The following is a 56,187-nucleotide window of genomic DNA, read 5'->3' as shown; positions in this document are numbered from 1 at the left end:
TCACCCGAAACACTCTCCGGGCTTTCCTCCGGGCTTCTTCCCTTCGGTCTTGCGTTTCCGACTCTATCAGACCCTTTTCAGTGCCCGATCCCCGGCCGAAGCGGGATTGCTTTCCAGTTCCACGCTTTCGCGCTTCCCTTTCCGGCGATTCCAACCCTACCAGATTCTTTTTCCGTCCCGTTTCCGGTTCGGAATTCAATTCCGGTCGACCGTTGGAGTGGTCTTTGCCTCTCGGCGGACTCGACTTTATCAGAAACATTCAGTCGCTCTGAACGACTGAAGTGCTGAATGAAGAGAATCAAGGATTCCTGCGGAAACTTCCATTTCCCCAGGAGGCGGAGTAGATATTAGCCGCCTGGCCCAGACCTGTCCAGTCCGTGGCAACCGTTAAAATCTACCTCCCCTGCACGACTGTGTCAACAGTCTTTCGGGGAGATGAGCAGACTAGCAGGTCAGCAGGGGCGTACGCACATCAGGCGGCGACCGGCAGCTCGGCGCTGCGCTCCGATGCCTCGATGTCTCCGCCGGCTCCCGCTCGTACCGCTCTGCCGCCGAGAACATAGACGTACACGAGGAAGGCGGCCTCGGCGGCGACGCCGATGGCGATCCGGCCCCATGTCGGGAGACCGGACGGGGTGACGAAGCCTTCGATGACGCCCGAGACGAACAGGACCAGAGCGAGCCCGATGGCCATGCCGATCGCGGCTCGGCCTTCTCGGGCGAGGGCCGTTCGGCGGCTGTGCGGGCCGGGGTCGATGACGGTCCAGCCCAGGCGGAGACCGGTACCCGCCGCGACGAAGACCGCGGTGAGTTCGAGCAGGCCGTGCGGGAGGATCAGCCCCAGGAAGGTGTCGAGCCGGCCGGCCGAGGACATGAGGCCGATACCGACGCCGAGGTTGAGCACGTTGAGGAAGAGGATCCAGATCACCGGTATGCCGAAGAACGCGCCCAGGACCAGGCACATGGCCGCGGCCTTGGCATTGTTCGTCCATACCTGCGCCGCGAACGATGCCGCGGGGTGACTGGAGTAGTAGGTCTCGTACTCACCGCCGGGGCTGGTCAGGCGGCGGAGGTCGTCCGGAGCCGCGATGGCCGACTGCACCTCCGGATGCGTGCCGATCCACCAGCCGATGACCGCGGCCAGCAGCGCGGAGAGAACGGCTGTGGGTATCCACCAGCGCCGGGACCGGTAGACCGCGGCGGGGAATCCGGCGGTCAGGAAGCGGATGGCGTCGCGCCAGGAGGAGCGGCGGGTACCCGTCACCACGGACCGGGCACGAGCCACGAGCTGGGTGAGTCGCGCGATGAGCATGGCGTCCGGCGCGCTGGACTGGACGAGGGAGAGATGGGTGGCCGTGCGTTGGTAGAGCTCGACGAGTTCGTCGGCCTCCTCACCGGTGAGCCGACGTCCGCGGCGCAGGAGGTGGTCCAGACGGTCCCACTCCGTGCGGTGGGCGGTCACGAAGACATCGAGGTCCATGGTCGGCTGCTGCTCCAGGCGGGAGTGTGTACGGGGTCGTCCTACGGCGGCGCACTGCGGGTCAGCTTGGCAGACTGAGGGCCCGAGGGGCAGGGAAGGCCGACAAGGGGATGGGGCGCGATGAATGAACTGGTGACCGGCGACGCCGTCGTACTGGGTCTGCGGCCGGCGAAGCTGCCGAGCCGGATGCTGGCGCTGGCCATCGATCTCGTCGTACTGGGCGCCGCGTTCGTCCTGGTGTCGATCGGGCTGGTCGTCGCGGTGTCGACCCTGGACGAGGCGGCGGTGGCGGCAATATCCCTCGCGGCGTTCCTGCTGGTGCTGGTCGGTGGGCCGATCGCGGTGGAAACGCTCAGTCACGGGCGTTCGCTGGGGAAGCTGGCCTGCGGGCTGCGGGTGGTCCGGGACGACGGCGGGCCGATCCGCTTCCGGCACGCGTTGATGCGCGGCGCCATGGGTGTTGTCGAAATCCTGCTGACGTTCGGTGTGGTCGCCTGCATCGCTTCCCTGGTGTCGGAACGAGGGCGTCGCCTGGGAGATGTGTTCGCCGGAACGCTCGTCGTGCGGGAACGGGTGTCGGCGGGTCGGACGACGGCTGTGCCACCCCCGCCCCCGTGGCTGGTCGGGCGGTTCGCCGCGCTGGATCTGTCGGGGGTGCCCGACGGGCTGTGGCTGGCGATACGGCAGTACCTGACGCGCATGCATCAGCTCGATGCGCAGGTCGGCGGCGCGATGGCGGAGCGGCTGGCCGGCGAACTGACGAACCGGACCGGGGTTCCGGTTCCCCCGGGGGTGCCCGCCGGGGCATATCTGGCGGCGGTGGTGAACGAACGGCAGGTCCGGGATGCGCGACGGGTGCTCGTCGCCGAACGGGATGGGGCCGCGCCCGGCACGGCCGATGTCGGTCGGGCGGGCCACGTGGGACAGGCGGGGCGGATGGGGAACGCCGGGCCGGTGAGTGGGACCGGCCCGTCCATGTCCGCCGCACACACCGTGGCCGAGCCGTCCCCGGGGCATGCGGCGGCGGATACCCCCGCGGCGCCGACAACGGAAGAGGGCGGTCCGGCGCCCGCTTCGACGGGGTTCGCACCGCCCGCCTAGTAAGGGCTGTCCGCAATCCGTGGTGAATCAGCGCGCGGCGTCGGATGCGGTGCATCGCAAGGCCGGGGGGGCGTCCCTGCCGGATGTACTCGGACGCCTCGACAGCGCGGCGAGGAATGGGGCCGCCCCTGCGCGAGCGCAGCCGAGAGCTTGGGGAAGTGGCTGTCGTCGCGCGCCCGTCAGGGGTTACGGGACCAGCGGTGAGGGCGGCGAGTCCAGGTCCTCGAGCTCGACCCCGGGGGCTGAGAGGACCACGTCGCCGGCGATGTGCACGACGTGCCGCTCACCGGTGTCCAGGTCGTCGACCTGGTACTCGTCCACGATCAGGGGGCCGTTGTCAGTGGCGTGCGCTTCACTGTTCACCAGGGCCCAGGACCGGTCGACGGTACGGGGGGCGAGGACGGGGTCGGTGAAGGCGAGCAGCCGGACGCGGGCCACGGGGGAATCGGGGGTGAGACGCAGTAGTCGCGCTGTCGCGACGAGGAATGCCGGAGATGTGCCGGTGAAGGAGTGGGCGCCCACATTGCCTTCGGTGGCATGACTTCCGGCCGGGTCGGTGCGGACCCAGGTGACGCCGTCCAGGGCCGCACCGCGGACCTGCCAGCTCGCGGTGTGCAGTTCGAGGCGGATGGGGCGGCCAAGCTCGTCGAGCGTGAGGTCGACGGAGCCGAGGTCGTCGCCGGAAGGGGTGATGGTCCGGGAGACGTAGCGCCAGCCGGAGGGGCCTGGCGCGCATTGGAAGTGTTCTTCGCCGAGGAGGGTGTGATCGTGAAGATCATGGAGCGAATAACGACCGCGGGGCATGGAGTCCTTCGAGGTTCCTCGGGCTGAGCGGAGCCTGCGCCGCGCGGGCGCGTTACGGGGCAGGCCCCCGCCACGGGGGTGCGGGGGCCTGCTCTCGTGACTGCTGCTGAAGCGACTGCCGCTGAAGCTGTCTGCGTCCGTCGACGGCCGGTCGTCACCGGCCGGGTCACCGGCCGGTGACGGGGCGGTCGCCGACGACGGGATCAGTAGCGGTAGTGGTCCGGCTTGTACGGGCCCTCGACCTTGACGCCGATGTAGGCGGCCTGCTCGGGGCGGAGGGTCGTCAGCTTGACGCCGAGGGCGTCGAGGTGGAGGCGGGCGACCTTCTCGTCCAGGTGCTTGGGCAGCACGTAGACGTCGGTGGGGTACTCCTCGGGCTTGGTGAACAGCTCGATCTGGGCCAGGGTCTGGTCCGCGAACGAGTTGGACATCACGAACGACGGGTGTCCGGTGGCGTTGCCCAGGTTCAGCAGGCGGCCCTCGGACAGCACGATGAGGACCTTGCCGTCGGAGAACGTCCAGGTGTGGACCTGCGGCTTGACCTCGTCCTTGACGATGCCGGGGATCTTCGCCAGGCCGGCCATGTCGATCTCGTTGTCGAAGTGGCCGATGTTCCCGACGATGGCCTGGTGCTTCATCCTGGCCATGTCGCCGGCCATGATGATGTCCTTGTTGCCCGTGGTGGTGACGAAGATGTCGGCCTTGTCGACGACCTCGTCGAGCGTGGTGACCTGGTAGCCGTCCATCGCGGCCTGCAGGGCGCAGATCGGGTCGACCTCGGTGATGATCACGCGGGCGCCCTGGCCGCGCAGCGACTCCGCGCAGCCCTTGCCCACGTCGCCGTAGCCGCAGACGACCGCGGTCTTGCCGCCGATGAGGGTGTCGGTGGCACGGTTGATGCCGTCGATCAGGGAGTGGCGGCAGCCGTACTTGTTGTCGAACTTGGACTTGGTGACGGCGTCGTTGACGTTGATCGCCGGGAAGAGGAGGGTGCCGTCGCGGTGCATCTCGTACAGCCGGTGCACGCCTGTCGTGGTCTCCTCGGTGACACCACGGATCTCGGACGCCAGCTGGGTCCACTTCTGCGGGGACTCGCCGAGGGTGCGGGTCAGCAGGGTGAGGATGTGCCCGTACTCCTCGCTGTCCGCGGTCGACGGGTCCGGAACGGCGCCGGTCTTCTCGAACTCGACGCCCTTGTGAACGAGGAGGGTCGCGTCGCCGCCGTCGTCGAGGATCATGTTGGGGCCGCCGGTGGGGGTGTTCGGCCAGGTCAGGGCCTGCTCCGTGCACCACCAGTACTCTTCGAGCGTTTCGCCCTTCCAGGCGAAGACCGGGACGCCCTGCGGGTTCTCCGGGGTGCCGTTCGGGCCCACGGCGATGGCCGCGGCGGCGTGGTCCTGCGTGGAGAAGATGTTGCAGGAGGCCCAGCGGACCTCGGCGCCGAGGGCGACCAGGGTCTCGATCAGCACGGCCGTCTGCACGGTCATGTGCAGCGAACCGGTGATGCGGGCGCCGGCGAGCGGCTGCGCGGCGGCGTACTCCTTGCGGATCGACATCAGGCCGGGCATCTCGTGCTCGGCGAGGGTGATCTCCTTACGGCCGAACGCCGCGAGGGAGAGGTCGGCGACCTTGAAGTCCTGTCGGTTGGTGACCGTCGTCATAACGGGCTGCTCCTCGTGATGGGTGTCGAGGTGGGCGGCTGGCTCTGCGGCAGCGGGCACACGAATGCCCGGAGCTCACAGCGCAGTCCGTCGGAGGCCCTCTCTCCCTCGGCCGGTCCGTGTGCGCGGACCGATCGACCGCCATCAGCAGCGACGTCTGACACTGCCGTCGAATCTACACCGATCGCCCCGGCCGCTCCCAGCCCACCCGGGATCACGGGTGGCCGGGAACAGGCCGTGGGACGGGCAGGAGACGGGCCGTGGGACTGACCGTGGGACGGGCCCATGGGACGGGCCGGTGAACGGGTGGGCGAACGGGCCGGGAGGGCCGGGAGGGCGGGGAAACGGGCGTGCCGCAGTGGCACGACAGCAGTGGCCCGGCAGTCGGGGGCCAGCCGGGCGGATCCGGGGCCGGGGCTGCCGGTGGGTGCGGCAGCCCGCGGGTCAGTGTCCGGAATCCGCCGGGGTGCCCGGGGCGCCGCCCGGGGCCTTGCCGGGGTTGATGCCCGCCGCCGCGGCGGCCTCGCTGTAGATGTCCGGTTCCAGGTAGATGACGCGGGCGATCGGGACCGCCTCGCGGATGCGGGACTCGGCGGCGTTGATGGCATTGGCAACCTCGACGGCGGTGTCGTCGTGCTGCACCGCGATCTTGGCGGCGACGAGCAGCTCCTCCGGACCGAGGTGGAGCGTGCGCATGTGGATGACGCCGGTGACCGTGTCGCCGTCGACGACGGCCGCCTTGATCTTCTCGACCTGGTCGGTGCCGGCGGCCTCGCCGAGCAGCAGGGACTTCGTCTCGGCGGCGAGGACGATCGCGATGATGATCAGCAGGACACCGATGCAGAGGGTGCCGATGCCGTCCCACACGCCGTCGCCGGTCGCGAGGGAGAGGCCCACACCGGCGAGGGCGAGCACGAGACCGATCAGCGCCCCGAAGTCCTCCAGGAGCACGACGGGGAGCTCGGGGGCCTTCGCCCGACGAATGAATTCTCGCCAGGACAGCGAGCCGCGGGTCTCGTTGGACTCCTTTATGGCCGTGCGGAAGGAGAAGCCCTCGGCAATGATCGCGAAGACGAGCACACCCACCGGCCAGTACCAGGACTCGATCTCGTGCGGGTTCTTGATCTTCTCGTAGCCCTCGTACACCGCGAACATGCCACCGACCGAGAACAGCACGATGGAGACGAGGAAGGCGTAGATGTAGCGCTCACGGCCGTAGCCGAAGGGGTGCTGGGGGGTGGCCTCGCGCTGGGCCTTCTTGCCACCGAGCAGCAGCAGACCCTGGTTTCCCGAGTCGGCGACCGAGTGGACGCTCTCGGCGAGCATCGACGACGAGCCGCTGAACAGGAACGCGACGAATTTGGCCACGGCGATCGCGAGGTTGGCGCCGAGTGCCGCCACAATCGCCTTGGTTCCGCCTGACGCACTCATGGGTGCCTGGTGTCCCTTCTCCGGAGCTGCGGCCCTGGCGCCGCGGTACGGCCGGACATTGTTGCAGTCGCTGGTGCGGGAGGTTCGTCAGGCCACCACTGTGGCACGGAACAGGGTCCCTGTACCGGACACTTCGGTCTTCTCGCCGGCGGGCACGAAGACCGAGGCGCCGGGAGTGAGGCCGAGCGTGCCCGCCTTCGGGGCGCCCGCGGTGCAGAGCAGGATCTGCGGGGTGCCCCGGGTCAGGTCGACGGGGTCGGCGCCGGGCGACAGGTCGAAGCGCGAGAGGCGGAACTCGTCCGCGGGCGTCTCGTACAGCTCCTCGCCGGACGGGGACGCCTCGGGACGCAGGACGCCCGGGTCGGTCGGCTCGAAGCGGACGATGCGCAGGAGTTCGGGCACGTCGATGTGCTTGGGCGTGAGTCCGCAGCGCAGCACGTTGTCGGAGTTGGCCATGATCTCGACGCCGAGGCCGTCGAGGTAGGCGTGCGGGACGCCGGCGCCGAGGAAGAGCGCTTCGCCCGGCTGGAGCTCGACGTAGTTCAGCAGCATCGCCGCGAGGACGCCGGGGTCACCCGGGAAGTGGTGGGCGATCCGGGCGTACGGGGCGTGGTCGCCGCCGAGGCGTTCGGCGGCGGCCGCCGCCTCGTTCACCGTCCCGGCCGTCTCCGCCGGATCGGCGGTGAGGATCGCGGTGAGGACCTCGCGCAGGGCCGCCTCCTCGGGGTGGGCACCGAGGAGGTCGACGTACGGCGCGAGGGAGTCGACGCCGAGTGCGGCCATGGTCCCGGCCGCTTCGGCGGGGCGGCGGAAGCCGCACAGGCCGGCGAAGGGGGTGAGCGCGCAGATCAGTTCGGGCTTGTGGTTGGTGTCCTTGTAGGTGCGGTGGGGGGCGTCGATCGGGACGGACCGGCGCTCCTCGTCCGCGAATCCCCGTTCGGCCTGGGTGAGATCGGGGTGGACCTGGAGGGAGAGCGGGGCGCCCGCGGCGAGGAGTTTGAGGAGGAAGGGCAGGCGGGGTCCGAACTTCTCGACGGTGGCCCGGCCCAGTTCGCGCTCGGGATCGGCGGCGATGACCTCGGTGAGGGGGCGTTCCCGGCGGGGCTCCCCGGTGCCGGTGGGGCGGGTGAGACGGGAGGGGGCTCCCGGGTGGGCTCCCATCCACATCTCGGCCTGGGGTTCGCCGGTGGGGGCGACGCCGAGCAGCTCCGGTATGGCGGTGGTGGAGCCCCAGGCGTAAGGGCGCACGGTGTTGGAGAGCCGGTCCATGGTTCGTCCTTGTGAGGTGCGTGATCGGGTGGCGTGGTCCGAGGGGCGGTCGGGTGCTCGATCGGCGCTTGGCCGGGGGGCTCGGCCGACGGGAGGGGCGGGGGTGTTGGTCGGAGGTCGGGGGCGGGGAGGGGCCGCCGCGCGTGCCCGGACGGCGGGTGCTGTCAGGCGCGGGCGGACGACGCCAGTGCCAGGTAGACGGCGGCGAAGTCGGTGACCGCCAGGAGTTCGGCGAGGGCTTCGAGGCCGGTGCCCTCGTCGGGTTCGAGTTCGCTGATGGCCGTGTCGTGGCTCAGGGCCAGTTCGCGGGCGGCCGGGGCGGCGCTGAGGCCGCCGGTGGGGCGGTCGCGCAGCAGTACGACGCGGGCGTGCAGGGCCTCCGGCTCCTCGACCCGGTCGCGGAAGAAGTCGTCCGGATCGGCTCCGGCGGCGAACGCGCCCGTCAGCAGCGCCCCGTGGGCGACCAGTGCCTCGGGGAGATCCGCCGCGTGGGCCGGGCGTCCGGACAGTTCGGCGAGGACTGCGGCGAACCTCCGGCCGACCGGGCCCGCTGACTCCCCCTCCGACCAGATGAGGGGAAGGCTGTCGGCGAGTTCGGCGGCCAGGGTCTTCGCCGGGTTGCTGTAGGTGGCGATGGCCGGACCGCAGCGTTCCGCCGTGCGGTCGAGGCGATCCGCGACGCTCTGCAGCGCCTCGGCCGGAGCGGTGACCAGGCCGAGACGGTCGAGCAGTGCGAGCAGCGGGGTGAAAAGGGCCCAGAGCGTGCCCGGTCCGGCAGCTGCCGTCTCCGCGTCGTACTCGCCGTACGGGGCGGTCGCCATCGGTACGACGAGCCCGCGCGCGCCGTCGATCGTCTCGCCCAGCGGCGAGTGCCCCGGGGCGACGGCGACGACGCTGCACCCGCGCCGGTACGCCTGCTCGGCAAGGAGGGAGAGGCCGGGTTCCGAACCGTCGGCGGTGACGATCAGCAGCAGGTCCACGGACCCGGCCCAGCCGGGGAGCGCCCAGCGCATGGCGCCCGCGGCGGCGGCCACCCCGGTGGGGTGGATGCGGGTGACGGGCGCGGAGGCCCCCGCCAGAGCGCCGATCAAATCGGCGACACCCGCCGCTGCGGTGCCCGGGCCCGCGACGAGGACGGCGCGGGGGCGGCCCTCCGGATTCAGTCCGGCGATCCCGGCCTCCGTCGCGTGCCGGGCGGCGGTACGGACCCGGGCACCGGCCTCGGCCGCGCCGCGGAGCAGATCGCGGCGGTCGGCCCGGGCCAGGGCCTCCGGGGCGTCGAGCAACGACTCGTCGAGCATGGGGACGGTCCTCCGATCACATGCTGATCACCGTGCGCTTTCGGGCACGGATGCCGTTACGCGGGGCGGCGTGCCTCGTCGACGAGAAGGACGGGGATGCCGTCCCGTACCGGGTAGGCCAGGCCGCAGTCCTCGCCGGTGCAGACCAGCTCGGGGCTGTCGGCCGTCGTCCGGTCGTCGAGCGGGGAGTGGCAGGCCGGGCAGGCGAGGATCTCCAGGAGGCCGGCTTCGAGCGGCATGGGGTGGGTCCCTTCGGGCATTCGGACGGACAGTGATCCGGCGGGGCAGGCGTACCGAGCGGGCGGACACGTGCGCGATCAGGCGGGGACAAACGGTTCGCCCGCACGTGGACCGGGCGACGTCAGCCTACCGTCGGGGTCCGGCGGCCGCGGTCCGGGCCGGGGCAGGACGGGACGGGGAGGGCAGGGCAGGGCACGGGGAAGGGCAGAGGGTCTCGGTACGTCTCGGGGCGGGGACGGAAGCGGCACGGGAGCACGGGCGGGACGAGCAGAACAGGGACGAGGCCCGGGACGGGGCAGAGCTCCGGAATGAGGCCGGGGACGGGGCCGGACTCCGGGACGGGACGAGAAGGGCAGGGCACGGGCGGGACGAGGGGAAGGGGGTCCGGGCTGACGGCCCCGCAGCCCCCGTGGAGCCGTCCGGTCCGCCCTCGCCCTCCGTAGGGCCGTCCGTCGGCCCCGCCCCCGTGGCCGTCCGTCGGTCCCGCCCTGGCGGGTCTCGCCCTACCGGGTCTCTGCCCGGACGATCGCCAGCACCTCGTCCCGTACCGCGGTCATCGTCCCTTCGTCGCGGGCCTCGACGTTCAGCCGCAGCAGCGGTTCCGTGTTGGATGCCCGCAGGTTGAACCACCAGTCCGGACCGGTGATGGTCATCCCGTCCAGGTCGTCCGTCGTGAGGCCGTCGCGCGGCGCGAAGGACGCGCGCACCGCGGCCGTGCGGCCCGGCTGGTCGGCGACGGTCGAGTTGATCTCGCCGGAGCCGGCATAGCGGTCGTACTGGGCGACCAGTTCCGACAGCGGCCCCGATTGTCCGCCGAGTGCGGCCAGCACGTGCAGCGCGGCGAGCATGCCCGTGTCGGCGTTCCAGAAGTCGCGGAAGTAGTAGTGCGCGGAGTGCTCGCCGCCGAAGATCGCGCCGTGCTCGGCCATCTCGGCCTTGATGAAGGAGTGGCCCACGCGGGTGCGGACCGGGGTGCCGCCGTGTTCGCGGACCACTTCGGGGACCGAGAGTGAGGTGATCAGGTTGTGGATGACGGTGCCCGTGCCACCGTTGCGGGCGAGTTCCCGGGCCGCGACAAGGGCGGTGATCGCGGACGGGGAGACGCCGATGCCGCGTTCGTCCACGACGAAACACCGGTCCGCGTCGCCATCGAAGGCGAGCCCCAGATCGGCACCCTCGGCGACGACGCGGGCCTGGAGGTCGACGAGGTTCTTCGGGTCGAGGGGGTTGGCCTCGTGATGGGGGAACGTGCCGTCGAGCTCGAAGTACATCGGCACGAGGTCGACGGGGAGATCCGCGAAGACGGTGGGAACGGTGTGGCCGCCCATGCCGTTGCCCGCGTCGACGACGACCTTCAGCGGGCGGATCGACCCGAGGTCGACGAGGGACAGCAGATGCGCCGCGTAGTCGGGGAGCGTCTCGCGTTCGCCGACGGTGCCCGGGGCGACGACCGGTTCCGGTGCTCCGTCCTCGGACCACCGCTCGACCAGGGCGCGGATCTCGGCGAGACCGGTGTCCTGGCCCACGGGCGCGGCGCCCGCCCGGCAGAGCTTGATGCCGTTGTACTGCGCCGGGTTGTGCGAAGCGGTGAACATCGCGCCGGGGAGGCCGAGGCTGCCGGAGGCGAAGTAGAGCTGGTCGGTCGAGCAGAGGCCGATCAGGGTGACGTCGGCGCCGCGCTCCGTCGCACCGCGTGCGAAGGCAGCCGAGAGACCGGGCGACGAGGGGCGCATGTCGTGGCCGATCACGATCGCGTCCGCGCCCGTCACCTCGACGAACGCCGCACCGAAGTACTCGGCCAGCGACTCGTCCCATTGGTCGGGCACCACGCCGCGCACGTCGTACGCCTTCACGATCTGTGACAGATCAGCAGCCACGGGCCGGTCCTCCTGAAATTTCTACGGACCGCCCAAACTACCCGGCGACGGCTCGGGCCGATCGCGGGGTCTCGGGCCCACGGCCGTCGACGGGACCGGTTCGGGGTGGCCGGCTCGGCAGGACCCGTTCAGCAAGTCCGGTTCGGCGAGACCGGGTCGGGAGGACCGGGTCAGGAGTCAGGAGAACGCAGCACGCGCAGGTGGCCCCGGCGGGCGACTTCCATCGGATCCGCGGTCTGCGGGCCGCCGTTCCTGCCGTCGCCACCCCGCTCGTGCGGACGCGCCGCTTCCCGTACGGCATTGGCGAGCGCTTCGAGATCGTCACCGCTGGGGCGCGTGGGGGCGGAGGGATCGGAGAGCCGAACAACCTCCCAGCCGCGCGGGGCGGTCAGCCGCTCACTGTGCTCGGCGCAGAGGTCGTAGCAGTGGGGCTCGGCGTAGGTGGCGAGCGGGCCGAGGACCGCAGTCGAATCGGCATAGACGTACGTCAGTGTCGCGACGGCAGGGCGGCCGCACGCGGTGCGCGAACAGCGACGTACAGGGCTCACGATGTTGGACGGTACCGCACTCTTGAGCGGGCTGCGACGACTCTCCCCCAGGTCACCCCGTCGTGTCGCCCTGTGACCTCCCGCACAATCATCTTTCGGACAACCTTCTGACCTGCAAAGAAACAGAGAAACGCAGGTCACGGCGGCAACGATTCCGGTCACTTCTCAGCACAAAAGCTGTCATTCAGCGGGAGATCACCGATCGGCAGCCGGGCTTGAAACGGCCTGCTGCTTGGCCGGATTGTTCAGGATTGGACAGGCCGACGCTCCGTCAGGCAACGGCGATCCTTCCTCCGCGCCGGGAGTTACCCTGCGTCGGTGATGGACAGTCCCGTACCGCCCCACTCGTCCGAGCCGCGCCCACGTCGTCGCGACCGTCATGGCCGCGGCATGCGCGGGCCCGTCGCCCCGCCGCAGGTGCCGCTCTCGGTCAGCAGGGCGGAGAGTTTCCGTGATCTGGTGCAGGACTCCGTGGAACGACTGGAACGGCGCTGGCCGCAACTTGCCGATGTCGACTTCATGGTGCTGGACGTGCCGGGGATCACCACGCCGGAGGCGCAGGAGGAGACGGTTCCGCTGGGGCACGCGGTCTCCGCCGAGAAGAAGCGGCCGGCGCAGATCGTCATCTACCGGCGGCCCGTCGAGATCCGGGCCAAGAACCGCGACGAGCGGGCCCTGCTGGTGCACGAGGTCGTGGTGGAGCAGGTCGCGGAGTTGCTCGGGCTCTCGCCGGAGTCGGTGGACCCGCGGTACGGGCAGGAGTAGGTGGACGGGAGCGGGTGGAGCGGGGCGGACGGGAGCGGCTGACGCGACGGCACACGGAGTGCGGGCCGGTGTCGGCGGCCGAGGCGCCGTCGAGGCGCGCGGTTCCCCGCAGGCCCGGACGGGGCCACCGGTGGCCCCGTCCGGATACCGGTCACACGCCCCGTTCAGTCGCCGTCACTCGCCCCGTTCGGACATCGGCCATACTCCCCGTCGGGCGTCGTCGCGCGCCGCGTTCAGTCGCCCAGCACCGACAGGTCCTGCACGGCCGAGGGGACCGCCACCGTTCCACGGTCGTCGACCAGGGTCTGCACGGTGAACATCTGGACGCCGTCCTGAGGGAGGCTCAGCATGCGTGCGGCGTGGACCGGACCTCCCGATTCCGTACGGACCGTCAGCGCGTAGGTGCCCTTGAGCCCGGACGGCACGGGGGGCTCGAACGCGAGGGTGGTCCCGCCCTTGACCGTGTACGTCTTGACGGTCTGTTCGCCGCCCTCGCTGCCCGCGGAGGCGATGACCTCGACGGTGGCGGTGGCGCCCGGAGCGGTGAGCGAGAGGGTCGATCCCTTGGCCCGGTTGTCCGCCACGGTCGCCTGCGCGCCCACCGGATCGCTGGCCGGAATGTAGCCGGACTCCTGGCCGTCGCCCTTGCCCCGGACCACGCGCAGCGCGGCGACCACCGGAGTGCCCTTGCCGCCCTTCGTCGGGGTCAGCATCAGCGAGCCGGGTTCGCCCCGGGTGATGTCCTTCAGGTCGACGGAGGCGGTCATCCGTGACTTGACGTGCAGCTCCTCGTGCCCGAGCGGCGCGAACGGACCGGTCTTGCCGACCAGTCGGATCTTCAGGTCGGCGTCGTCGCTGCCGGGCGCAAAAGCGACCAGCCGGACCGATGTGGCGTCCGCCGGGATGCCGGGGAGCACCAGGGTGCCGTTCGGTGCGGTGGAGGCGGGCAGCCAGTCAATGCCGGTCTTCTCGTCGGCGGCCCTGACCGCGGCGCCCACCCGGCCGGAACGGGTGGTGACATGGACGGTCACGTCCTCGATCGCCTCGCTGGTCAGTGTGGAGATCAGGACGGGTACGCCCGATCGGGCCGGGACCGTGATGCCCTCGCCCGCCTCCGTTTTGAGGAGGCCCTTCGGGCCGTACAGCTCGATGTCGGCGACGGCCGCGCCGTCGTCCGGGTTGGTGAGGTGGACATAGTCCTCGCGGGACTTCGCGGTACTCGCGGCCGGGAACCAGAAGTCCGTGCCCGGTGCGGTACAGCTGATGCCGAGCAGACCGCGGGAGCCCGCCTCGACCGTGGTGGTCTGCTGGACGGTCCAGCCGGGGGCCAGACGGCCGGTGGCGGTGCCGACCAGGGCGGGGGCGTCGGCGGTGGACACGTCGGCGGTGGCGGGCTTGCCGGGCTCCTTGAGGGAGACGACGGGCTTCGTGGGGTCCGTCTTCTCCTCCTTCTTCTTGCCCTTGTCGCCCTTGTCGTCCTTGCTGCCCTTGCCGCCCTTGTCCGCGGTGCCACCGGCCGTCGACGACGTCAGTTCGGCCGTACCCGCCTCACCGCCACCGGCACCGGTCGCCGGGGTGAAGGACGTGTACGTCGTCTTCGCGAGGTCCGCGCGGCCGGACGACGGGCAGAGCAGGCTGGACCGCTCCACCGGGAGCCGCGGGGCGGCCTTCGGCTCCGCCGTATCCGTGTCGCCGGGCGCGGTGAGCGCGGCGAATCCGGTGACGGCGGCGAGGGCGACGGTGCCCGCGATGAGGGACAGGTTGCTGGACTTCACTCGGACTCGCCTCGCGATGCGTTACCGGTCGGCCACGGGTTCTGGCCCGGGGCGGGGTTCTCGTCGGGGTTCTGCGGGGCGTACGGGCCCTGCCCGCCGTAGCCGGCCCCGGGGGCGTACGGGGCCGACTGCGGGTCGTAGCCCGGAGCCTGCGGGTCGTACGGCTGCTGTTGTTGCTGTTGTTGCTGGTGTGCGTAGCCGTAGGGGTCGTAGGCGTTCTGCTGGTACGGGTCGGCGGTGTGCTGCCGGCCCTGGGACGCGTCGTACGAGGGGTCCTGGGCGGCGCCGTAGGAGGGGTCCTGCGGCGTGCCGTACGAGGGGTCCTGGTACAGGGCGTTCGGGTACTGCTGGTAATCGGCGCCCTGGTACTGCTGCGCGTCCCATTCGCCGTACTGCTGCTGCGGCACCGCCGCGTACCGACCGGTGTCGGCGCCCGCCGCGAAGACGTCCTGGCCGTCCGGGTGGGCGGCGTAGGTCTCCTGGCCGTCCGGGTGGGCGGCGTAGGTCTCCTGGCCGTCCGCGTGGGCGGCGTAGGTCTCCTGGTTGCCGGGCGTTCCGGACTCCGAGGGGTGCGGGGGGCCGGACTGCGGCTGCGGCTCTCCGGGCTGCTGAGCGGGGATGTACTCCCCCGGCGCGTCCGGTTCGTCCCCGGGGTCCGTGCTCCCGGCCGGTACCGGCTCGGCCTCCGCCTCGGTCTGCGCGGCCGCGCGGAGCCTGCGTGCCCGGCGGCCCTCGCCCGAGACCGGCTCTGCGGTGACCGCCTCCGACTCGTCGGGCAGGTCGTCGTCGATCTCCCGGCGACGCCCCGGCAGGGCGAGGACCACCAGCACCAGGGCCAGCAGCGACTGGGCCCAGACCCAGGCGGTGTGGGTGAACGGGGTGTCGTACGTGAGGTCCAGCGTGCCGCCCTCGGCGGGCAGTTCGAAGCCCTGGGCCCAACCGTCCACGGTCTTCCGGGTCAGCGGGCGTCCGTCGAGTGTCGCCTGCCAGTTCGGGTCGGCGGCGTCGGCGATCCGCAGCACCCGTCCGGCACCGCCCGCCGGAATCTTCGTGTGCGCTTCGACGGGGAGGGAACCCACGGGCAGCTGCTCGCCGCCTGCCTCCGCCGGGACGATCATGATGCGTGCGACCTGGCGGTCGACCCGCCACAGCGCGCTGCCGTCCAGCTGGCTCAGCCGGCTGAGGCCCGGGGTCGCGTCGAGGACCCGGCTCATCTCCTTCGGGGCGCCGTCGCGCACCAGGACGTAACGGATCGCGAACCCGCCGAGCTGGCTGCCCTGGTCGGCGCCGGAGCCCGCGACCAGGTTGGCGACGACCTTGTCGAGGTGGCTGTTGCCGCCGCCCGCCTCGGCCAGTTCGGCGTCGCCGAGCCGCGCGCCCGAGCCGCGCACCAGGGTGTACGGGACGGTGGCGGTCGAGGTGCCGCCGAGGACCAGGGTGCGCGGCTGGTCGCGGGTGCTGCTCTCCTCCGCGACGAACGCGGGCACCTGCACCGGATCGCGGCGCTCCAGCGGGCCCGCGGCACCGCCGATCATCCAGCCGGCGGCGGCCAGCGCCGGGGCGATGCCCGCGGCGAGGGCGATCAGCGCGGCAACGGGCTGACGCCAGCCGAAGCTGAGCTCGGCGACGCGCACCCGGGCCCCGTCCGCGCCGACCAGCGCGGCGGCGATCAGCGCGATGCCGTAGACCAGGGTGGCGGGGCCCGCCCAGCCGGAGCCGTTCGCGAGGGCGGCGAAGAACAGGGCCACGAGCGCCGCGACCCATGCGGTGCGCACCGCGAACTGCCGCTCCCCGCGCAGCAGCGCGGCCAGCGCGGCGAGCACGATGCCGAGCAGCAGCACACCGCCGGCCGTCTTGGGCCCTCCGGGGCTGATGCCGAGGAGGTCGAGCGCGGAGGCCGTGCCCGCACCGGTGTCCAGGCCCACTTCCCCCAGGAGGCGGGACGGTTCGGTGAGGAGCGAGAGCGACCACGGGGCGAGGACCAGCAGCGGCGTGCCGATCGTGGCGAGGAAGCGCAGGCCGTACGCGGTGATGTCGCGGCGGCGCAGGACGAGCACTCCGATGCCGAGGACGACGGCCATCGGCCACACGATGGGGGTGAACGCCATCGTGACGGTGAGGAGCAGGGTGTACGCCCAGGTGGCGCGCCAACTGCCGCGGGCGTCACCGGTGGCGCGCATGCCGTGCGCGGCGACGGCCGCGCGGGCGATCAGCGGGAGCAGGACCGCGAGGACGGCGGTGCCGAGCCTGCCGGTCGCGAGGGCACCGGTCGCGGCGGGCAGGAACGCGTACGCGACGCTCGCCCAGGCCCGCAGCAGCCGGGAGGGGATCAGCGACCGGGAGGCGAAGTACGCGGTGAGCCCGGCGAGCGGTACCGAGCAGACGAGCAGCAGGGTGAGCGCGAAGCCGGTCGAGCCGAGGAACAGCGCGGACAGGGCCGAGATCACGGCGAGGTAGGGCGGTGCGGTCTGGGTTCCGCCGGTGCCGAGGGGGTGCCAGCCGTCCGCGAACCTGCCCCACAGATCGGAGACGTCGGCGGGAGCGGGCAGCAGGGCGCCGCCCACGAGCGCGCCACCGCCGAGCAGTCCGCGGCAGGCGACGAGCGAGACGAGGAGCAGGACGGCGAAGAGCACCGGGCCGGGCTTGCGCGCGATCCGCTTCAGCCGCGCGAACTGCTCGATCTCCAGGAAGTCGGCGTCGTCGCCGCCGGGGCCGGACTCCACGGCTCCGTGCCGGGACCCGCCCGAGTCGGCGTCGGACCTGTTGCCGAAGTTGCCGGCGACCTGTTCGACGGTGGCCCGGACGGTGGCGCCGGGCGGCGGGAAGAGGGCTCTCAGCTCGGCCTGGTCGACGGCCCCCTTTCCGCGGTCCCGCCGGGCCGCGAGGATGCGTCCGGGGCGCAGCAGGGTGCCGACAAGCCCGGCGACCTCGTCGAGCGCCTGGCCGGGCACCTTGCCGACGAGGTAGGCGAGGGTGCGCAGGAACGTACCGACGACGAGCCGGAGCAGCACCCAGGGCAGCACCTTGCTGCGGGCGTTGGCGAGCATCGTGTAGACGGCACCGGCCTTGTCGACGCGGTGCGGGGAGGCGACCGAGCGTCCCACGCAGTCGATGGGGCGGCGCTCGCGGGCGGATGCCTCGGCGTGCCGGAGCACGGCCTCGGGCGCGACCAGCACCCGGTGTCCGGCGACGTGCGCGCGCCAGCACAGGTCGACGTCGTCGCGCATCAGCGGGAGTCTGCGGTCGAACCCGCCGAGTTCCTCCCAGATGTCACGGCGGATCAGCATCCCGGCGGTGGAGACGGAGAGCACGGTGCGGACCTGGTCGTGCTGGCCCTGGTCCTGTTCGCGCCGGTCGAGCCCGGTCCAGCGGCGGCCGCTGTTGGCGATGGAGACGCCGACTTCGAGGAGTTGCTTGCGGTCGTACCAGCCGCGGAGTTTGGGGCCGACGATCGCGGCGTGCGGGTCGTTGTCGACGACGCGCAGGAGCTCGGCGAGCGCGTCGGGCGCGGGGGCGCAGTCGTCGTGCAGCAGCCAGAGCCACTGGACCGGTTCGCCATGCGGGAGTTCGGGGAGGTCGTAGGCGTCGTCGTGCCAGGTCCTGGTGGCCGGGTCCCAGCCGCTGGGGCGCTTCAGGTACGGCAGGTCCTCCGAGGTGAGGACGCCTGCCGTTCCGACGGCCTCGTCGACGGCGGTGCCGAAGCTCGTGCGTCGCGCGAGGTGCAGGACGCGTTCGGCGCCGAGCGCCTCGGTGACCAGCCGCGCGGAGTCGTCGGCGCTTCCGGTGTCGGCGGCGACGACGTTCTGTACGGGGCGTTCCTGCCCGAGCAGTCCGGCGAGCGCGTCGGGCAGCCAGCGTGCGCCGTCGTGGGAGACGAGCACGGCGGTGACGACATGCCGGGGGAACTCGGGGGCGGCGGCAGCCGCGTACGGCGCCGTCGGTTGGCTGTGCACGGACATCGAGGTACGGGCCCTCCGGCCGGTTCCGGGGGCGTTCCCCCGGCGGCTGCATCGGTGTACGCGCCCGCTCCGTGGGGGGCGTTGGCGCGTCTCGGACGGGGCCCCACACTAACGCTACGGATACGACGGCGGCGCCGAGCGCTCGAACGAGCGGCCCCGGCGGGAGGGCTCGGGGCATCGTCCGGGGCCTGGACATGGCGACGGCCCGCCGCCTGCGGACGGGAGCGCGGGCGACGGGCCGTGGTCCTGGTCGGTGCCCCTTGTCAGTGGCCGCGGCCGACAGACGCGGTCAGTGCTCGGTGGTCGGTGGTCGGTGGTGACACGGTTCGGGATGCCCGGCCGTCCCGGGCGCGCGGGCGGGGACGGTCGGGCGGGGGGCCGGTCCGGTCCCTCCGAACAGTCCCGGGCGCGGGCGGACGGGGTCGGGCGCCAGTCGTCGCGGCGGCGACGGGCCGAGAGTCCCGGCACCCGGCCGGAACCGCGGCGGGCGGCCGCCGTCGCGCCGCCCGTCGTACGGCAGGGCCGGGCGGGCGGCGGTCGCGGCGAAGGTCAGACGGCGGCCTTCTTCAGGCGACGCCGCTCGCGTTCGGAAAGTCCGCCCCAGATGCCGAAACGCTCGTCATTGGAAAGGGCGTATTCAAGGCACTCGGACCGCACCTCGCAGGCAAGACAGACCTTCTTGGCCTCGCGGGTGGATCCGCCCTTCTCGGGAAAGAAGGACTCGGGATCTGTCTGGGCGCACAAGGCGCGCTCCTGCCAGCCGAGTTCCTCGTCCGCGTCCTCGACCAGCAGTTGCTGGAACAGCTCGGTCATGTGCGCCCCTCGTCTGTCTCTTGCGTCCCCGTGATGCAGCCGTTGCTGATTACGGCCGAACGACACGAGTGAAATTACAAGTGTGTATCTCCAGGTCAGTCAAGCGAGGATCTGCTATCGACCCCGGTATTCACTCTGCGGAACCAAGAGTACGCGGAAAGTGTGCAAATCACCAAAAAACTGACATACGGCCTCGGCCTCATCGCACCAGACCTTCCACCGGGTGAGACGAGCGGAGCCGCTCGCATGTTTCGGTCCGACCATCGAAGCGACCAAGATCACAAGCAGGTCACGGGGTCGCGATGGCGCTTACGGACACGATTGGTGCGCCACATTTCCGCCACCATGGCTGAATAAACCTTTCTTCAGACTGGGTAGCCGGATGGGGTGAAACATAGGTCACAAATCAGACATTGGGTTGACAGTCGTGGCGGTGAACCGGTCTCCTTGATGGCATGCCAGCGACTGCAGCGACGTACACCACCCACATCCGTGGGTTCCGTACCGCTGTCCAGGCCCGCTGTTGCTGTTCCAGCTGTCACAGCTGTTGATCCTGTAGGGCTTGCGCCGGTTCCGATCCGGCTTCCCCTCGCGGAGCTCCGCCACAGAGCGCTCCCGCGAGGCGCATGCGCAGAAGAACTCCCCCGGCCGAGGGATCTCCTCGACGCCCGCGCGGCCCTCCGGTACCTCCCCTCGACCACCCGCACATGCATCCCCATGCCGAGGAACCACCGCTTCCATGAACAGCGACAGCGACCTTCAGATCGCCGGCGACATCCTTGAGGTCACGCACCTCCTCCAGCCGGCCCGCGAGCACCCGTCCACCGTTGCCGAGTTCGTCGGGCTCGCCCGCAGCATCGCCGCCGACCGCGCGCAGTGGGCGCCGCTCGTCCGGTACGACACCACCACCCGCTGGTACCACCGGCTGCGCGCCGTCCCGCAGGCTCCCGACTCCGCCCGCACGGGGCGGACCCCGCACATCGGCTACGAGGTCTGGTTGCTGAGCTGGGTGCCCGGCCAGGGCAGCGGACGCCACGACCACGGCCCGTCCTGCGGGCTGCTGACCGTCCTGGACGGCCGACTGACCGAACACTCCGGACGCGGCACACGGACACTGGCCCCCGGCGCCCAGCGCGTGTTCGCGCCCGGCTACGTGCACGACGTGGTCAACGACTCCCTCGAACCCGCCGTCAGCCTGCACATCTACTACCCGGGCCTCACCGAGATGCCGATGCACACCGCACAGTGCGCCCCGGCCACCGCGAACGGCGTACCCGCCTGACAGTCCCACCCGTCGCCCACCACCACCCCGTCAACGGACCCGGCTTCGCCCGACAGTCCCACCCGTCGCCCACCACCACCCCGTCAACGGACCGGGCTTCGCCTGACAAACTGTTGGGCATGCGCATTGTGGTTCTGGCCGGCGGTATCGGTGGTGCTCGTTTCCTGCGTGGCCTCAAACGGGCCGCGCCCGACGCGGACATCACGGTGATCGGCAATACCGGTGACGACATCCATCTGTTCGGGCTGAAGGTCTGCCCCGACCTCGACACCGTGATGTACACCCTCGGCGGTGGCATCAACGAGGAACAGGGCTGGGGGCGTACGGACGAGAGCTTCCACGTCAAGGAGGAACTCGCCGCATACGGTGTGGGGCCAGAATGGTTCGGGCTCGGCGACCGCGACTTCGCGACGCACATCGTCCGCACCCAGATGCTGGCCGCGGGCTACCCGTTGAGCGCCGTCACCGAGGCGCTCTGCGCGCGGTGGAAGCCGGGCGTGCGGCTGCTGCCGATGTCCGACGACCGCGTCGAGACGCATGTCGCGGTCGACCTGGACGGCGAGCGCCGGGCGATCCACTTCCAGGAGTACTGGGTGAAGCTGCGCGCCTCGGTCGAGGCACAGGCAATCGTGCCGGTCGGCGCCGAGCAGGCCAAACCCGCACCCGGTGTGCTGGAGGCCGTCGCGGCGGCCGACGTCATCCTCTTCCCGCCGTCCAACCCCGTCGTGTCGGTGGGGACGATCCTCGCCGTGCCCGGCATCCGGGAAGCGATCGCCGAGGCCGGGGTACCGGTCGTCGGCCTGTCCCCCATCGTCGGCGACGCGCCCGTGCGCGGCATGGCGGACAAGGTGCTCGCCGCCGTCGGCGTCGAGTCGACGGCCTCGGCCGTGGCCCGGCACTACGGCTCCGGGCTGCTGGACGGATGGCTCGTGGACACGGTGGACGCCGGGGCGGTCGACGAGGTGGAGGCGGCGGGCATCCGTTGCCGCTCCGTCCCGCTGATGATGACGGACGCCGACGCGACGGCGGAGATGGCCCGGCAGGCCCTGGCGCTTGCCGAGGAGGTACGGGCATGAGCGACGGGACGGCCGGTTCCTCCTCCGCCCCCTCCTATCGGGTCCGGGCACTGCCCGGCATGCCCGAGGTTCGGGCCGGGGACGACCTGGCGAAGCTGATCGCCGCCACCGAGCCGGGCCTGGCGGACGGCGACGTCCTGCTGGTGACGTCGAAGATCGTCTCCAAGTCGGAGGGCCGGATCGTCGAGGCCACCGACCGGGAGGCCGCGATCGACGCCGAGACGGTCCGGGTGGTGGCGCGGCGCGGCACCCTGCGGATCGTCGAGAACCGGCAGGGACTCGTCATGGCCGCTGCCGGTGTCGACGCCTCGAACACCCCGGCCGGAACGGTGCTGCTGCTGCCCGAGGACCCGGACGGCTCGGCGCGGGCGATCCGGGACGGGCTGCGGGACCTCCTGGGCGTCGAGGTCGGAATCGTCATCACGGACACCTTCGGCAGGCCCTGGCGCAGCGGGCTGACCGATGTCGCCATCGGGGCGGCCGGGGTCCGGGTGCTGGACGATCTGCGCGGCGGGACGGACGCGTACGGCAATCCGCTGAGCGCGACCGTGGTCGCCACCGCCGACGAACTCGCCGCGGCCGGTGACCTGGTCAAGGGCAAGGCTGCGGGCCTGCCGGTCGCGGTGGTGCGTGGGCTCGGCCACGTCGTGGATCCGTCGGACTCCGCGGGCGGTGCACGGGCGATGGTGCGGGGCGCGCCCGACGACATGTTCCGGCTGGGCACGTCCGAGGCGGTGCGGGAGGCGGTGACCCAGCGGCGCACGGTGCGCGAGTTCACCGACGATCCGGTGGACCCGGGTGCGGTGCGTCGGGCCGTGGCCGCGGCGGTGACGGCGCCCGCCCCGCATCACACCACGCCATGGCGATTCGTCCTGCTGGAGTCCGAGGAGTCGCGGACCCGGCTGCTCGACGCGATGCGGGAGGCGTGGATCACGGACCTGCGCCGGGACGGGAAGAGCGAGGAGTCGATCGCGAAGCGCGTACGCCGGGGTGATGTGCTGCGCCGGGCGCCGTACCTGGTGGTGCCGTGCATGGTGATGGACGGCTCCCACACGTACGGGGACGAGCGCCGGGACGCCGCGGAACGCGAGATGTTCGTGGTGGCGGCCGGGGCCGGGATCCAGAACTTCCTGGTGGCGCTGGCGGGCGAACGGCTCGGCTCGGCGTGGGTGTCGTCGACGATGTTCTGCCGTGACGTGGTGCGCGAGGTGCTGGACCTGCCGGAGTCGTGGGATCCGCTGGGCGCGGTCGCGGTGGGACGGGCCGCGGTCCCGCCCACGGCGCGGGGCGCGCGGGACGCGGAGGCATTCGTCACGGTGAGGTGAGATGAGGTGCGGTGCGATGGGGCGGGGTGGGGGTGATTGCTCCTCGCCGCCGCGTCCGCATGTCACACCGCACGGGTCGGACGCCCGGCACGGGACGGCCGTCGGGGACGTGCCCGTCGTGCCGGGCGCGGCTCACAGACGGGCGATGTCGCCGCGGGTCATGCGTGGGGCGCGGCGGGGCGGGACACGGCCCGAGAGCAGGATGAGGCGGGTGGCCCGGTGGCGCTGGCCCTCGTAGGGGGCGAGGAGGGCCAGCATCTCCTCGTCGTCGGCGTGCCGGTTGTCCGCGAGGGCGTGGCCGACGATCCCGGGGAGGTGGAGATCGCCGACCGTGACCGCGTCCGGTGCGCCGTTCGACCGCTGGAGCGTCTCGGCCGCGGTCCAGGGGCCGATGCCGGGGACGAGTTGCAGGCGGGCCATGGCCTCGGGAAGGTCCATGCCCGCCGCCTCCTCCATGCGGCGGGCCACCCGCACCGCGCGCAGGATCGTGGCCGAGCGCTTCGCGTCGACGCCCGCGCGATGCCACTCCCAGGACGGGATCAGCGACCAGGTGCGGGCGTCCGGCATGACGTGCAGACCCAGGGTGGTGAAGGCGGCGTCCCCCTCGGGGCCGGGCGCCGGGGTGCCGTGCGCCCGGACGAGATACCGCCAGGCCCGGTACGCCTCGTCCGTGGTGACCTTCTGTTCGAGGATCGACGGAATCAGCGACTCCATGACCAGGCCGGTGCGCAGCAGGCGCAGCCCCGGACGCCGGTGCCGGGTCAGGGCGAGCAGCCGGTGGCGCGGGCGGAAGGCGTCCGGGTCGTCCTCGGCACCGAGCAGCGTCGGGAGCCGGTCCAGCAGCCAGGGCGCGCCCGGCCCCCAGGCGACCGCCCCGATCCGGTCGCCGCGCGCCACCAGACGGAGGGTGCCGGGGCCGGCCGGGGTGCGGCCGGTGCGCCAGACCGTGCCGTCCCGGGTGATCCGGAAGGTGGGGTCCGCGGGACCGCGCCGCAACGGGCCGAGGACCAGGCGGAGGTCGAGCGGGCCGGCCGGGGCCCAGTCACGGGTCAGGGCATCCGCCGCCGGTGCCGCCGCCTGGTGCGGAACGGCCGCGCGCGGGGCGCTGCGGGGGGCGAATCGTCCTGCCACGATGCTGTCCTCGGTCGTCGGGGCCCCGTTCGCCGGGGTGCCTGTCGAGGGTAGACGCAGCGGCGCGCACACGCCGGTTCGGACGGGTGACCGGAGGTTCGGACGGGTTCCCAGCGGTTCAGGCGGGTGCCCGGTGGTTCGGACGGATGCCCGCTGGTTCGGTGGGGCGTGCTTGTCCCCGGACCCGACGCGGGGCGTACGCCGGGCTATTCGCCGGCGGAGAAACGGACCGCCGCGTCCGGCAGGACCGCTCCGCACCAGACGCGGATGCCGCTGAGCAGTTCGTTGTCGGCACCGACCCGTGCCCCGTCCCCGACGACCGCGTCCTCGACCACCGTGCGCGGGCCGATCCTGGCACCGGCTCCGACCAGCGAGTCCGTGATCACGGCTCCGGGCCCGACGACCGCGCCGGCCAGCACCGCGGAACCGTCTATCCGGGCCCCCGCCCCGATGAGTGCGCCCTCGCCGACGACCGTGCCGCCGGTGAGCTTGGCGTCGGCCGCGACGGAGGCCGTCGGCAGGACGAGCCGCTCGCCGCACCGGCCGGGGACGGCCGGGGACGGGGCACGGCCCAGCACCAGGTCGGCGGAGCCGCGTACGAAGGCGCGCGGGGTGCCGAGGTCCAGCCAGTACGTGGAGTCGACCATGCCCTGGAGGTGGGCGCCGGAGCCGAGCAGTCCGGGGAAGGTCTCACGCTCGACGGAGACCGGCCGGCCGGCCGGGATGGTGTCGATGACCGAGCGCCGGAAGATGTACGCCCCCGCGTTGATCTGGTCGGTGACGATCTCCTCCGGCGTCTCGGGCTTCTCCAGGAACGCGGTGACCCGGCCGCTGTCGTCCGTCGGTACGAGACCGAAGGCACGCGGGTCCTCGACGCGGGTGAGGTGGAGGGAGACATCCGCGCCGGAGGTGGTGTGCGTGGCCACCAGGGCGCGGATGTCCAGGCCGGTGAGGATGTCGCCGTTGAGGACGAGCACCGGTTCGTCGGGTCCCGAGGCGAGCCGTGGGGCGACATTGCGTATCGCGCCGCCGGTGCCCAGCGGATCGTGTTCGGTGACGTACTCGATGTGGAGGCCGAGCTTCGAACCGTCCCCGAAGTACGGTTCGAAGACCTCCGCCAGGTACGACGTCGCGAGGACGATGTGCTCGACCCCGGCGGCCCGGGCCCGCGCCAGTTGGTGGGTGAGGAAGGGGACACCCGCCGCCGGGACCATGGGCTTGGGGGTGTGCACCGTGAGCGGGCGGAGCCGGGTGCCCTTGCCGCCCACCAGAAGGATCGCTTCTTTTGCCTCTGTCACAGCGCTGACTCTGCTTCCTGGTGGGGCCCTGCTCGTTTCGGCTGGCCAGTGTATGCAGACCGGATCGGTCGTCACCGGTCGGTGGCCCGCAGCGGTCCGCGGCGCCCGGCAGCAGTGGTTCGCGCCGATTTGTTTCGTTCAGCGCCCCTGCAGCCGGGCGGAGCTGGTGCGGGCCGAGCCGAGCTTCTTGTAGAGACGCGTTCCGGGGCATTCGGTTGCGAAGCCGTCCCGATGGCCCGAGATGACGTGAAGGCTGACCTTCGATCCCTTCTTGAACTTGTTGCCGCCGCCCGAGACGAGTGTGGTCCTTCCGCGCGGGTCGGCTCCGAACAGGCCGAGCTTCCAGGCGGTGAGCTTCGCGACGGCGTTCACCGCGGCGGCGGGCGGGTTCGTGTTGCTGAAGGTGCCGAGTACCGCGATGCCCATGCTGTTGGTGTTGAAGCCGAGTGTGTGCGCTCCCAGGACGGGCTTCGTCACGCCTCCCGCGCGCCCTTCGTAGATGTTGCCGCACTTGTCGACCGCGAAGTTGTAACCGAAGTCGCGCCAGCCGCTGCTCTTGACGTGGTACCGGTAGATGCCGCGCAACACCGAGGGTGCCTGGGCACACGTGTAGTTGTTGCCCGTGGCGCTGTGGTGGATGAACGCGGCCTTGACGGTCTTGGTGTATACGAAGGCACGCTCCCTGAGCTTCTCGTCGGCGCCCCAGCCCTTGCGGGTGATGATGCGCGGTCGGGGCCCGATGTACGGCTGCGCGCCGGGTGCCAGTCCGGACTGCGTTTCACTGCGCGCCTCGGTCTCCGCCTCGGTGAGGGCGGGGAGCACGCTCGCGTCGAGCGACGCGGTGTCACGCGCCGCGGAGTCGGGGGCGGTCGTGCCGGGCGTCGCCGTGCCGGGCGCTGTCGTGCCGGGCACTGCCGTGTGATCGTCTGCGGAGCCCCACATGTTCCACATGTCCCGGACGGCCTCAGTAGTCGCGGCAGCCGCGGCGTCGGCGGCCGAGGTGGCGGCCGATCCGGCCGATCCGGCCGAGGCGGCGTCCGCGGCGGCATCCATGGCGTCCGCGACGGCTGCGGCGCCTACGGCCCCGGGCGCCCCCTTGGCCCCGATAGTCCCTATAGTCCCGAGTGTCCCCGTGGTCCTGGCAGCCCCACTCCCCTCGGCCTCCCCGGCCGCCTCGGTCTTCCCACTCCCCTCGACCTTCCCTGCTCCCTCGGCCTCCCCGGTGGGCACCTGCTGCGGGTCCTGGCCGGGGTCGACAAGTTCGAGGCGCAGACCGGCGGGCAGCGGGGCCGCGGAGGTCGTCCGGCCACCGCGGTCGGTGGTCCCGGAACCGGGGGCCTCGGGACGTACGCGTACCGCGACGCCGTCCGAGTCGCCGACCCACAGCGGGGCGGTGGTGCCGCGGACACCGCCGGACTCGCGCTCGGTGCTCCCCGGGTCGGCGGCGTGCTCGGCGTTGTGCGTCTCCAGGTCCTGCCAGTCGGACCAGCGGCCGGTGCCGCGGGCACGGGTACGAACCTGCACGGTCCCGTGGAGCTCGGTGTCCGGGTCGTCCCAGACGACACCGACCAGCGAGAACGGGCGGACCTCACGCTCGGTCAGCCCCTGTTCGACGGCGTCGGCGGCCCTGGCGGGGTCGCCGGTGGCCGGTCCGGAGGGCTCGGCGAGGGGCGACATCGGCAGTGACTGGGTCGAGCCCGGCACCGCGGGCGGATCGGCGGCCTCGGCGGAGGCAGGGGCGGTGTCGGAGGCCGCGCCCGCGGGCGCGGCCGACGGCAGTACGAGAACCGCCGCGCAGGTGACACCGATCGAGGATGCAAGAAAGGCGCGCATGCACATCATTCTCGACATAACGGGGCAAGTACGGCTACCGGGATTTCCCTGAGCAATTGACGGCCCGTCTGCCGAACCGGTGTACCCGCCGCCCGCGAGCGACCTCCGGCGCGGCGTCGCCGCGTACTCTTGCGCGGATGAACGCCAGCGACCGCACCCCCGCCGACCTGCTGCGTTCCGCGCTCGCCGCGGACCCGGCCCGCCCCTTGGTCACTTTCTACGACGACGCCACCGGAGAACGCGTGGAACTGTCGGTGGCCACCTTCGCCAATTGGGTGGCCAAGACCGCCAACCTGCTCCAGGGCGACCTCGCCGCCCAGCCCGGCGACCGGCTCGCCCTGCTGCTGCCCGCGCACTGGCAGTCCGCGGTGTGGCTGCTCGCCTGTTCCTCGGTCGGCGTGCTCGTCGACGTGCACGGCGATCCGGCCGACGCCGACCTCGTCGTCAGCGGCCCGGACACGCTGGAGGCCGCACGCGCCTGTTCCGGCGAGCGGGTCGCCCTGGCGCTGCGCCCGCTGGGTGGCAGGTTCCCCCAGGCTCCGGCCGGGTTCGCGGACTACGCGGTCGAGGTGCCGGGCCAGGGCGACCGGTTCGCCCCGTTCGCCCCCGTGGACCCGGACGCCCCCGCACTGGCGGTCGGCGGCACCGAGCTGACGGCGTCGCACCTGGTGGCGCGCGCCCGTGAGGACGCGGCGGGGCTCGGGCTGAGCGCCGGGTCCCGGTTGCTGACCGGGCGCGCGTACGACAGCTGGGAGGGCCTGAGCGCGGGGCTGTTCGCACCGCTGGCCGCGGGCGGATCCGTCGTCCTCTGCCGCCATCTGGACCATCTGGACCAGGACGGCCTGGCGAAGCGGCTGGAGAGCGAACGGGTCACCAACACCGCGGTATGACAAGCGCCCTGAGGGCCACTCATCCGGCCCATACCGGGTCGAGTCCTCAGGATTGGGCGTCGGCTCAGGTACATGATCGGCGGTACGGGCCCCCGGAACACAACCAAGCGTGAGGTTCAGCCGTCTACCCCTGCGACCGGCGGCCCAGCGCGCCGCCGAACGTGAAGGATGGACGCAGACGTGAGCGATAGCGCCGGCCCGCCGGGCGACTCCGAGGGCTCGACCCCGGACACGGGAACGTCGCGGGCCGGGGAGGACTCCGACCCGGGAACGTCGCGGGCCGGGGACGACTCCGACACCGGCCCGGTGCCCGACGGCGGCCACAACCGCCACTGGCTGCGCTGGACGGCACTCGGCGCCTCGTTCCTGGTACTGGTCGCCGCGGGCGTCGGCGCGTGGCTGTACCGCAAGCTCGACGGCAACATCAGGACGGACACCTCGGCAGCCGCCGAACTCCGTGTGTACGAGCGGGAGCGGCCCGCCACCGTGGTGCGCAACGCGGAGAACATCCTGCTCATCGGTTCCGACAGCCGGGCCGGCGACAACCGCGCGTACGGCCGCGACGACGGCGGCAGCCAGCGCTCGGACACCACGATCCTGCTGCACCTCGCCGCGAACCGGCAGAGCGTCACGGCGATGTCCCTGCCGCGCGACCTGATGGTGGAGATCCCGGCCTGCCACAAAGCGGACGGTACGGTCACGAAGAAACAATTCGCCCAGTTCAACTGGGCCTTCGAGTTCGGCGGGACCGCCTGCGCGATCCGCACGGTCGAGAAGCTGACCGGCATCCGGATCGACCACCAGATGGTCGTCGACTTCAACGGCTTCAAGGACATGGTCGACGCCGTCGGAGGGGTCGAGGTCTGCCTCAAGAAGCCGGTCGACGACCCCGACGCCCATCTGAAGCTTCCCGGCGGACGCCAGAAGCTCGACGGCGAACAGGCACTGGGGTACGTACGGGCCCGCAAGTCCATCGGCAACGGCAGCGACACCGAACGGATGGACCGCCAGCAACAGTTCCTGGGCGCCCTGGTGAACAAGGTGCAGAGCAACGGTGTCCTGCTCAACCCGACGCGGCTGTACCCGGTACTGGACGCAGCCACCAAGTCGCTGACCACCGACCCGGGCCTGGACAGCCTCAAGGACCTGTACGACCTGGTGCGCGGCCTGCGTGACGTACCGACCGACCGGGTGCAGTTCCTGACCGTGCCCCGGAAGCCGTACACCGCCGACCCGAACCGGGACGAACTCGTCCAGCCCGACGCGGACCAACTCTTCGAACGACTGCGGGCGGACGCACCGGTCGCGGTGGTTCCGGCGGACCGCACCGGGGGCGACGACGGAAAGAGCGCCGACAAGGGGGACAAGGACGCCAGGAGGGGTCAGGGAGCGGCGGCGCGGGAAAGCAATGCCGCCACCGATACTCCGGACGCCGCGGGGCCGAACCCCACACCCACGTATTCGGGCAACAACGCGGCGGCCGATCCATGCGAGCGGTAAAGCAATTCCCAAGCAGAAGCCGGTGATCGGCGTGTAATGACCAGATTGACCAGTTGTAAGGGCCGTGGAATTTGTCACGCTCGTCGCTCGATACCGAACTGGGCCGATAGTGTGACGCGATCCGGTGCTTCCGGCCATCAGGCCGCGCACTCCTGGAGCGAAAGAACTGGCGCCTGACCGGGGGGAGGCGCCTCGCGTGGCACCGACGGAGGACTCAAACAACCGTGGATGCGCAAAGCCGTGGGCGGGCGGATGAATTCGATCCCGCAGACCAGTGGGTTCTCAACCCGGACACCGGCGATTACGAACTGCGACTGAACAATTCCGGAGGGGATTCGACAGGCGCTCGGCAGGAAACCGAACCGCGCGTCCCCCGTCGCAGAGAAGCCACGCACGACAGCGAACGCAGAGGCGCACCCCGGAAGGACGGCGGCGGGCACGAGGCCGACGGCGGCGGGCACGGACGAGGGTCCGCCGCACGCCGCGAGGTGCCCGGGCAGCGCAGCCGCCGTTCGGCCAATGGTCCGCGCGGCAAGGAGGATTCCGGCTCCGGTGGTGCGGAGGGCAGGCGCAGCCGCAAGGCCCCCAAGGCGCGCCGCAAGAAGGTGCTGCTGTGGACGGGCGGCACGGTGGCCTTCGTCCTGGTCGCCCTGGCGGCGGGCGGGTACGCGCTGTACGAGCACTTCAACGGCAATCTGAACACGGTCGACGTCGGCACCGCCGGCAACAAGAACGTCTTCGACTCCGGCGCCCCGGTGAACATACTGATCATCGGGACGGACAAGCGCACCGGCAAGGGCAACGAGGGGTACGGCGACAAGGGCAGCGACGGCCACGCCGACACCAACATCCTCTTCCACGTCTCCGCCGACCGCACCAACGCGACGGCGCTCAGCATCCCGCGCGACCTGATCACCGACATCCCGGACTGCACCACCAAGCAGCCGGACGGCTCGGAGAAGGTGGTCCCCGGGACGTCGAACATCCGTTTCAACGTCAGCCTCGGCCAGGACGGCCGGGACCCGGGCTGCACCATGCGCACGGTCGAGCAGATCACCGGCCTGAAGGCCGACCACTTCATGATGGTCGACTTCAATGCGGTGAAGGAGCTGTCGAGCGCCGTCGGCGGCGTCAAGGTCTGCCTGGCCAAACCGGTCAAGGACCCGAAGTCCCATCTGGACCTGTCGGCGGGCGAGCACCGCATCCAGGGCGAGGACGCCCTGGCGTTCGTCCGGACCCGGCACAGCTTCGGCAACGAGAGCGACCTGGACCGGATCAAGGTCCAGCAGCAGTTCATCGGCTCGATGATCCGGCAGATGAAGTCCGACGACACGCTGACCAGCCCGACCAAGCTGTACGGCCTGGCCGACGCGGCGACCAAGGCACTCACCGTCGACAGCGGCATCGGATCGGTGAAGAAGCTGACCGCGCTGGCCCAGGAGCTCGGCAAGGTCGACACCAAGAACATCACCTTCGTGACGGTGCCGGTGCTGGACAACCCGGCCGAGAAGGTCAAGGCCACCGTCGTGCTGAACGAGGCCAAGGCCGATCCGCTGTTCGCCATGATGCGTGAGGACACCTCCCTGACCGAGGTGAACGCGCAGAAGAAGAAGGCGAAGAGCAAGCAGGACGCGCTCCTCAAGGGGCCCAGGGCCGCCGCGGCGGACGTCCGGGTCGACGTCTACAACGGCGGCGACATCCCCGGGGCCGCGCAGTCCACCGTCGCCTGGCTCCAGAACGACCAGGGCGTGCCCAAGTCCACCAACAAGGCCAACGCCCCGGAGAAGACCGACAAGACCGCCCTGGAGTTCGCGCCGAACCAGGCGGACCAGGCCCGCGCCCTCGCCGACATGATGGGCCTGCCCGCCTCCGCCCTGAAGCAGGGGACCGCGGACGCCGAGGGGCTCCAGGCGATGGTCCTCACCCTGGGCCGCGACTTCAAGGGCGCGGGAATTCCCGTCGCGGCACCGACGAAGGCGCCCAAAGACGTTCCGTTGGCGAACGCCGCCAAGGCAGAGTGCGCCGAGTGACACCGGGTCACCGCGCCAGACCACGCGATTTAGACAACAGGGGGGTCCCGGTGGGACGGAACAGCACGCCCGGAGAGGGAACGCGACCACGCGTCCACGATGCCGGCCAACTCGGGTGGGACGACGGGCTCTACGAGGACGCGCCGCCGAAGAAGCAGGGCTCCGGCACGGACGCCCGGACGCCCGCCGCCCGCGAGGACGGCGGCCACCGGCGTGGCGGGGCGAAGCGGCGTGGCGGGAAGAGCAAGCGCCGGGTGCTGCGCTGGAGCGCCGCGGTGCTCGCACTGCTCATAGTCGGCGGCGCGGGGGCCGGATACCTCTACTACGAGCACCTCAACGCGAACCTCAAGAAGGAGGACCTGACGCTCGGCGACCAGAAGATGGCCGACCACAAGACCAACTCCGCCGGTCAGACCCCGCTGAACATCCTGCTCATCGGTTCGGACGCACGGGACAACCCGGAGAACCAGAAGCTCGGCGGGGCCAAGGAAACCTTCGGGGCCCCACCGCTCGCGGACGTGCAGATGCTGGTCCACCTCTCCGCGGACCGCAGCAACATGTCGGTGATCAGCATGCCGCGCGACACGCTGCTGAAGATCCCGAAGTGCACCGACCCGAAGACCAAGCACGTCTACCCCGCCACGGCCGGCCTGGCGATGACCAACAAGACGCTCGAGCGGGGCGGGCCGGGATGCACGGTGGCCGCCTGGTACGAGCTCACCGGCATCACCATCGACCACTTCATGATGATCGACTTCGCCGGTGTGGTCTCGATGGCCGACGCGATCGGCGGGGTGCCGGTCTGCGTCAAGGCCAACGTCCACTCCCGCAACAGCAAGGGCCAGGGTTCCGGGCTGAAGCTGAAGAAGGGCACCACCAAGATCAAGGGGGAGCAGGCCCTCCAGTGGCTGCGGACCCGCTACGGCTTCGAGGACGGCACCGACCTCGGCCGCACCCACGCCCAGCACATGTACATGAACTCGATGGTCCGTGAGCTGCGCAAGGGGACCAAGCTCAGCGACCCGGGCAAGCTGATGGACCTTGCTGATTCGGCGGTGAACGCGCTGACGGTCGACAAGGGCATCGAAACGGTCAAGAAGCTGTACGACCTCGCGGAGGAGCTCAAGAAGGCTCCCACCGAGCGCATCACCATGACGACGATGCCGAACGTCTACGGCACCGGGGTGAACAAGGAGCGGGTGCTCCCCAAGCCCGGCGAGGCCGATCAGCTGTTCCAGATGGTCCGCGACGACATCCCGCTGGACGGCAAGGCGTCCAAGCGCAAGGCCCCGGCCGCCAAGAAGCCCACGGCGCCGGTCGGCGAGATCCCGGTCACGGTCCGCAACGGGACCGGCACCGACACCCAGGCCCCGGCCAAGGGCCGTGCCTCGGCCGTCAGGGAGCTGCTGGTGGGCAAGGGCTTCACCGAGGCCGTGATCGACTCGCAGAACGTCGCTCCGGCGGCCCGGACCGGAATCCTCTTCCCCAGCGCGGACATGGAGGGCAACGCCCAGGCCGTCGCCAAGGCGCTCGGCATCCCGCCGACGGCGGTGAAGCGGTCGACCGACGTCACGGGCATCACCCTGACCGTGGGGGCCGACTGGCGCGAGGCCGGGGACTACGCCCCGCCGGCCGTCACCGAGGAGAAGCCCCCGGAGAGCGCCCGCGCCCTGAAGGGCGACGAGGACGGGGCCTGCATGGACATCCAGCCGGGCTTCAGCTGGTAGCCGGTCCGCCGGGAACGCGCGAGGGGTCCTCCGGCTCGGAGGACCCCTCGCGCGTTCCCGTTTCGGGTGCTACGCGGTGACGGCCGGGCGGCGGGCGGCGATGACCTTCTTCGCCAGCGAACGCGGGCTGGTCAGAAAGCCGTAGCCCCACGACATGTGCATGGTCGCGAGGGCCACCGGGATCTGCACCCGCGCCTTCGGGGAGAGTCCCTTGCCCGCGGGCACGGAACCGGCGACGATCGCCGCGACGTACCCGCCGGGGACGACGAGGGCCCACGGGGTGACGGCCGCACCGACCACCAGGCCCGCCGCGATCGCCAGGACGGCGGTGGGCGGCGCCAGGTAGCGCAGGTTGATCGAGCCGGAGTGGTAGCGCGCGACGACGTGCCGCCAGCGGCCGTAGTCCTTGTACTGCTTGGCGAGCGCCCGGACCGAGGGCCGCGGCCGGTACTGCACCTTCAGTTCGGGCGAGAACCAGATCAGGCCGCCCGCCTCGCGGATGCGGAAGTTCAGCTCCCAGTCCTGGGCGCGGATGAACTCCACGTTGTAGCCTTCGGCCTTCTCCAGGGCCTCGCGGCGGAAGACGCCCAGGTAAACGGTCTCCGCCGGGCCCGCCTGGCCACCGGTGTGGAAGGCCGCGTTGCCGACGCCGATCCTCGACGTCATGGCCGCGGCCACGGCGTCCTCCCAGGCGTTCTCGCCCTCGGCGTGCATGATGCCGCCGACGTTCTGCGCGCCGGTCTCCTCCAGCAGGCGGACGGCCGTCGCGATGTAGTTCGGCGAGAGCATGCCGTGGCCGTCGACCCGCACGACTATCGGATGCCGGGACGCCTCGATCGCGGCGTTGAGGGCGGCCGGGGTACGCCCCGTCGGGTTCGGGACGGTGTGGACCCGGGGGTCCTCGCGCACCAGTTCCGCGGCGATCTCGTCGGTGCGGTCGGTGGAGGGGCCCAGCGCGATCACCACCTCCATCTCGCCCGCGTATTCCTGTTCCAGGATGTGCCGGACGGAGTTCCTGAGATGACGTTCCTCATTGAGCACCGGCATGATCACGGAGACGGCGGGGTGCTGCGCGGCAGACATGGTGGTCCTCGGGTGGTCCTCGGGGGCGCGGGGGGGCTGGTACCCCACCGGGCGGCGGTGTTCCGCCGCCACGTTACCGCCAATGGGGGACCCGGGGGCGCGCCACCGGGTGGCATCGCGGTCCGCAGATCATATGGACCTACTGTGCGAACGGTCCCCTCGCACCGCGGAGGTTCCCCCGTGCCCACGACGCGTCCCTCCCCCCGTTCGCCGCGGTCCCGCGCGGTGCCGCCGCCCCTCGGGCCGAGGAGGCAGGACGAGCGACCGCGCTGGGGCATGCGCGTGGTGACCGGTCTCTCCGTGCTCGTCCTCGGGGCCGGCGGGATCGGCCACGCGGTGGTGACCGGCCTGGAGACGGGCATCGACCGGGTCGATCCGTTCAAGGACATGAAGAACCGGCCCCGGGCCGGGCACGGCATGAACCTGCTGCTCGTCGGCACCGACGGCCGCGACCGGATCACCCCGGAGGAGAAGGAGAAGTACCGGCTGGGCGGGGCCCCGTGCAACTGCACCGACACCGTGATGCTGGTCCACCTCTCGGCGGACAAGGAACGCGCGAGCGTCGTCTCGCTCCCGCGCGACAGCTACGCCCAGGTCCCCGAGCACAAGGACCTGACCACCGGAAAAACGCACTCCGCGCACCCGGTGAAGCTGAACGCCGCCTATGCCGAGGGCGGCCCGGGCCTTACTGTGCGGACGGTCGAGCACATGACGGGCGTCAAGATCGACCACTACCTGGAGGTCGACTTCACCGGCTTCATGAGGACCGTGGACACCCTGGGCGGAGTGCAGATCTGCACGGCCCGGCCGCTGAAGGACTCCTACAGCGGCCTCGATCTCGCCGCGGGCACCCATGAGCTGAACGGCGGGCAGGCGCTCCAGTTCGTGCGCTCCCGGCACGTCGACGGGGCCTCCGACCTGGGCCGGATGCAGCGCCAGCAGAAGTTCCTCGCCTCGCTGATCAAGCAGGCGACCAGCAGCGGCGTCCTGCTGAACCCGGTGAAGTTCCAGGACGTCGCCTCGACGATGCTGGGCTCCGTCCGGGCCGACCGGGGGTTCGGCACGGAACAGATGCTGGAGCTGGGACAGGCCATGCGCGGCTTCTCACCGGCCTCGTCCGAGTTCGCCTCGGTGCCGTTGCAGGACGTCGCCTTCCCCGTCAAGGGCATCGGTTCCACGGTGAAGTGGGACGAGAAGAAGGCGGAGAAGCTCTTCCGGGCACTGCGCGACGACAAGCCGCTCGCCCCCCGGCGCCCGGCCGAGCGGCACCCGGAGGCGGTACCGGTCGGGGTCGCCCCGCAGCGCGTCCGGGTCCAGGTCTACAACGGGACCCCGCGGGAGGGGCTCGGCAGAAGGGCCGACGACGCCCTGCACGCCACCGGCTTCGACACCACGCGCACCCCGCTGAACGGCGAGCCGGGCGAGCGGGAACGCACCCTGATCACCTACGACCCGCGCTGGGACCGGTCCGCGAAGTCCCTGGCCGAGGCGCTGCCCGGGTCCGAGCTGCGGGCGGTGACCGGGCAGGGTTCCACGATGAGAGTGACGGTCGGCACAGATTTCGCGAAGGTGCGGCCGGTGCGGGCCGAGGACCCGGAACGGGGCGAGTTCGGCACCGTCACCGGCGACCAGGTGGCCTGCCGCTGACCGTGCGTGACGCCCGGCGCCCGCGACCGGGGCCGGCGCCGGTCGCCCTCGCCCCGGGCCGTGACCGGCTCAGTCGTCGATGCCGTCCGCCGCGCGCTGCTCGCGCAGCTCCTTGATGGCGCGGCGCCGGGCCAGCCGGTGGGTGCGCCGGATCTGCGCCTCCTGGTAGCGCCGCTTGTCCCGCTCGGTCTCCGGGACCACCGGCGGCACCGGGCGCGGCCTCCCGTCCGCATCCACGGCGGCGAACACCAGATACGCGCTGCCGACCTGCTGGGCGGGGGTGGATTCGTTCCACCGCTCGGCCATGACCCGGACGCCGACCTCCATCGAGGAGCGGCCGGTCCAGTTGACCTGCGCGCGGACGTGGACGAGATCGCCCACGCGGACCGGCTCCAGGAAGACCATCTCGTCCATCGACGCCGTCACCGCGGGCCCGCCGGAGTGCCGTCCGGCCACGGCACCCGCCGCGTCGTCGACAAGTTTCATGATCACGCCACCGTGCACCGTACCCAGCAGGTTGGTGTCACTGCCGGTCATGATGTGGCTGAGAGTGGTCCGGGACGCCGCGGTCGGCTTGCCCGGAATGCCGCTCTCCGGAAGCGTGGCCTGATCTGTCATACCGTCCACCTTATGCGGGGCGGCCAGCCCGACGGCAATGCATCAGCTTCGCAACAGGCCCGGTGCGATTTCGCCCACCCCCTGTAAGAGCGAGGCACCCGGCCTGCACACTGGTCCACATGAACGATTGGCCCGAGGGCTGGAGCGACGACAACCGCAGCGGCGACCGCTACGGGCGGGGCAGCAGAAACGACCAGCCCGAGGGTGCCCGGGTGATGCGGCACGTCCAGCGGCCCGGCACACCGCCGCAGCGCCCCGCACCGCCCCGGCCGCGGCGCCCGGCGAACCCCCCGCAGTACGCCGCGGGCCACGGCGCCGATGCCGGATACGACAGCGGCTACAACACGGGCCAGGTCTACGGCGGCGGCCGGGGCCAGGGCGGCGACGGCGGCCGGGGGGACGGCGGATACGTCCGGGGGAACCCGGCGCAGGGAGGCCCGGCGCCGGACTGGGGCCGCCGAATAAAGATCGGCGCGCTGTCCCTGGTCGTCGTGGTGCTCGTGGTCTCCATCGGCACGTACTTCTGGGCCGACTCCAAGCTCAAGCGCGAGGTGGACCTCTCCAAGGTCATCGAGCGGCCGAAGGCGGGCGACGGCACCAACTACCTGATCGTCGGTTCCGACAGCCGCGAGGGCATGACCGACGAGGACAAGAAGAAGCTGCACACCGGCTCCGCCGAGGGCAAGCGGACCGACTCGATGATGATCCTGCACGACGGGTCGAACGGGCCGACGCTGATCTCCCTCCCCCGCGACTCGAACGTCGAGATCCCCTCGTTCAAGGGTTCCGACTCCGGCAAGCTCTACCCGGGCCAGGGCCGCTCCACCAAGCTGAACGCCGCGTACGCCATGGACGGCCCCGAACTCCTCGTCCGCACGATCGAGTTCAACACCGGGCTGCACATCGACCACTACGTCGAGATCGGCTTCGGCGGCTTCGCCCAGATCGTGGACGCGATCGGCGGGGTGGAGCTGGACATCCCCAAGGCGTTCAAGGACAAGAAGTCCGGCGCCGACTTCCAGGCCGGCAAGCAGACGCTGAACGGTGAGCAGTCGCTGGCGTTCGTCCGCACCCGGTACGCGTTCGCCGAGGCGGACCTGGCCCGGACCAAGAACCAGCAGAAGTTCCTCGCCGCGCTGGCGAGCCAGACGGCGACGCCGTCCACGATCCTCAACCCGTTCAAGCTGTACCCGACGATGGGCGCCGGCCTGGACACCCTGATCGTGGACAAGGACATGTCGCTCTGGGACCTGGGGCAGATGTTCTTCGCCATGAAGGGCGTCACGGGCGGCGACGGCACGTCGATGAACATGCCGATCTCCGGCAACATCGGCAGCAATCTGGTCTGGGACAAGGCCAAGGTCGAGCAGCTGGTGGACCAGCTCAACAAGGACGAGAAGATCACCGTCCCCCAGAACTGACGACGCCCGACCACGTGGCCCGGACGGCTCGCCGTCCGGGCTCTTCCGTTCGTCCGCACGCGGACACCGGGTCGTCCCGGCGCCGCGCATTGATGGCGAGGTGATCCGGCGGCGCCTGTCGGCGATCGCTCACGCACCCGGTGCGCCGAGCCCATGAACGGACGGTACGAGAAATCGGGAAAGCGCCCCGGAACGCGCGGTATCAGCGCCCGGCCGCGTACGGGATCAGCGCTCGGCGGCGTAGGAGACGAAGCCCGCCCAGGCGTCGGGGCCGAAGGCCAGACGAGGGCCCTGGACGTCCTTGGAATCCCGGACGTGCACCGCGCCCGGGGAAGCGGCGATCTCGACGCAGGAGTCTCCTTCACTGCCACTGCTGTAGCTGCTCTTGAACCACTCCAGCTCGGAAGCATCCCCGGCAGAGGTCTTGCGGATCATGTCTCTCCCAGCAGTTTTTCGATGAGAGCCAACGACTCCCGTGGCGTGAGAGCCTGGGCCCGGATCATCCCATAGCGCAACTCAAGGATCCTGAGCTGCTTCGGATCGGAGACCGGCCGCCCGGCGAAGGCTCCGCCCGACCGCCCCACCGCGGTACCGTCCCCGAACTTCAACACCTCAATTCCGCCGTCCATCCCCGCGTGATCCTCGCGATCGGTCGGCATCACCTGAATCTCGACGTTTCGCAACTGCCCGATTTCCAGAAGCCGTTCGAGCTGTCGACGCAGCACCATTGTGCCCCCGATGGGGCGGCACAGCGTCACCTCTTCCTGTACGAAACTGAGCGCAGGGGCGGGTGACCTCTCGAAGACCACCTGCCTGGCCATGCGCGCGGCCAGCACTCGCTCCACTTCTTCCTGCGAGTACGCGGGCCGCCTCATCTCGAACAGCGCCCGCGCATACTCCGGCGTCTGCAACAGACCATGGATGCTGTGGTTGCTGTACAACCCCATCTCGACCGCCCGCTTCTCCATGTTCTTCAGGTCCCGGATCTTCTTCGGGTACCGGACCTCTGCCACGTCCTGCTTCATCGCGGTGATCTTCCCGCCCGCGCCCAGCACTTCGTCCGCCTTGTCCAGGAACTCGGGCCGGGGGATGCGAAGGCCGCCCTCCACCTTGTAGACCTGATCCTCCCCGTACCCGATCGCGGCCCCGAACTCGCCGGCCCGCAGCCCTGCGGCCTCCCGCCACGCCTTGATCTGACGGCCCACCGTCGCAACCACGGCCGCTCCCGACTCGTCGTCCGGGTCGATGTCCCAGCCCGGCTCGTCCGCCCCGGAGTCGCCGCGTTCCGCACCCACTTCATCCACGCTCATCCGTGCCCCACTTCCGATGCGCTTGCCGTTCCTGACTCAACCCCCGGTGTCTCCCACACGTCACCCCGGACAGCCGGGACAGCACTGGACAAGCGCGGGACAATGACCGTACGTAGGGGCCTGGTTGCTGTTCACGGTACGCGGGCGCGGCCACACTGAGCGGCGTGAACCAACACATCACCCGAACCGAACATTCCGCCCCCACCCGGCAGTTCACCGTGCCGCTCTCCCCCAGCGGAATCCCGGCGCGGCCTGCTCACCGTCGAAGCACTCGCCGACCGCTGAGGCACCGTCATCGGACCCGTCCCCCGCAAGACGGTCTGGGCCGAACTCGACCTCGTACCGCGACCGCTCCACCGGGTCGCGGAATTCCGCGACCCGGTGAGCCGCGTCCCCGTTTTCCACGACGTATAAGGCTTTTAAGAACCTGGGGAAATCACCCTCCCCAACCCAACCCGTCCCCCGTCCCACACTCGTCACTCACTCGGGTGACATGGGGCAACTGAGCTGGATTTCGGGTGGGTTGATCGGCCTATGCTCGCCGCGACAACTCCAGACATGCGACGGCCCCCGACGAGATTCGCAGTCTCGACCGGGGGCCTGACCACCGAGGAAGTAGGAGCTTCCCGATGGGTGCCTCGCAGATTACCGTGCCCCCGCACGCCCCGTCCCCCGTTCCCGGGGACGCCACACCGTCATCCGGTGTCATCCACGTCAAGGTCCGGCATGCCGCGGGCTTCACCGTCATCGGCAACCACCTCACCCAGCACCGCGGACTCTCCCTCGTCGCGATCGGGCTCGCCGCCCACATCCAGTCGCTCCCCACCGGGGCCAGGATCGGCATCAAACACCTCGCCGAACGCTTCCCCGAGAGCGAAACCCGCATCGCCGCCGCCCTGCGCGAACTCGAAGCCCACGGCTACCTCCACCGCAGCCGCGTACGCCTCACCGACGGCCGCATCGTCACCCGCACCACCTCGTACAACCAACCCGACGCCACCACCCGTCCCGTCACAACACCCCCTCGGACACGTACCGCTGCCCGCAAGCCGACCACGCCGCCCGCATCATCACCACCGCCGTCATCACCACCCGCGACCGCTCCCGGACCGCGCCCCGTCCCGGTCGCCGCACCGCCCCCAACGCCCGCACCGCAGCCGCAACCGACCCCCGCCACACGCACGGCACCACCACCGCCCCCGCTCCCCCAGCCGCAACAACTCACCCCGGAGCTCCTGCGCACGGCCACCGCGCTCCTCGCCGACCTGCGCCGCCACACGCCTCAACTCGTCCTCTCCGAGCACGACATCCACACCCTCGCCCCCGGCCTCGCCACCTGGCTCGAACGCGACACCCACCCCGACACCATCCGACACACCCTCACCACCAACCTCCCCACTCCCCTCAAGCACCCGGCCAGACTCCTGCGCCACCGGATCACCACACTCCTGCCACCACCCCTGCCGGGAACCCGCGACGTCACACCCACCCGCCACCCCGACGCCACCGTTCCCCCGCTCCAGAACTGCGACCACTGCGACCGCGCCTTCCGCTCGCACCACCCCGGCCACTGCCGCGACTGCCGCACCGAACAGCTCACGGCCGCCTGACGGGAAGCACCACACAGCACCCGGGCAACTGCCCGGTCATACGACAACAGAGGAACCCTGGAGCCATGAGCCTCTCCTTCCACAAGCCCTCCGTGCCGGAAGAAATCCGGAACAAAGGCCGAGCCGAGGTCCTCTCCGAAGCTCTCCTCGTCGTCCTCGAAGCACGCGGAATCGCCATCGCCGACGAGGTCCGCGAGCAAATTGACACCTGCTACGATCTCCCCCTCCTGCGCCAGTGGCTCATCCGTGCCGCCACCGCCACCACCGCCGAGAAAGTCTTCACCACTGGCCGGTGCCCCACCTGTGGAGCGGTCGGTCAAGTCACCTTCTGACGTGGCTCGCCCTCACGGGCAAGGAGTGTTTCCGCGGCAGCGCAGTCTCGCAAAGAGCGTCAGGCCGTAGCCCCAGGACCGGAGGCAGGCGTCGGCTACCGACGCGATTCGGCCGACCGCCCTGGTTTCCTGTTCTCTCAACTGTGGTGCCTTGACCCTGCTGTTACAGAGCCAGGAGCATCGAACAAGACACAACCGAAGACCTCACAGCAGGGGGCGGCATGGCAGTGACACGGCTGGTCGGGGAGTGCGAGAAAGGGTCGTGCGCCACGCTGTACCGCGTGGCGGAAACCGGGGACCTCCTTGTGCAGGGCTACGACGTAGAGGATGCGGAGGCCATGGTCGGCGTCGAGATCCCTGCCGGTGAGTCCGTGGTCCGTATCCCTGCTGGAATCATCGAGAGGTACGCGCATGAGCATCTCGCCCGCTGAGTTCGAGAAGCTTTTCTCCAACTTCCACCGGGAAGCTTTCCGGCTTGAGACCCTGGACGACTACAGCGGATCATCTGACCCGGAAATGATCCGCGCATTCCTGGCTGGTGAGCCTCAGCCGGACAACTACAACCAGGAATGGGCCGAGGAAGTACGCGGGAACGTTGAGAATGGAAGGCGCATGTACCGCGTTCACATCCTCTCACGCCCCATGACGGACTACCTCCGATTCGAACTCAGCTGGGGTTACCGCAAGAACGCGAAATCTGGAGAAGAGTTCTTCATCCTGGACATCACAGCTCAACCGAACCCACTGGAAGGGGTTCCAGATTTCTGGATGTTTGACGAATCCTCCACAGTCTCGATGAACTACGGAGAAGGCGGAAAATTCCTGGGGGCCGAGCTCCATTCGGACCCTGCGGAATGGATGAACCACCGCGATCTGGCCCTGAGCCGCTCCGTACCATTCGCTGAATGGTGGGAGCAGTACGGGGAAACGTGAACAGAACCGACCTGGGCAAAGCGCTGCGGGAATTGCGAGTGGCCAGCGGGAAGCAGGCGAAAGCAGTTGCCCGCAGCGCAGCCATGTCTCCAAGCAAACTGAGCAAGATTGAGAACGGGTCACTACCCCCTTCCGTTCTTGATGTCGAGCGCGTCCTGGAGGCTCTGGACGTTCCCGCCGAGATAAAAGGGGATCTGACCGAGGCGGCCCGCAGGGTAGCCACAGAGGCTACGGCGTGGCGCATATACCGACGCACCGGCCTGTACAAGCACCAGAGAGAGATCCAGGCCATCGAGGCCCGAACAACCCTGCTCAGGGTATTCCAACCCTCCTGCATTCCCGGACTTCTCCAGACTCCCGAATACATCCGGGGAGTTCAGCGGAGCTCAGAGCTGACCAACGATGCCCTGGAGAAAATGATCGGCGCACGCCTACGCCGTCAAGAAATCCTCTACGCCAGAGCCCGGAAGTTTAGTTTTCTAATCTTTGAACCGGTACTCAGGTGGCAACTGATTCCGAAACCCATGATGGCTGCACAGCTCGACAAGCTCATCGCCATGTCACGGATGCCGAACGTCAAAATTGACATCGTTCCATTGAGTGCACCCGCACCTGCTCCACCCACATCCTCGTTTGTACTCTTCGACAGTCGGCTCGCAATCATCGAAATCCCTCATGCTGAAATCACGACCGGTGAAATACGGGACATCGAGCTGTACGAAGACAAGTTTGACACCTTCGGCAGAGTCGCCCTTTCGGGCGACAACATGCGGAACCTCGTCGCAAGTATCCGGGATGACTTCTTGAGGGAACAGGAAATCGACTAGAACCACGCACCGCACCTGTCCATCATTGGCTGTCGATCCCCGAAAACAGCTGTGAAGGGTGCGCAATGTCGACCAGGACGGGCGAATTCGAGCACGCCGCCCACACGCAGAGGTGTGAGACGTGCCGCGCATGACTGAAACGCATCCGGTCCGATCTGCCCGCCCTGCGAGGAACGCTCGGGCGCCGGGACGGGAACCGATCGTTGCCCACTGGCACGCCGGCTACGTGGCCGATGTGGACCGTCGGTGCATGGCCCACACCGGACTGACCGGGCACGACATATTTGCCCGGAGATTCACGGACGTGGCACTCGTCCTGCGGGTGGCCGAGTGAGCGGCGACAGCGAGCAGCAAGGCATGCCGCAGCCGAAGAAGACGGACCTCCACGACAAGTCCGGTGGTACTGGCGGGCACCGCTTCCCACTCCGTCCACTGCCTGATCTCCCCAACGACAGAAGGAGTCACACGATGACGACCATGCTGGAAACGCCTGTCGCCTTGCGGCACGGGCGGGACCTTGTCAGTCCCGAACTATTCGAGCGCCTGACTGCGTTCTGTGCAGACGAGTACGGCCTTGAGCCGGTTGTGGCCGACCGCGTGATGGACCAGGCCATCGCGTTCGTGTATGTCCTGGGCAGCCAGAAGGCGTACGACATGGCACCCAGTCAGCGGGTGGACCCCGGCTGGCACACGTTCATGCTCCACACGCAGGAGTACGCCGACTGGTGCCACGAGCAGTTCGGCTTCTTCGTCCACCACGCCCCGAATTCCAAGGTGCGGACGTGCGGACTGATGGTATCCGTGGTCGACCGGATCAAGCTCGCCGGGTTCGACGTCGACGCCCGGCTGTGGGGCACTGCGGCCGAGTGCAACCAGCCCGCGTGCTGCGGCGACGGCCCGTGCTGCTGAGCCGCTGACAGGCACGGGGATCGCGGCGTGATCCCCTCGTACGAAGCAGGACCCGGGCACGTCACAGGTACCTGGGTCCTGCCCCGAGCAAAGGTACCGCCCATAGCATCCGACGAGGACCTGTCAGGGAGTAGCAGGGTGACCGTATTCGCCGTGTTCGGCGTGGTCTTCGGGTATGCCACCCACCATCTTGACGAGCGGCGTATCGGGGACGTGGCCGTCGTCGGCCCGCTGACCCCGGGAGTCGAGTGGGGGCGTCTATGGCAGATGGCCCGCAACTGCGGACGGCCCACGGCCGGAGAGAAGGAACTGGCCCAGTGGGTGCTCACGCAGGCGACCCGGGCATTCGTGTGCGGCAGCGACCGCGTAGCGCAGTTCCAGAAGCAGAAGTGGAAACTGAAGCCGGGCGGCAAGCGCGTCCGGTTGGATGCGACCTACGCCAACCGCGACCAGCTCTGGACGGGCAACCTGACCATGGAAGGACTCACCTCCGACCAGGTGGCGCAGCGCCCCACGATCTACACCGCCTGACCACCACCCAGGATCCCGCCGAACGGAACATGGCCCCGGCACGCCGGGGCCATGTCGTTCATGCAGGTCAGCGGCACTTCCTAGCCCGGTCTCCGCCCAGGATCTCCTCAGCACGGTACCCAAGGCCGACCTGGAAGCAGGGCCGGAAGCCGATCACCGTCCGCGAGCCATCGAGAATGGCCGCTGACCTGCGAAAACCTTGCTACGGCAGGTTCCTCGCCATGACGATGCGCTGGACCTGGTTCGTGCCCTCGTAGATCTGGGTGATCTTGGCGTCGCGCATCATCCGCTCCACCGGGTAGTCCCGCGTGTAGCCGTAGCCGCCGAGCAACTGGACCGCGTCCGTGGTGATCTCCATCGCGACGTCGGAGGCGAAGCACTTGGCCGCGGCGCCGAAGAAGGTCAGGTCCCCGTCGACGCGCTCGGACTTGGCGGCGGCCGAGTAGGTGAGCTGGCGGGCCGCCTCCAGCTTCATGGCCATGTCGGCGAGCATGAACTGGATGCCCTGGAAGTCGGCGATCGGCTTGCCGAACTGCTTGCGCTCCTGGACGTAGCCCTTGGCGTAGTCGAGGGCGCCCTGGGCGATGCCGAGGGCCTGCGCCGCGATGGTGATGCGGGTGTGGTCCAGGGTCTTCATCGCGGTGGCGAAGCCGGTGCCCTCCTCGCCGATCATGCGGTCGGCGGGGATGCGGACGTTGTCGAAGTAGACCTCGCGGGTCGGCGAGCCCTTGATGCCGAGCTTCTTCTCCGGGGCGCCGAAGGAGACGCCCTCGTCCGACTTCTCGACGACGAAGGCGGAGATGCCCTTGGAGCGCTTGGTCGGGTCGGTGACGGCCATGACCGTGTAGTACTCGGAGACGCCCGCGTTGGTGATCCAGCGCTTCACGCCGTTCAGCACCCAGAAGTCGCCGTCGCGCACCGCGCGGGTCTTCATGCCCGCCGCGTCCGAGCCCGCGTCGGGCTCGGAGAGGCAGTACGAGAACATGCCGTCGCCCTTGGCGAGCGGGCCCAGGTACTTCTTCTTCAGGTCCTCGGAGCCGGAGAGGATCACCGGGAGCGAGCCGAGCTTGTTCACGGCCGGGATGAGGGAGGAGGAGGCGCAGACGCGGGCCACCTCCTCGATCACGATGACCGTGGCGAGGGCGTCGGCGCCCGCGCCGCCGTACTGCTCGGGCACGTGCACGGCGTGCAGGTCGGCGGCCGTGAGGGCGTCGAGGGCCTCCTGCGGGAAGCGCGCCTCCTCGTCGACCGCCGCCGCGTGCGGGGCGATCTTCGCCTCGGCGAGCGCGCGCACCGTCTCGCGGAGCAGGTCGTGCTCCTCCGCCGGACGGTACAGGTCGAAATCGGTCGAACCCGCCAAGACGCTCACTCCCCAACAAAGCTAACTACCGTTAAGTAACCCAATTTTAGAGCGAGCTCCCCGGCTTGTCCTATGCCATGCGTGCGTGAGCTTCACGACAGGGGTCCACAACCCGCGCAGGCAGCCGGAAACCGGGCCTTCGGGGGCACGACTATGCTCGTTCACCGCACGTCTGTCCGCATCTTCCAGGAGCACTGCATGGCCCTCAGGATCACTGTGATCGGCACCGGCTATCTCGGCGCCACCCACGCCGCGGCCATGGCGGAACTGGGTTTCGAGGTGCTCGGCCTCGACGTCGTGCCCGAGAAGATCGAGATGCTGGGCGCCGGCCGGGTCCCGATGTACGAGCCGGGACTGGAGGAGCTGCTCCGCAAGCACGTGGCGGGCATCGAGGGATCTTCCGGACGGCTGCGGTTCACCACCTCCTGGGAGGACGTGGCGGCCTTCGGCGATGTGCACTTCGTGTGCGTGAACACGCCGCAGAAGCACGGCGAGTACGCCTGCGACATGAGCTACGTGGACAGCGCCTTCGAGTCGCTGGCCCCGCATCTGACCCGGCCCGCCCTGGTCGTCGGCAAGTCGACGGTGCCGGTGGGCTCGGCGGCCCGGCTGGCCGCGCGGCTCGCGGAGCTGGCCCCGGCCGGCGCGGACGCCGAGCTGGCCTGGAACCCGGAGTTCCTGCGCGAGGGCTTCGCCGTCGAGGACACCCTGCACCCGGACCGGATCGTCGTCGGCGTGGCGAGCGAACGGGCCGAGAAGCTGCTGCGCGAGGTGTACGCGGTGCCGCTCGCCGAGGGGTCGCCGTTCGTGGTGACGGACTTCCCGACCGCCGAACTGGTGAAGACCGCGGCCAACTCCTTCCTGGCCACCAAGATCTCCTTCATCAACGCCATGGCGGAGGTCTGCGAGGCCGCCGACGGAGACGTGAAGAAGCTGGCCGAGGCGATCGGGCACGACGAGCGGATCGGGTCGAAGTTCCTGCGGGCCGGGATCGGCTTCGGCGGCGGCTGCCTGCCCAAGGACATCCGGGCCTTCATGGCGCGCGCCGGTGAGCTGGGCGCCGACCAGGCGCTGACCTTCCTCCGCGAGGTCGACTCGATCAACATGCGGCGCCGGGGCCACATGGTGGAGCTGGCCCGGGAGGCCGTGGGCGGGGACTCGTTCCTCGGCAGGCGGGTGGCGGTGCTGGGCGCGACGTTCAAGCCGGACTCGGACGACGTACGGGACTCGCCGGCCCTGAACGTGGCAGGGCAGATCCACCTCCAGGGCGGCCAGGTCACGGTCTTCGACCCGAAGGGCATGGAGAACGCCCGGCGCCTCTTCCCCACCCTCGGCTACGCCGAATCGGCGCTGGAGGCGGTGCGCGGCGCGGACGTGGTGCTGCACCTGACGGAGTGGCGCGAGTTCCGCGAGCTGGACCCGGCGGCGCTCGGCGCGGTCGTGTCCCGCCGGATCGTCCTGGACGGCCGCAACGCGCTCGACGGCGAACTGTGGCGCGATGCCGGCTGGACGTACCGGGCGATGGGACGTCCGACGGCCTGACCGCCCGACCGCCGTGCGACGGCCCCGCGCCACCTGCCTCATCGGCGGCGCGGGGCCGTCGCACGCGTCAGCCGCGCTTCGCGCGGTAGGTGCGCATCTTGGCGCGGGCGCCGCACACCGACATGGAACACCAGCGGCGGCGGCCGGCCGGGCTGCGGTCGTAGTAGACCCACCGGCAGTTCTCCGCCTCGCACGCCTTGAGCCGGGCCCAGGTGCCGTCGGCCGCCGCCGCGGCGATGGCCGCCGCGACCCGGGCGGTCAGGCCGGCCGGTTCCGCAGCGGGCCGCAGCGAGGCGGTGCCCGCCACGTCCACCGTGACGCGCAGCGGCGCCGCCGCGAGGAGCCGGTCGAGCGGGGAGGGCGCCGCGGCCTCCGCCCCGGCCGGGTGGTGACCGGCGTGCGCGAGGCAGACGGCACGGAGCGCCTCGCGCAGAGCTCGGGCGTCCGGCAGATCCGCTTCGGCGAGCCCGAGGGCCGCGCGCCCGTCCGCGGTGTCGAGAGTGTCCGCGCCGGTCTCGACGTCCAGGGTGTTGACCAGGGACTCGATCAGCGCGAGTGCGCCGGGCGCGGAATCCTTCTCGCTCATGGTCGCGACGTTACTCCCTTGCGGTGTCACCCCTCTTGGGGCAGCATGCAGTAGCGGTTACCGGTTAAGCGACTCAAGCGGTAACGCCTTGCTGATGAAGGATCTCCGGAGGAGGAAGTGTCATGGCTGTCGCCACACTGGGTGCGGTTGTCCTGGACTGCGCCGACCCCGTCGCGCTCGCCGGTTTCTACGCCGGGCTGCTCGGCGGAGAGGTGGAGGGGAAGGACGGCTGGGTGGAGCTGACCGGGGGTGCGGCCACGATCGCCTTCCAGTCCGCGCCCGGATACGTCCCCCCGGCGTGGCCGCGCGCGGACCGGTCGCAGCAGTTCCACCTGGATCTGCTCGTCGCGGATCTGGACGCGGCGGAGCGCGAGGTGCTCGCGCTGGGCGCGACGGTGCTGGAGGCGGAGGACCGGGAGCGGACGTTCCGGGTCTACGCCGATCCGGCGGGGCACCCGTTCTGCCTCTGCAAGAGCTGAGCGCCCGCTCCCCCGGGCGGTAGCCCGTGCGCGGTCCGGAAGACGGCAGGGGCACCCCTTCGTGAAGGGGTGCCCCTGTGTTCGGCGGTTGTCCGGGTCCGGCGTCAGCCGGTCGGGCCGTCCAGTTGCTCGATGGTGGCGTGCGACGGGCCTCGGCGGGCACCGAGGTCGCGGGCGACGGCCTCCGCATCGCCCAGCACCCGCACGGCGTTGCGCCAGGTGAGCTTGGCCAGGTCGGCGGCGGACCAGCCGCGGCCCAGCAGTTCCGCCACCAGGTTCGGGTAGCCGGAGACGTCCTGGAGGCCGTCGGGGAGGAAGGCGGTCCCGTCGTAGTCGCCGCCGATGCCGATGTGATCGATCCCGGCGACCTCGCGCATGTGGTCGAGGTGGTCGGCGATGGTGGCCGCGGTGGCCGTCGGGCGAGGGTGGACCGCCTCGAAGTCGGCGTGGATCCGCATGGCCCGCTCGGTGGTGTCGAGGTGGTGCAGGCCGTGGGCGCGCATGTTCTCGTCCGCGGCCTGCGTCCAGGCGACGGCGGCGGGCAGGACGAACTTCGGTACGAAGGTGGCCATGGCGATGCCGCCGTTGGCCGGGAGCCTGCCGAGGACGTCGTCGGGGATGTTGCGCGGGTGGTCGCAGATCGCCCGCGAGGACGAGTGCGAGAAGATCACCGGCGCGGTGGAGGTGTCCAGCGCGTCGCGCATCGTGGTGGCCGCCACGTGCGAGAGGTCGACGAGCATGCCGACGCGGTTCATCTCGCGCACGACCTCGTGGCCGAACGGCGAGAGGCCGCCGACGCCCGGCTCGTCGGTCGCCGAGTCCGCCCAGGCGATGTTGTCGTTGTGGGTGAGCGTCATGTACCGGACGCCGAGCGCGTGCAGGGCGCGCAGGGTGCCCAGCGAGTTGTTGATGGAGTGGCCGCCCTCGGCGCCCATCAGGGAGGCGATGCGTCCCTCGGCGCGGGCCGCCTCCATGTCACCGGCGGTCAGCGCGCGCCGCAGGTCGGCGGGGTACCGGGCCAGCAGCTCGGTGACGACGTCGATCTGTTCGAGGGTGGCGCTGACTGCCTCGTCGCCCGCCATGTCGGACCGCACGTAGACGGACCAGAACTGCGCGCCGACCCCTCCGGCACGGAGCCGGGGGATGTCGGTGTGCAGGTGGGCGGACTGGTCGGCGGCGATGTCGCGGGCGTCCAGGTCGTAGCCGACCTGCTCGCGCAGCGCCCACGGGAGGTCGTTGTGGCCGTCGACGACGGGGTGCTCGGCGAGGAGCTGCCTCGCCCGCTCCAGCTGCTCCACGGCTGCCTACTTCCCGAAGCCGAAGGAGTCGGCGCCCTGGACCTTGGCGCGCAGCCGCCTGCCCTTCTCCGTCGCCTGGTCGTTCAGCTCCTGCTGGAACTCGCGCATCCGGGCCAGGAGCTCGTCGTCGTGGGCGGCCAGCATCCGGGCGGCCAGCAGGCCCGCGTTGCGCGCGCCGCCGACCGAGACGGTCGCGACGGGCACGCCGGCGGGCATCTGGACGATGGAGAGCAGGCTGTCCATGCCGTCGAGGTACTTCAGCGGCACCGGGACGCCGATGACCGGCAGCGGAGTGACGGAGGCGAGCATGCCGGGCAGGTGGGCGGCGCCGCCCGCACCCGCGATGATCGCCTTGAGGCCGCGCTCTGCCGCCTGCTCGCCGTACGCGATCATCTCGTGCGGCATGCGGTGGGCGGAGACGACGTCGACCTCGTAGCGGATCTCGAACTCGTCGAGGGCCTTGGCGGCGGCCTCCATGACGGGCCAGTCGGAGTCCGAGCCCATGACGATGCCGACGACCGGCGCGGCGGTGATGGAGGTCATTCGGTGATCGTTCCTCGCAGGTAGTCGGCCGCGTGGCGGGCGCGCTCGCGCACGTCCGCCAGGTCGTCGCCGTAGGTGTTGACGTGTCCGACCTTGCGGCCGGGCTTCACGTCCTTGCCGTACATGTGGATCTTGAGCTGCGGGTCGCGGGCCATGCAGTGCAGGTAGCCCTGGTACATGTCCGGGTAGTCGCCACCGAGGACGTTGCACATGACCGTCCAGGGGGCGCGCGGGCGCGGGTCGCCGAGCGGGAGGTCCAGGACGGCCCGGACGTGGTTGGCGAACTGCGAGGTGATCGCGCCGTCCTGGGTCCAGTGCCCGGAGTTGTGCGGGCGCATCGCGAGCTCGTTGACCAGGATGCCCGGCTTCCCGTCGGGTCCGCGGGTCTCGAAGAGCTCGACGGCGAGGTGGCCGACGACACCGAGTTCGGCGGCGATCCGGAGGGCGAGCTGCTGGGCCTCGCCGGCCAGGCCCTCGTCGAGCTCCGGCGCCGGGGCGATGACCGTGTCGCAGACCCCGTCGACCTGGATCGACTCCACGACGGGGTAGGCGACGGCCTGGCCGTGCGGCGAGCGGACGATGTCGGCCGCCAGCTCCCGTACGAAGTCGACCTTCTCCTCCGCCAGGACCGGGACACCGGCCCGGAAGGGCTCGGCCGCGTCGGCCTCGGAGCGGGCCACCCAGACGCCCTTGCCGTCGTAGCCGCCGCGGACCGTCTTCAGGACGACGGGGAAGCCGCCGGTCTCCTCGGCGAACGCCGCGACGTCCGCCGGGTCCGCCACGATGCGGTGGCGGGGGCAGGGCGCGCCGATCGCGGTGAGCTTCGCGCGCATCACCCCCTTGTCCTGGGCGTGCACCAGCGCGTCGGGGCCGGGGCGCACGGGGATGCCGTCCGCCTCCAGGGCCCGCAGGTGCTCGGTGGGTACGTGCTCGTGATCGAAGGTGATCACGTCGCAGCCGCGCGCGAAGGCACGCAGCGTGTCCAGGTCGCGATAGTCGCCGACGACGACTTCGTTCACCACCTGGGCCGCCGAGTCCTGGGGGGTGTCACTGAGGAGCTTGAACTTGATGCCGAGGGGGATGCCCGCCTCGTGGGTCATACGGGCGAGCTGACCGCCGCCGACCATGCCGACTACCGGGAACGTCACCCGTCCAGGGTATCGGTCGCCCCGGCGGACGTCCGACGACGGCCGCTCGCCACCCGCCCCGGGCGTCCCCGGACGCCCGCCGCGCCCGCCCCGCGGCCCCCTCCGCACCCGCCCGCCCCGTCCCGTCCCGTCATCCACGGGCGCCCCGCGGGAGGGGTCGATAGCATTGCCGGGTTGACGTAACCGACAGACGGGCTGAGCCATCACCATGAGCGAACGTGGCGCATTGCGAGCCCGGCTGGATCGGCTGGCCCGGGAGGTCGCCAAGTTCGGGGCGGTCGGCGCGCTGGGCCTGGTGGTCAACATCGCGGTGTCCAACCTGCTGTGGCGCACCACGGACCTCCAGGTGGTGCGGGCGGGTCTGCTGGCCACGGTCGTCGCCATCCTCTTCAACTACGTCGGGTTCCGCTACTGGACGTACCGGGACCGCGACAAGACCGGCCGGACCCGGGAGCTGACGCTGTTCCTGCTGTTCAGCGCGGCGGGCGCGGTCATCGAGACCGGTGTGCTGTACGCGGCGACGTACGGCTTCGGCTGGAACACCCCGTTCCAGAGCAATGTCTTCAAGATCCTCGGCATCGGGATAGCGACGCTGTTCCGCTTCTGGTCCTACCGGACGTGGGTCTTCAAGGCGCTGCCCGCCGAGGAGGCGACGCCGGGCCCGGAGGTGCTGGAGGGGTTCCTGCGACAGGCGCGTACGGAGCAGGTCCCGCGGATCGAGGCGGACCCGGTACGGCGGTGAGCGCGCCGGTCAGCGCACCGGGCGTTCCGGTTCCGGTCTCTGCCGGGCCACCCTGCTGAGGAACAGCGCGAAGACCGGCGGCTGCTGCTGGAGCAGTTCGAGCCGGCCCCCGTCCGCCTCCGCGAGGTCCCGCGCGACCGCGAGGCCGATCCCTGTCGAATTGCGGCCGCTGATCGTCCGCTCGAAGATCCGGGCGCCCAGATCGGGACGCACGCCCGGACCCTCGTCCGTGACCTCGACGACCACCTGGTTCCCGGTGACCCGGGTGCGCAGCGCGACCGTGCCGCCGCCGTGCATGAGCGAGTTCTCGATCAGTGCGGCCAGCACCTGGGCGACCGCGCCGGGCGTGCCGACGGCCCGCAGGCCCTGTTTCCCGGAGCAGACGATGGCGCGGCCCTCGCCCCGGTAGGCCGGGCGCCACTCCTCGATCTGCTGCTTGACGACCTCGTCGAGATCGAAGACGACGGCGGACCCGGTACGCGGGTCGCGGGCGTTGGTCAGCAGCCGCTCCACCACGTCGGTGAGCCGTTCGACCTGGGTGAGGGCGATGTTCGCCTCCTCCTTCACCGTGTCCGGGTCGTCGGTGACGGAGATTTCCTCGATCCGCATGGAGAGCGCGGTCAGCGGGGTGCGGAGCTGGTGCGAGGCGTCCGCCGCCAGTCGGCGTTCCGCGGTCAGCATCCGGGCGATCCGCTCGGCGGAGGCGTCCAGGACGTCGGCGACCCGGTCCAGCTCGGGCACCCCGTACCGCTTGTGGCGGGGGCGCGGGTCGCCGGAGCCCAGCCGCTCGGCGGTCTCGGCGAGATCGGTGAGCGGCGAGGTCAGCTTGTTGGCCTGCCGCACGGCGAGGAGCACCGCCGAAACGATGGCCAGCAGCGCCACCGCCCCGATGATCACCAGGGTGCGGCCGACCTCGCGGGTGACGGCGGAGCTGGACTCCTCGACGGTGACCCGCTCGCCCTGCGCCCCCTCCGCCGTGCTGCTGATCACGCTGCCCCCGGGGCGGGTGCCGACTTCGAGCGGCTCCCGGCCCGGGATCTCGACCAGCGCGTAGCGTTTGCCCGAGATCTGCTGGGAGAGCAGCGAGGGATTGATCCGCTCGTCCCCCAGCATCCGGCTCTCGACGACGCTGATCAGCCGCAGCGCCTCGGAGTCGACGCTCTCCTGGGCGCTGTTGCTGATGGTGCGGCTCTCGACGATGACGAGGGAGACGCCGAAGACGGCGATCACCACGAGCACCACGGCGAGCGTGGAGTTGATCAGTCTTCGGCGCATGGTGCTTCTGTACGTCAGCTCTTCTCGAAGCGGAAACCGACGCCCCGCACGGTGGCGATGTAGCGGGGGTTGGCCGCGTCGTCGCCGAGCTTCTTGCGGAGCCAGGAGATGTGCATGTCGAGGGTCTTGGTCGACGACCACCAAGTGGTGTCCCAGACCTCGCGCATCAGCTGGTCGCGGGTGACGACCCGGCCGGCGTCCCGGACCAGGACCCGCAGCAGGTCGAACTCCTTGGCGGTGAGCTGGAGTTCCTCGTCGCCCATCCAGGCCCGGTGCGACTCGACGTCGATCCGGACCCCGTGGGTGGCGGGCTGCGGGGCGGGCTCGGCCGCGCCGCGGCGCAGCAGGGCGCGGACGCGGGCGAGCAGTTCGGCCAGGCGGAAGGGCTTGGTCACGTAGTCGTCGGCGCCGGCGTCCAGGCCGACGACGGTGTCGACCTCGTCGGCGCGTGCGGTCAGCACCAGGATCGGCACGGTGTGGCCCTCGGCACGGAGCCTGCGGGCGACTTCCAGTCCGTCCATCCCGGGGAGGCCCAGGTCGAGCACGACCAGGTCGATTCCGCCCTGGAGGCCGGCGTCGAGCGCGGTCGGACCGTCCTCGCGGACCTCGACCTCGTAACCCTCCCGACGCAGGGCGCGGGCCAGCGGCTCCGAGATGGACGCGTCGTCCTCGGCGAGCAGTACACGGGTCATGCAGTGATGGTAGTCCGCGTGGGGCGGCTGCCGTCAGGCGATCGAAAGGACCTGCGGGTCCGTCAGAAAAACAGGTACGAACCTTCGAATAGGCGAGGACAATCCCCCTTTCACCTGTGATCCATCTCTCAAGTCCGTTCATATGGGACTCTGTCGTGTCGTATGGTTACTCGACGCCTGTTGCAGTACTCAAGGACCCTTGGGCAGCTCTTAGCGCCGAGGGTCTCTTTCGTTCTGCCGGCCGGTACCCACCGGCCGTGAAATCAGTGAATGACCTGCGGGCCGGGCCCGGAGCGCGAGGAGCGCGACGGGCGTGGATCCCGATGCGGTCGGTCCCCGTCCTTGTCAGTCGGCTCCTCGGCGAGTCCGGCGGGCGGGACGCATCCCCCCGGGCGTGGGGTGGGACTCCCGACCGGATCGGTGCCGGCCTCCCCCCACCGGGCGCAACACGCTCACGAGGCGTCGCGTCCCGAGCACGCAAGGATCGACCCATGGCGTCCAGCCTGACGAAGGACCCGGCCAGCACTTCTGGATCCGGAGCCGAGAAGACGATCTTCGGCCACCCCAGTGGTCTGGCCGTCCTCTTCATGACCGAGATGTGGGAGCGCTTCAGCTTCTACGGCATGCGGGCCCTGCTCGTCGTCTATCTGCTCTCCGGCGGCCCCGACGCCAAGGACGGCAGTCTGGGCGGCGGGCTGGGGATGGACCTGGCCACCACCACGGCCATCTACTCCGTATACATGTCCATGGTCTACCTGCTGGCGATGCCCGGCGGGTGGCTCGGCGACCGGGTCTGGGGGCCGCGCAGGACGGTCACCGTCGCGGCGGCGACGATCATGGCCGGCCACCTGGTGCTGGCCCTGCCCGGCCAGGCGACGTTCTTCGTCGGCCTCGCCCTGGTGGCGCTCGGTTCGGGTCTGCTCAAGGCCAACATCTCGACGATGGTGGGCCACCTCTACGACGGTCCGAACGACCCGCGGCGCGACGGCGGCTTCACGATCTTCTACATGGGCATCAACATCGGTGCCTTCCTCGCCCCGTTGGTCATCGGTACCGTCGGGCAGACGGTGAACTGGCACCTGGGCTTCGCGCTCGCGGCGGTCGGCATGGGCCTCGGCCTGGTCATCTTCCTGCTGGGCAGCCGCAACCTCAGCGCGCAGAGCAGTGTGGTCCCCAAGCCGCTCTCGGCCGAGGAGCGCTCCTCGTGGCTGCGCAAGGGACTCGGCTGGCTGGCCGCGGCGGTGGTCTTCTACGGCATCGTCGGCGCCACCGGCCACTTCACCCTGAACTGGGCGATGATCCCGCTCACCGTGATCGGCCTGATCATCCCGGCCGGGGTGCTGATCCGCATCAAGCGGGACAAGGACCTGTCGACGGACGAGCAGTCGAAGATGACCGGCTACATCTGGTTCTTCGTGGCCGCCGCCGTGTTCTGGATGATCTACGACCAGGGCGGTTCCACGGTCCAGGCGTTCGGCGAGACGAAGGCGACCGGCTCGCTGTTCGGCTTCGAGTTCCCGTCGTCCTGGTACCAGTCGCTGAACCCGGTCTTCGTCATGGCGCTGGCCCCCGTCTTCGCCTGGATATGGGTCTGGCTGAACCGCCGGGGCAGTGAGCCGTCCACGGTCGCCAAGTTCGCGGCCGGTCTGTTCCTCGTCGGTGTCTCGTTCTTCTTCTTCCTGCTGCCGCTCGGCATCGCCTCGGACGGCACGAAGGTGACCCCGATGTGGCTCGTCGGGATCTACCTGATCCAGACGGTGGGCGAGCTGTGCATCTCCCCGGTCGGACTGTCGGTCACCACGAAGATGGCCCCGGCGAAGTACGCCTCGCAGATGATGGGCGTGTGGTTCCTCGCGGTCACCGCCGGTGACTCCGTCACCAGCCTGCTGTCGAACCCGGCCGTCTTCGGCGTCGAGCTGAACGGGTCGGGGGTCGTCGCGATCGAGGCGGTCCTGGCCGCCCTCGCGGGAGTGGCGGTCTTCATGTACCGCAAGAAGGTCAAGGAGCACATGGGCGAGATCCGCTGACGCCCGCAGGTCTCGCTCCCGGGAGGGGAGGGGCGGGGGCCCCCCCGGGGGGGGGGGCCCCCCCCCCCCCCCCCGGGGGGCGGGGGCCCCCCCCCGGGGGGGGCCCGCGGGCGCGGGCGCGCCCGGCCGGGGGGCCCGCTGGGGGGGGGGGCACGCCG

48 protein-coding genes and 1 pseudogene are annotated in these 56,187 nt (G+C 70.6%); 23 read left to right on the top strand and 26 right to left on the bottom strand.

Annotated features, from left to right (window positions below):
• Window positions 1-472: 472 nt before the first annotated feature.
• Window positions 473-1,480: a stage II sporulation protein M gene (locus tag ACFC79_RS33515; protein WP_376248231.1), complete on the bottom strand. Its 1,008-nt coding sequence runs from the start codon at window positions 1,478-1,480 to the stop codon at window positions 473-475.
• 120 nt (window positions 1,481-1,600) lie between these two features.
• On the opposite strand from ACFC79_RS33515, the gene ACFC79_RS33510 reads away from it, so the two are divergent.
• Window positions 1,601-2,581, top strand: coding sequence for an RDD family protein (locus ACFC79_RS33510; protein WP_376248228.1), 981 nt, complete (start codon window positions 1,601-1,603; stop codon window positions 2,579-2,581).
• 186 nt (window positions 2,582-2,767) lie between these two features.
• Here ACFC79_RS33510 and ACFC79_RS33505 read toward each other — a convergent pair whose 3' ends face one another.
• From ACFC79_RS33505 to ACFC79_RS33470, 8 genes are all read right to left on the bottom strand, one after another.
• Window positions 2,768-3,385, bottom strand: coding sequence for a hypothetical protein (locus ACFC79_RS33505; RefSeq protein WP_376248225.1), 618 nt, complete (start codon window positions 3,383-3,385; stop codon window positions 2,768-2,770).
• 203 nt (window positions 3,386-3,588) lie between these two features.
• Entirely contained in the window at window positions 3,589-5,046 is a 1,458-nt protein-coding gene (ahcY, locus tag ACFC79_RS33500; protein WP_376248223.1) for an adenosylhomocysteinase, read from the bottom strand.
• A 444-nt stretch (window positions 5,047-5,490) separates the two neighbouring features.
• The gene (locus ACFC79_RS33495; RefSeq protein ID WP_376248221.1) at window positions 5,491-6,477 is read right to left on the bottom strand and encodes a cation diffusion facilitator family transporter; all 987 of its coding nucleotides are present in this window, start codon (window positions 6,475-6,477) and stop codon (window positions 5,491-5,493) included.
• A gap of 87 nt (window positions 6,478-6,564) precedes the next feature.
• Window positions 6,565-7,746: a mannose-6-phosphate isomerase, class I gene (gene manA, locus ACFC79_RS33490; protein ID WP_376248219.1), complete on the bottom strand. Its 1,182-nt coding sequence runs from the start codon at window positions 7,744-7,746 to the stop codon at window positions 6,565-6,567.
• 164 nt (window positions 7,747-7,910) lie between these two features.
• Window positions 7,911-9,047 carry an SIS domain-containing protein gene (locus tag ACFC79_RS33485; RefSeq protein WP_376248216.1) on the bottom strand — a complete coding sequence of 379 codons (1,137 nt, stop codon included), beginning with the start codon at window positions 9,045-9,047 and terminating at the stop codon, window positions 7,911-7,913.
• Between the two features lie 56 nt (window positions 9,048-9,103).
• Window positions 9,104-9,286 (bottom strand): Trm112 family protein, encoded by a 183-nt coding sequence (locus ACFC79_RS33480; RefSeq protein ID WP_376248214.1) that lies wholly within the window; start codon window positions 9,284-9,286, stop codon window positions 9,104-9,106.
• Between the two features lie 504 nt (window positions 9,287-9,790).
• Window positions 9,791-11,164 (bottom strand): phosphomannomutase/phosphoglucomutase, encoded by a 1,374-nt coding sequence (locus ACFC79_RS33475; protein WP_376248211.1) that lies wholly within the window; start codon window positions 11,162-11,164, stop codon window positions 9,791-9,793.
• Between the two features lie 170 nt (window positions 11,165-11,334).
• Window positions 11,335-11,712 carry a DUF3499 domain-containing protein gene (locus tag ACFC79_RS33470; RefSeq protein WP_376248208.1) on the bottom strand — a complete coding sequence of 126 codons (378 nt, stop codon included), beginning with the start codon at window positions 11,710-11,712 and terminating at the stop codon, window positions 11,335-11,337.
• Window positions 11,713-12,033: 321 nt separating this feature from the next.
• Here ACFC79_RS33470 and ACFC79_RS33465 point away from each other — a divergent pair, with 321 nt between their 5' ends.
• Window positions 12,034-12,477, top strand: coding sequence for a metallopeptidase family protein (locus ACFC79_RS33465; protein ID WP_376248233.1), 444 nt, complete (start codon window positions 12,034-12,036; stop codon window positions 12,475-12,477).
• 233 nt (window positions 12,478-12,710) lie between these two features.
• Here the strand turns inward: ACFC79_RS33465 and ACFC79_RS33460 are convergent, their stop codons facing one another.
• The 3 genes from ACFC79_RS33460 to ACFC79_RS33450 all read right to left on the bottom strand — a co-directional run bounded on the left by ACFC79_RS33460 (window position 12,711) and on the right by ACFC79_RS33450 (window position 19,024).
• Entirely contained in the window at window positions 12,711-14,252 is a 1,542-nt protein-coding gene (locus tag ACFC79_RS33460; protein WP_376248205.1) for a DUF5719 family protein, read from the bottom strand.
• Window positions 14,249-18,211, bottom strand: a complete 3,963-nt coding sequence (locus ACFC79_RS33455; RefSeq protein ID WP_376248203.1) for a glycosyltransferase — start codon at window positions 18,209-18,211, stop codon at window positions 14,249-14,251. Before ACFC79_RS33455 ends, ACFC79_RS33460 begins: the two co-directional genes overlap by 4 nt.
• 549 nt (window positions 18,212-18,760) lie before the next feature.
• Entirely contained in the window at window positions 18,761-19,024 is a 264-nt protein-coding gene (locus ACFC79_RS33450; RefSeq protein ID WP_030927001.1) for a WhiB family transcriptional regulator, read from the bottom strand.
• 739 nt (window positions 19,025-19,763) lie between these two features.
• On the opposite strand from ACFC79_RS33450, the gene ACFC79_RS33445 reads away from it, so the two are divergent.
• The 3 genes from ACFC79_RS33445 to ACFC79_RS33435 all read left to right on the top strand — a co-directional run bounded on the left by ACFC79_RS33445 (window position 19,764) and on the right by ACFC79_RS33435 (window position 22,707).
• Window positions 19,764-20,306: a cysteine dioxygenase family protein gene (locus tag ACFC79_RS33445; RefSeq protein ID WP_376248200.1), complete on the top strand. Its 543-nt coding sequence runs from the start codon at window positions 19,764-19,766 to the stop codon at window positions 20,304-20,306.
• A 119-nt stretch (window positions 20,307-20,425) separates the two neighbouring features.
• Complete coding sequence (gene cofD, locus ACFC79_RS33440; RefSeq protein ID WP_376248197.1) at window positions 20,426-21,382, top strand: 2-phospho-L-lactate transferase; 957 nt, start codon at window positions 20,426-20,428, stop codon at window positions 21,380-21,382.
• Window positions 21,379-22,707, top strand: coding sequence for a coenzyme F420-0:L-glutamate ligase (locus ACFC79_RS33435; RefSeq protein WP_376248194.1), 1,329 nt, complete (start codon window positions 21,379-21,381; stop codon window positions 22,705-22,707). Before cofD ends, ACFC79_RS33435 begins: the two co-directional genes overlap by 4 nt.
• Before the next feature lie 132 nt (window positions 22,708-22,839).
• Here the strand turns inward: ACFC79_RS33435 and ACFC79_RS33430 are convergent, their stop codons facing one another.
• The 3 genes from ACFC79_RS33430 to ACFC79_RS33420 form a co-directional block, all read right to left on the bottom strand.
• A complete protein-coding gene (locus tag ACFC79_RS33430; protein WP_376248192.1) occupies window positions 22,840-23,838 on the bottom strand; it encodes a DNA-3-methyladenine glycosylase family protein in 999 nt (332 codons plus the stop codon).
• Between the two features lie 206 nt (window positions 23,839-24,044).
• Complete coding sequence (locus ACFC79_RS33425) at window positions 24,045-25,136, bottom strand: sugar phosphate nucleotidyltransferase (RefSeq protein WP_376248189.1); 1,092 nt, start codon at window positions 25,134-25,136, stop codon at window positions 24,045-24,047.
• Window positions 25,137-25,274: 138 nt separating this feature from the next.
• The gene (locus ACFC79_RS33420) at window positions 25,275-26,969 is read right to left on the bottom strand and encodes an N-acetylmuramoyl-L-alanine amidase (protein WP_376248187.1); all 1,695 of its coding nucleotides are present in this window, start codon (window positions 26,967-26,969) and stop codon (window positions 25,275-25,277) included.
• Window positions 26,970-27,106: 137 nt separating this feature from the next.
• Between ACFC79_RS33420 and ACFC79_RS33415 the strand changes: the two genes are divergently transcribed.
• The 4 genes from ACFC79_RS33415 to ACFC79_RS33400 all read left to right on the top strand — a co-directional run bounded on the left by ACFC79_RS33415 (window position 27,107) and on the right by ACFC79_RS33400 (window position 33,116).
• The gene (locus ACFC79_RS33415) at window positions 27,107-27,859 is read left to right on the top strand and encodes a TIGR03089 family protein (protein WP_376248185.1); all 753 of its coding nucleotides are present in this window, start codon (window positions 27,107-27,109) and stop codon (window positions 27,857-27,859) included.
• A 168-nt stretch (window positions 27,860-28,027) separates the two neighbouring features.
• Complete coding sequence (locus ACFC79_RS33410; RefSeq protein ID WP_376248182.1) at window positions 28,028-29,359, top strand: LCP family protein; 1,332 nt, start codon at window positions 28,028-28,030, stop codon at window positions 29,357-29,359.
• A 224-nt stretch (window positions 29,360-29,583) separates the two neighbouring features.
• Window positions 29,584-31,389, top strand: a complete 1,806-nt coding sequence (locus tag ACFC79_RS33405) for an LCP family protein (protein ID WP_376248179.1) — start codon at window positions 29,584-29,586, stop codon at window positions 31,387-31,389.
• 50 nt (window positions 31,390-31,439) lie between these two features.
• The gene (locus tag ACFC79_RS33400) at window positions 31,440-33,116 is read left to right on the top strand and encodes an LCP family protein (RefSeq protein ID WP_376248177.1); all 1,677 of its coding nucleotides are present in this window, start codon (window positions 31,440-31,442) and stop codon (window positions 33,114-33,116) included.
• A gap of 69 nt (window positions 33,117-33,185) precedes the next feature.
• Here the strand turns inward: ACFC79_RS33400 and ACFC79_RS33395 are convergent, their stop codons facing one another.
• Window positions 33,186-34,199 carry a glycosyltransferase family 2 protein gene (locus ACFC79_RS33395; protein ID WP_376248175.1) on the bottom strand — a complete coding sequence of 338 codons (1,014 nt, stop codon included), beginning with the start codon at window positions 34,197-34,199 and terminating at the stop codon, window positions 33,186-33,188.
• A gap of 276 nt (window positions 34,200-34,475) precedes the next feature.
• On the opposite strand from ACFC79_RS33395, the gene ACFC79_RS33390 reads away from it, so the two are divergent.
• Window positions 34,476-35,846, top strand: coding sequence for an LCP family protein (locus ACFC79_RS33390; RefSeq protein WP_376248173.1), 1,371 nt, complete (start codon window positions 34,476-34,478; stop codon window positions 35,844-35,846).
• A gap of 69 nt (window positions 35,847-35,915) precedes the next feature.
• Here the strand turns inward: ACFC79_RS33390 and ACFC79_RS33385 are convergent, their stop codons facing one another.
• Window positions 35,916-36,464: an acyl-CoA thioesterase gene (locus tag ACFC79_RS33385; protein WP_376248170.1), complete on the bottom strand. Its 549-nt coding sequence runs from the start codon at window positions 36,462-36,464 to the stop codon at window positions 35,916-35,918.
• 119 nt (window positions 36,465-36,583) lie between these two features.
• Here ACFC79_RS33385 and ACFC79_RS33380 point away from each other — a divergent pair, with 119 nt between their 5' ends.
• Window positions 36,584-37,885 carry an LCP family protein gene (locus ACFC79_RS33380; RefSeq protein ID WP_376248167.1) on the top strand — a complete coding sequence of 434 codons (1,302 nt, stop codon included), beginning with the start codon at window positions 36,584-36,586 and terminating at the stop codon, window positions 37,883-37,885.
• Between the two features lie 225 nt (window positions 37,886-38,110).
• Here ACFC79_RS33380 and ACFC79_RS33375 read toward each other — a convergent pair whose 3' ends face one another.
• Both ACFC79_RS33375 and ACFC79_RS33370 read right to left on the bottom strand, forming a co-directional pair.
• The gene (locus ACFC79_RS33375) at window positions 38,111-38,320 is read right to left on the bottom strand and encodes a DUF397 domain-containing protein (protein WP_376248164.1); all 210 of its coding nucleotides are present in this window, start codon (window positions 38,318-38,320) and stop codon (window positions 38,111-38,113) included.
• Window positions 38,317-39,195 (bottom strand): helix-turn-helix domain-containing protein, encoded by an 879-nt coding sequence (locus ACFC79_RS33370; protein ID WP_376248161.1) that lies wholly within the window; start codon window positions 39,193-39,195, stop codon window positions 38,317-38,319. The genes ACFC79_RS33375 and ACFC79_RS33370 overlap by 4 nt, the downstream gene beginning before the upstream one ends.
• A gap of 228 nt (window positions 39,196-39,423) precedes the next feature.
• On the opposite strand from ACFC79_RS33370, the pseudogene ACFC79_RS33365 reads away from it, so the two are divergent.
• From ACFC79_RS33365 to ACFC79_RS33330, 8 genes and pseudogenes are all read left to right on the top strand, one after another.
• Window positions 39,424-39,609: pseudogene (locus ACFC79_RS33365) on the top strand (hypothetical protein); the annotation flags it as partial.
• A 215-nt stretch (window positions 39,610-39,824) separates the two neighbouring features.
• Window positions 39,825-40,805, top strand: a complete 981-nt coding sequence (locus tag ACFC79_RS33360; protein ID WP_376248158.1) for a helix-turn-helix domain-containing protein — start codon at window positions 39,825-39,827, stop codon at window positions 40,803-40,805.
• Between the two features lie 65 nt (window positions 40,806-40,870).
• Window positions 40,871-41,137 (top strand): hypothetical protein, encoded by a 267-nt coding sequence (locus ACFC79_RS33355; RefSeq protein ID WP_376248155.1) that lies wholly within the window; start codon window positions 40,871-40,873, stop codon window positions 41,135-41,137.
• Window positions 41,138-41,358: 221 nt separating this feature from the next.
• Window positions 41,359-41,568, top strand: coding sequence for a hypothetical protein (locus ACFC79_RS33350; RefSeq protein WP_376248152.1), 210 nt, complete (start codon window positions 41,359-41,361; stop codon window positions 41,566-41,568).
• A complete protein-coding gene (locus ACFC79_RS33345) occupies window positions 41,549-42,070 on the top strand; it encodes a DUF6879 family protein (RefSeq protein ID WP_376248150.1) in 522 nt (173 codons plus the stop codon). Before ACFC79_RS33350 ends, ACFC79_RS33345 begins: the two co-directional genes overlap by 20 nt.
• Window positions 42,043-42,897: a helix-turn-helix domain-containing protein gene (locus ACFC79_RS33340; protein ID WP_376248147.1), complete on the top strand. Its 855-nt coding sequence runs from the start codon at window positions 42,043-42,045 to the stop codon at window positions 42,895-42,897. The genes ACFC79_RS33345 and ACFC79_RS33340 overlap by 28 nt, the downstream gene beginning before the upstream one ends.
• A 468-nt stretch (window positions 42,898-43,365) precedes the next feature.
• Window positions 43,366-43,806 (top strand): glycine-rich domain-containing protein, encoded by a 441-nt coding sequence (locus ACFC79_RS33335; RefSeq protein WP_376248144.1) that lies wholly within the window; start codon window positions 43,366-43,368, stop codon window positions 43,804-43,806.
• Window positions 43,807-43,944: 138 nt separating this feature from the next.
• Window positions 43,945-44,337 carry a hypothetical protein gene (locus ACFC79_RS33330; protein ID WP_376248142.1) on the top strand — a complete coding sequence of 131 codons (393 nt, stop codon included), beginning with the start codon at window positions 43,945-43,947 and terminating at the stop codon, window positions 44,335-44,337.
• Between the two features lie 202 nt (window positions 44,338-44,539).
• Here the strand turns inward: ACFC79_RS33330 and ACFC79_RS33325 are convergent, their stop codons facing one another.
• Entirely contained in the window at window positions 44,540-45,697 is a 1,158-nt protein-coding gene (locus tag ACFC79_RS33325; RefSeq protein WP_376248139.1) for an acyl-CoA dehydrogenase, read from the bottom strand.
• Window positions 45,698-45,895: 198 nt separating this feature from the next.
• Here ACFC79_RS33325 and ACFC79_RS33320 point away from each other — a divergent pair, with 198 nt between their 5' ends.
• The gene (locus ACFC79_RS33320; RefSeq protein WP_376248136.1) at window positions 45,896-47,239 is read left to right on the top strand and encodes a UDP-glucose dehydrogenase family protein; all 1,344 of its coding nucleotides are present in this window, start codon (window positions 45,896-45,898) and stop codon (window positions 47,237-47,239) included.
• Between the two features lie 67 nt (window positions 47,240-47,306).
• Here the strand turns inward: ACFC79_RS33320 and ACFC79_RS33315 are convergent, their stop codons facing one another.
• Complete coding sequence (locus tag ACFC79_RS33315) at window positions 47,307-47,825, bottom strand: CGNR zinc finger domain-containing protein (protein ID WP_376248134.1); 519 nt, start codon at window positions 47,823-47,825, stop codon at window positions 47,307-47,309.
• A gap of 122 nt (window positions 47,826-47,947) precedes the next feature.
• Here ACFC79_RS33315 and ACFC79_RS33310 point away from each other — a divergent pair, with 122 nt between their 5' ends.
• Entirely contained in the window at window positions 47,948-48,304 is a 357-nt protein-coding gene (locus tag ACFC79_RS33310; RefSeq protein WP_376248131.1) for a VOC family protein, read from the top strand.
• Window positions 48,305-48,408: 104 nt separating this feature from the next.
• On the opposite strand, the gene ACFC79_RS33305 is transcribed toward ACFC79_RS33310, so the two are convergent.
• Genes ACFC79_RS33305 through ACFC79_RS33295 form a run of 3 tightly spaced genes read right to left on the bottom strand, consistent with a single transcriptional unit; the run spans window position 48,409 to window position 51,293 of the window.
• Window positions 48,409-49,602 carry a dipeptidase gene (locus ACFC79_RS33305; RefSeq protein ID WP_376248128.1) on the bottom strand — a complete coding sequence of 398 codons (1,194 nt, stop codon included), beginning with the start codon at window positions 49,600-49,602 and terminating at the stop codon, window positions 48,409-48,411.
• Window positions 49,603-49,608: 6 nt separating this feature from the next.
• On the bottom strand, window positions 49,609-50,145 hold the full coding sequence (gene purE / locus ACFC79_RS33300; RefSeq protein ID WP_376248125.1) for a 5-(carboxyamino)imidazole ribonucleotide mutase: 537 nt from the start codon (window positions 50,143-50,145) through the stop codon (window positions 49,609-49,611).
• Entirely contained in the window at window positions 50,142-51,293 is a 1,152-nt protein-coding gene (locus ACFC79_RS33295; protein WP_376248122.1) for a 5-(carboxyamino)imidazole ribonucleotide synthase, read from the bottom strand. Before ACFC79_RS33295 ends, purE begins: the two co-directional genes overlap by 4 nt.
• A 208-nt stretch (window positions 51,294-51,501) precedes the next feature.
• On the opposite strand from ACFC79_RS33295, the gene ACFC79_RS33290 reads away from it, so the two are divergent.
• Entirely contained in the window at window positions 51,502-52,035 is a 534-nt protein-coding gene (locus ACFC79_RS33290; RefSeq protein ID WP_376248119.1) for a GtrA family protein, read from the top strand.
• A gap of 9 nt (window positions 52,036-52,044) precedes the next feature.
• On the opposite strand, the gene ACFC79_RS33285 is transcribed toward ACFC79_RS33290, so the two are convergent.
• Together ACFC79_RS33285 and ACFC79_RS33280 are read right to left on the bottom strand one after the other, a co-directional pair.
• A complete protein-coding gene (locus ACFC79_RS33285; protein WP_376248117.1) occupies window positions 52,045-53,310 on the bottom strand; it encodes an ATP-binding protein in 1,266 nt (421 codons plus the stop codon).
• A 14-nt stretch (window positions 53,311-53,324) separates the two neighbouring features.
• Complete coding sequence (locus ACFC79_RS33280; protein ID WP_376248114.1) at window positions 53,325-54,002, bottom strand: response regulator transcription factor; 678 nt, start codon at window positions 54,000-54,002, stop codon at window positions 53,325-53,327.
• Between the two features lie 491 nt (window positions 54,003-54,493).
• Here ACFC79_RS33280 and ACFC79_RS33275 point away from each other — a divergent pair, with 491 nt between their 5' ends.
• The gene (locus tag ACFC79_RS33275; RefSeq protein ID WP_376248111.1) at window positions 54,494-56,029 is read left to right on the top strand and encodes a peptide MFS transporter; all 1,536 of its coding nucleotides are present in this window, start codon (window positions 54,494-54,496) and stop codon (window positions 56,027-56,029) included.
• Window positions 56,030-56,187 lie beyond the last annotated feature (158 nt).

This window comes from Streptomyces sp. NPDC056061 (assembly GCF_042266885.1).
Taxonomy (GTDB): Bacteria; Actinomycetota; Actinomycetes; order Streptomycetales; family Streptomycetaceae; genus Streptomyces.
This window is presented reverse-complemented; position numbering and strand designations above follow the sequence as displayed.

Coding starts and splice junctions, on each gene's coding strand:
- ACFC79_RS33515 (WP_376248231.1), bottom strand. CDS start 1,480: ATGGACCTCGATGTCTTCGTGACCGCCCACCGCACGGAGTGGGACCGT.
- ACFC79_RS33510 (WP_376248228.1), top strand. CDS start 1,601: ATGAATGAACTGGTGACCGGCGACGCCGTCGTACTGGGTCTGCGGCCG.
- ACFC79_RS33505 (WP_376248225.1), bottom strand. CDS start 3,385: ATGCCCCGCGGTCGTTATTCGCTCCATGATCTTCACGATCACACCCTC.
- ahcY (WP_376248223.1), bottom strand. CDS start 5,046: ATGACGACGGTCACCAACCGACAGGACTTCAAGGTCGCCGACCTCTCC.
- ACFC79_RS33495 (WP_376248221.1), bottom strand. CDS start 6,477: ATGAGTGCGTCAGGCGGAACCAAGGCGATTGTGGCGGCACTCGGCGCC.
- manA (WP_376248219.1), bottom strand. CDS start 7,746: ATGGACCGGCTCTCCAACACCGTGCGCCCTTACGCCTGGGGCTCCACC.
- ACFC79_RS33485 (WP_376248216.1), bottom strand. CDS start 9,047: ATGCTCGACGAGTCGTTGCTCGACGCCCCGGAGGCCCTGGCCCGGGCC.
- ACFC79_RS33480 (WP_376248214.1), bottom strand. CDS start 9,286: ATGCCGCTCGAAGCCGGCCTCCTGGAGATCCTCGCCTGCCCGGCCTGC.
- ACFC79_RS33465 (WP_376248233.1), top strand. CDS start 12,034: ATGGACAGTCCCGTACCGCCCCACTCGTCCGAGCCGCGCCCACGTCGT.
- ACFC79_RS33455 (WP_376248203.1), bottom strand. CDS start 18,211: ATGTCCGTGCACAGCCAACCGACGGCGCCGTACGCGGCTGCCGCCGCC.
- ACFC79_RS33450 (WP_030927001.1), bottom strand. CDS start 19,024: ATGACCGAGCTGTTCCAGCAACTGCTGGTCGAGGACGCGGACGAGGAA.
- ACFC79_RS33445 (WP_376248200.1), top strand. CDS start 19,764: ATGAACAGCGACAGCGACCTTCAGATCGCCGGCGACATCCTTGAGGTC.
- cofD (WP_376248197.1), top strand. CDS start 20,426: ATGCGCATTGTGGTTCTGGCCGGCGGTATCGGTGGTGCTCGTTTCCTG.
- ACFC79_RS33435 (WP_376248194.1), top strand. CDS start 21,379: ATGAGCGACGGGACGGCCGGTTCCTCCTCCGCCCCCTCCTATCGGGTC.
- ACFC79_RS33420 (WP_376248187.1), bottom strand. CDS start 26,969: ATGCGCGCCTTTCTTGCATCCTCGATCGGTGTCACCTGCGCGGCGGTT.
- ACFC79_RS33415 (WP_376248185.1), top strand. CDS start 27,107: ATGAACGCCAGCGACCGCACCCCCGCCGACCTGCTGCGTTCCGCGCTC.
- ACFC79_RS33410 (WP_376248182.1), top strand. CDS start 28,028: ATGGACGCAGACGTGAGCGATAGCGCCGGCCCGCCGGGCGACTCCGAG.
- ACFC79_RS33395 (WP_376248175.1), bottom strand. CDS start 34,199: ATGTCTGCCGCGCAGCACCCCGCCGTCTCCGTGATCATGCCGGTGCTC.
- ACFC79_RS33390 (WP_376248173.1), top strand. CDS start 34,476: ATGCGCGTGGTGACCGGTCTCTCCGTGCTCGTCCTCGGGGCCGGCGGG.
- ACFC79_RS33385 (WP_376248170.1), bottom strand. CDS start 36,464: ATGACAGATCAGGCCACGCTTCCGGAGAGCGGCATTCCGGGCAAGCCG.
- ACFC79_RS33380 (WP_376248167.1), top strand. CDS start 36,584: ATGAACGATTGGCCCGAGGGCTGGAGCGACGACAACCGCAGCGGCGAC.
- ACFC79_RS33375 (WP_376248164.1), bottom strand. CDS start 38,320: ATGATCCGCAAGACCTCTGCCGGGGATGCTTCCGAGCTGGAGTGGTTC.
- ACFC79_RS33370 (WP_376248161.1), bottom strand. CDS start 39,195: ATGAGCGTGGATGAAGTGGGTGCGGAACGCGGCGACTCCGGGGCGGAC.
- ACFC79_RS33360 (WP_376248158.1), top strand. CDS start 39,825: ATGGGTGCCTCGCAGATTACCGTGCCCCCGCACGCCCCGTCCCCCGTT.
- ACFC79_RS33355 (WP_376248155.1), top strand. CDS start 40,871: ATGAGCCTCTCCTTCCACAAGCCCTCCGTGCCGGAAGAAATCCGGAAC.
- ACFC79_RS33350 (WP_376248152.1), top strand. CDS start 41,359: ATGGCAGTGACACGGCTGGTCGGGGAGTGCGAGAAAGGGTCGTGCGCC.
- ACFC79_RS33345 (WP_376248150.1), top strand. CDS start 41,549: ATGAGCATCTCGCCCGCTGAGTTCGAGAAGCTTTTCTCCAACTTCCAC.
- ACFC79_RS33340 (WP_376248147.1), top strand. CDS start 42,043: ATGGTGGGAGCAGTACGGGGAAACGTGAACAGAACCGACCTGGGCAAA.
- ACFC79_RS33335 (WP_376248144.1), top strand. CDS start 43,366: ATGACGACCATGCTGGAAACGCCTGTCGCCTTGCGGCACGGGCGGGAC.
- ACFC79_RS33320 (WP_376248136.1), top strand. CDS start 45,896: ATGGCCCTCAGGATCACTGTGATCGGCACCGGCTATCTCGGCGCCACC.
- ACFC79_RS33315 (WP_376248134.1), bottom strand. CDS start 47,825: ATGAGCGAGAAGGATTCCGCGCCCGGCGCACTCGCGCTGATCGAGTCC.
- ACFC79_RS33310 (WP_376248131.1), top strand. CDS start 47,948: ATGGCTGTCGCCACACTGGGTGCGGTTGTCCTGGACTGCGCCGACCCC.
- purE (WP_376248125.1), bottom strand. CDS start 50,145: ATGACCTCCATCACCGCCGCGCCGGTCGTCGGCATCGTCATGGGCTCG.
- ACFC79_RS33290 (WP_376248119.1), top strand. CDS start 51,502: ATGAGCGAACGTGGCGCATTGCGAGCCCGGCTGGATCGGCTGGCCCGG.
- ACFC79_RS33285 (WP_376248117.1), bottom strand. CDS start 53,310: ATGCGCCGAAGACTGATCAACTCCACGCTCGCCGTGGTGCTCGTGGTG.
- ACFC79_RS33280 (WP_376248114.1), bottom strand. CDS start 54,002: ATGACCCGTGTACTGCTCGCCGAGGACGACGCGTCCATCTCGGAGCCG.
- ACFC79_RS33275 (WP_376248111.1), top strand. CDS start 54,494: ATGGCGTCCAGCCTGACGAAGGACCCGGCCAGCACTTCTGGATCCGGA.